This is a genomic window from Marinomonas sp. GJ51-14 (assembly GCF_055808695.1).
The window spans coordinates 1,531,837-1,585,000 of the sequence record NZ_CM147879.1 but is presented as its reverse complement, the minus strand read 5'-3'; the positions used below and the strand labels follow the sequence as shown (position 1 = coordinate 1,585,000).

The window sequence follows — 53,164 nt, the reverse complement described above, 5'->3', positions numbered from 1 at the left end:
AATAAAGTGTACGACTTCCATCTTCTAGATGTTTTTTTAGCTCATCTTCCGCCGTCATTTGGGCAATAAGTCCACGAGCTTGCAAGTCATTTAAAAGGTCTTTACTGCTTACAGTCATTATTTTGATCCAATCCTGATTAGTTTATCTTAGTTAAGCATTCAATTATAAAAGTAATGTTGGTAGGATTATACGGCTTTATTAAAGATTTTTTTGGATACGCATTTTGACAAAGTTACTACCGACAAAACATTTACTCCTAATAGCTGCTGTGAGTGCGTTCCTCGCCATAGTACTTATTGCATTCCCGGAAGAAGAAACCGATAACACAAACACTATTTCACTTGAAGCAAGCTTTGAGGTCATTGAGCCGTCTGAATTAATGTATCAAGACCTACAAAAGTTAACACCTAAGAGCAATACGATAGCATCAACGACTCTTTTTCCAAATATAATCACTTCAACTTACGACGTACCAACGCCTGACGCATTAGTCAAAAAAAATAGCCCTCCAACATATAAAGACCTCACGGCAACTGTTGCACCAGGCGATTCATTATCCAAGGTTCTAACAAATAAAGGCATTTCAGCACAAGACATCTATAAAGTCTCATTGGCAGACAAAAAACAAAAAACACTTTTACAAATGAAACCAGGGCAAACACTCAATTTCACTGTGAATGAAGTTTCTGGCGAACTCACTCAGCTCACTCTTGTATTGAATCGATTGGAAAGCGTTACTTTTAAAAGAAACGATCAGACATTTGATCGAGAAGACATTGTCAGAACACCAGAAATAATTCAGACCTACAAAGAAGCAGAGATAAACAGCTCCCTCTTTGTTGATGGGTTAAAGTCAGGAATTGATCAACCACTCCTCATTGAACTCGCAAATATTTTTGGCTGGGATATCGATTTCGCACTAGATATACGTAAAGGTGACAGTCTTAGCGTCTTATATGAAGAAAAATTTCTTGATGGTGAAAAAATTGGACACGGTAACATTATCGCCGCCCAATTCATCAACAACGGGCGTACTTTTCAAGCTATACGATATCAAACAAAGAAAGGGGCTAATTACTACACACCTGACGGCTTAGCTATGCGCAAAGCATTTATACGCACCCCTGTTGACTTCACCCGAATTTCATCTAAGTTCAATCCAAATAGATTGCATCCAATTTTCAAAACTAGCAAACCTCATAGAGGCGTAGATTACGCAGCAGCCACAGGCACACCAGTAAAAGCAGCAGGTGACGGGAAAATATCTTTTGCAGGCAAACAAAATGGTTATGGTAATGTCGTTATTATCGACCACGGAAGAGGTTATCAGACTCTTTATGCGCACTTAAATGGCTTTGCAAGAAGCACTAAACGCGGCGCAAGAGTACAACAAGGTAAAATTATCGCTTACGTAGGGCAAACAGGATGGGCCACAGGGCCACACCTGCACTATGAGTTTAGAATAAACGGCACACATAAAAACCCAGTTACAGTAAAACTGCCAAATGACGACCCAATGCCTAAAGCAGACCTTAAAAAATATCTCCCTTATGCGAAAGAAATTGTCGCGACATTAGCAAGTTCACAGTCTCCAGCTTTTGCACAAAAGTTTGCATCACTTAAGAATTAACATAAAAAAAGCAGCCATTTGGCTGCTTTTTTTATAACAACGACGTCTAATTTTAAATTAGATAGCGCCGTTAACAAACTCTACTAGTTGAGATTTAGAAACCGCGCCAACCTTAGTTGCGACAACCTCACCACCTTTAACAACCAACAAAGTAGGAATACCACGAACATTATACTTAGGTGCCGTTTCCTGGTTTTCATCAACGTTAAGCTTAACCACTTTCACTTTCCCAGCGTATTCTGCTGCAACGTCTTCCAATACTGGAGCTATCATTTTACATGGACCACACCAAGGAGCCCAAAAATCAACGATCACTGGAATATCTGAATTTAGCACTTCTTCTGCAAATTGAGCATCAGTGATTTGGATTGTATTCTCACTCATAACAAGTTCCTTCAAAATCTGTTTCTAGGTAATTAATATGATTAAGTGTACCACTAAATGATTTGGGTAAAAATGCGTTATTATTAATTAGGCTGATAGGAAAGCACTATATTATTAAGGAACGAATCGCTGTTGGCAGCTCTAATATAGAGTGTATCTCGGCATTTGAGCGTGCACCCCACTCATAGTCCCAACGTCTAGCACCATGACGGTTAAACCAAATACTTTTAGCTCCTGCATTTGAAGCACCAAACACATCATCAACAGGATGATCTCCAATATGGATGATCTCGGAAATATCCATTTGCGCTGTTTTTGCTGCTGCAGAAAAAACACTAACATCAGGCTTTGCCACACCCAATTGATCAGCTCGAATAGCAAAATCAAAATATTGCCCCAAACCGACATAAGGATGAAATACATCAGCGTTACCATTAGTAATAACCGCCAATGAATAGTCCTGATTTAACTCTTCTAGCACATCAACAACATGAGGAAAAAGATCGACTTTTTGTCGCCACTCACAGAAATGAGCCAACGCTGATTCAGCAACCAAATCCCCTTCCTCTGACGGTAATCCAAATTTCTTCAACGCAAGTTTATACACTTCCAAACGTAAGGCGGTAAGATTAAAAGCAATATCGGGCAATCGATTCAATACAACTCTTTTCAACTCTTCCTGAACCTCTATTGGGTATTGCTGAACAAAGCCCGGAAACCTTTCTTCAAACCATGATTCCATCGCATATTCTGCACGAACAATGACGGGGGAAACATCCCATAAGGTATTATCCAAATCAAAAGTAACAAGAACACTCATGGCTGCAATCTCAATAACATAGCGCTTAATAAATCAGCAATATGCTGAAGAAACATAGTGCCTTTTTCTTTATCAAAGGCTGATTTACTTTCAGCACCTAACACCAGCACCCCACATTTTTTGACATCGCCACCAGCTCGGGACAAAAGCGGCAAAACAGCAACAGAACCTATAGAATCTGCATCAGTGGAAAAAAGATATTGCATTTCATTGGCTGGTAGCATGCCACAAAAACACTCAGAGAAACCTGAAGCATGGGATAAAAACACATCGTCTTCAGTTAAAATATGGGACCTAACCGCACTAGCCGAATACTCTCCGTAGAAGATTAAAGCATGGTGAGACACATCAAAATCGTCTCTCACCATATCACCCACAACCACAGCGAAATCGTCCAAGGATTCACAATTCAAACCAGCAATCACTAACCTTCGGCTTTTTTGCAGCGTCGATTCATTTTCACGAGCAACATCAACTAAACGCTCAAATTGGCCACGATATTCTGCTGTCGTTTTTCTCAAAAGGGTTACTTGATACTCAAGCAACGAAACCACTTTTCCACTAACAGGATGAGGAAGCGTTAGACTCTCTAACAAATCAGTATGACGAACAAAAAAGTCCGGCGTTTTTGACAAATATTGAATCACTTCCTCTTCGCTCATAATGCCTCTATAGGTAAATTTGACCTTCAAATACTTTTTCCGCAGGACCTGTCATAAGAATAGGTGAACCTTCACCTTGCCATTCAATATGCAAATCGCCACCACGTAAATGCGCCGTCACTTTTGGAGACAGCCAGCCGTTTTTAATGCCTGCAACAACTGCAGCACAAGCCCCCGTCCCGCAAGCTTGAGTCTCACCAACACCACGTTCAAATACACGCAAATTAATTTCTGTCGGATTAACAACTTGCATAAAACCAACATTAACGTTTCTGGGAAAACGTTCATGACACTCAATAAGAGCACCAACATTTGTTACTTGTTCATCAACAAGCTGATCAACCTTGATAACCGCATGAGGATTACCAACCGACACAGGTGTCATTAAATAGTTTTCTGTTCCGGCAGAGATACTATAAAGAGAGTCAGAAGCATCTGCCGTAAAAGGCAAGTCTTTAGGCTCGAAACTTGGCATCCCCATATCTACAGTAACCAAACCGCTATCTAATACACGCAACTGAATTGCACCGCGTTTTGTTTCCACATCAATGATATGTTTGTTTGTTAAACCTCTATCAAGTACAAACTTGGCGAAACAACGAGCACCATTTCCACAATGCTCAACTTCACTGCCATCAGAATTATAGATACGATAGCGAAAATCCATATCAGGATTTGACGGTGTCTCAACCACAAGAAGCTGGTCAAAACCGATCCCCCAGTTACGATCACTCAATCGCTCAATTTGCTGCTTGTTAAAAAACACTTTTCGAGAAACCGCATCGACAACAACAAAGTCGTTCCCAAGCCCATGCATTTTAGTAAATTTCAATAACACAATGCGCTCCTTAGCTTGGCAAAATTTGCTCACCAGCTAATTGATGCTCAATCGTCTCACGAGCACGAATTAAATAAGTATGGTCGCCATCCACCATAACCTCTGCTGCACGATTACGGCTATTGTAGTTGGATGACATGGTAAAACCATAAGCCCCAGCAGAACGAACCGCTAATAAATCACCCGCCTGAATATCAAGTTCACGGTCTTTACCTAAGAAATCACCGGTCTCACAGATCGGCCCTACTAGGTCATAACTGCGTTTCCCTTCAGGTGTTGGCAATAAGGAAACAGGAACAATATTCATCCAAGCACTGTATAAAGAAGGGCGGATTAAATCATTCATCGCTCCGTCAATAATGGCAAAGTTCTTGTGTGGGGCACATTTTAAAAACTCAACTTGCGTTAATAAAATTCCTGCATTAGCAGCAATTGAACGACCTGGCTCAAATGCTAACGTAACATCTAAGCCTTTAACTTTATCTAATAACAGCTCAGCATAATCTGCGGGTGATGGCGGAACTTCATCACGGTAACGAACCCCCAACCCCCCCAGATCGAGGTGCTTAATTTTAATACCAACCTCAGCCAACTGATCAACTAAACCGATTAACCGATCAAATGTATCAAGAAAAGGCTTAAGCTCTGTTAATTGTGAGCCAATATGGCAATCCACCCCCATCACATTCAAATTAGGAAGGTTATGAGCTATTTGATAAATACGAACGGCATCTTTAATATCGATACCGAATTTATTTTCTTTCAAACCCGTAGAAATATAAGGATGAGTTTTAGCATCAACATCTGGATTAACACGTAGAGACACAGGCGCAACTTTACCCATTTCACCAGCAACTTGATCTAGACGATACAGCTCTGCTTCGGACTCCACGTTAAAGCAGTGAATACCAACTTCTAAAGCACGACGCATCTCAACTGCTTGTTTTCCTAAACCAGAAAACATCACTTTCGAAGGATCACCGCCCGCCTTCAATACACGCTCCAATTCACCAAGAGACACAATATCAAAACCGGAACCTAAACGAGCCAATACATTAAGAATCGCAATATTGGAGCACGCCTTTACCGCATAACAAATTAATGTAGGGTGAGATGCAAAAGCATCTGCATAGGCTTTATAATGACGCTCTAGTGTGGCACGAGAATAAACATAACAAGGCGTACCATACTGATTTGCAACGTCGGCTAAAGAAACATCCTCTGCATGCAGAGTCTGATTAGAATAATTAAAAAAGTCCAAAAGGGGATCCTCAGTTATAAAGACGATTCTTCTTGCTCAATACCAGCATCATTCGGCAAATAAAGAGCACCTTTATTACCACAAGCTATTAAAAACACAGCTAAAACACATACTGAAAGCAATTTAAACATCGTCTTCTCTCTATTTTTTGATTCCCAGAGTATACCTTGCAGCCAGTTCGTTTCCCAACCCCAGCACCACAATAACGTGGATATTCCTTAGTTAAAAATAGAAATCCCTTTATTGCTTGAATTTGCTATATTCATCACAAGCTATTGCTATATGTACTACGAATTGAAAGAACACCTTTTACTTCTTCAGATGAGATTCAAAAAAATTAATGATAAAAAAGATTGCTCCATGGATTACTGCTCTTTTAGTTGCCACATCAATACACATTTTGATTATTGAAATATCAGAAAACCAACATTGGTTTGATACAACATCACCTCCATCCAGTTTTTCTTTGTTTTTATTACCAGACACAAGCACCAATCAAAATCAGAAGACATCTGGTAATTCAGTAAGCCAACAAGATGTTATTTTTAACAGGCCTACAAACGAATTACCGTCTGTAGACGACTTTTTACAAGAAGGCCAACTTATAATCGAGTCAGACCTCTACTCGCTAGGCTCATCGGGACCCTATCTAGAGAATACGAAATCAAACTTATTAGACCTATCAAACATCACAACCCAACCTTATGAGAATAATGAAATACTAGAAGGAGTTTTCTCTAAGGAACTTAGAGACAAAATTGCAGTGTCGCAAACTGCTCAGCAAGAATATTTAAAAGGACAGATAAAAGAAGTCGAGTACCCAATTACAGAAGGAGCTGACGGCACTCGTTATGTGAACATCAAAGGTGTCTGCTGGCGCATGCCAAACCCAGGTAGTGAGGAAGTATGGGCTGTAGTCGTTTCTGGCTGTAATGGTCAAAAAAATCATTTAATTTTGAATTAAACATCAGCCCTAGTCTGTTCTTAGGTGAAGGCTCACCATTTTCGACAGACCAATAGCTCTAAGAAAAACGACGAACAAGTCGCCGTTTTTCTTAGAGGAACATAACTACATATTAAGCTAAACGATCACGCAACTCAGCTTTTGCTCGCTCTACCGCTTTTAGAACCTGAGCAGGAGCTGTACCACCGATATGATTACGAGCAGCAACAGACCCTTCTAGTGTCAGCACATCAAAGACATCACCTTGAATCATAGAGCCAAATGACTGCAATTCTTCTAGCGTCATTTCAGACAAATCCTTGCCCTCTTTCACGCCATAACCGACCGCTTTACCAACCACTTCATGGGCGTCACGGAATGCAACACCTTGACGAACCAAGTAATCTGCCAAATCCGTTGCTGTAGAAAAACCGCGACGAGCCGCTTCATACATATGTTCTTTGCGAGATTCGATAGCAGGAATTATATCGGCAAAAGCACGCAATGACCCTTTTAAGGTATCAACCGTGTCAAACAAAGGCTCTTTATCTTCTTGGTTGTCCTTGTTGTAAGCCAAGCACTGAGATTTCATCAATGTTAATAAGCCCATCAAATGCCCATAAACTCGACCTGTCTTACCACGCACTAATTCAGGTACATCAGGATTTTTCTTCTGCGGCATAATGGAAGAGCCTGTACAGAAGCGATCAGGCAAATAGATGAAATTAAATTGAGCCGATGCCCACATCACCATTTCTTCTGCCCAACGAGACATGTGCATCATGATGATCGACGCTGCTGAAGTGAATTCAATGGCAAAATCACGATCGCTTACGGAATCTAAAGAGTTATAAGTTGGACGTTCAAAACCAAGCAATTCCGCCGTCATATTACGATCGATTGGGTAAGTGGTTCCGGCAAGCGCAGCGGCACCAAGAGGTAAAATATTAATACGCTTACGGCAATCGACCAAACGTTCATAATCCCGCTGCATCATTTCATACCAAGCCATCAGATGATGACCAAAGGTCACAGGCTGTGCCGTTTGCAAATGCGTAAAACCTGGCATAATGGTATTGGCTTCTTTTTCAGCCAAACTCAAAATACCTTGTTGAAGGCGGGTCACTTCTTCAAGAAGAAAATCCACTTCATCGCGCATATATAAACGAATGTCTGTCGCCACTTGATCATTACGAGAACGACCGGTATGAAGCTTTTTACCTGTGATACCAATTTTTTGTGTAAGACGGGCTTCAATATTCATGTGCACATCTTCAAGTTCAATCGACCATTCAAACTCGCCACGGACGATTTCTTCTTCGATTTCATTTAATCCCTGAATAATCTGATCTCGTTCCTCTTCTGTCAAAACACCCACACTGGCTAGCATTTTCCCATGGGCAATAGAGCCTTGAATGTCTTGTTTTGCCATACGTTGATCAAACTCAACGGAAGCAGTAAAGCGTGCAACAAAAGCGTCAACAGGTTCAGAAAAGCGGCCACCCCATTGCTGGTTAGTGGTTTTATTAGTATCAGTCATTCAATTGGTTCCTACACAAAGTTCAATCAGGTGCCAAGAGTACCTTAAGCGCCTTTACTTATAAAGCTCAGAAGGATGACGCTTCTACTTGTAACGAGTATCATGGATGATTAATAACAATGAAGAATTCTATACATTCTTCTAACAACTTTATTCTTGGGAGATAATGTGAAAAACAAAATTGTGATTGCCACCCGTGAAAGCCAATTAGCCCTTTGGCAAGCCAATAACGTGAAAGCCCAATTAGAATCCCTATACCCAAACCTTAATGTTGAATTACTTGGAATGACAACTAAAGGCGATCAAATTCTAGATTCGCCATTATCAAAAATTGGCGGTAAAGGCCTGTTTGTCAAAGAACTTGAAACCGCGCTCATGGATGGTCGAGCTGATATCGCCGTACATTCAATGAAAGATGTCCCCATGGCGTTTCCAGAAGGTTTAGGCCTTGCTGTTATTTGTGAACGAGAAGATCCAACCGACGCTTTTGTATCAAACGATTTCAACTCCGTCGATGACCTACCTGCTGGCAGCATTGTAGGCACATCCAGTTTACGCCGTTCTTGTCAGCTTCGTATGAACCGTCCGGATCTAGTAATTAAAGATCTTAGAGGTAATGTAAATACTCGCTTGCGTAAATTGGATGACGGTGAATACGATGCCATTATTCTTGCAACAGCAGGGTTGATACGCCTTGAAATGCAAGACAGAATCCGTCAAAGAATTTCAGCTGAAGAGAGCTTACCCGCAGGTGGTCAAGGTGCCATGGGCATTGAATGTCGTTCTGATGATATGCAGACAATTGAAATGCTAATCCCTCTACAACATGAAGAGACAGCCATTAGAGTAACTGCCGAGCGCGCCGTTAACGAGCGCCTGAACGGCGGTTGCCAAGCGCCTATCGCTTGTTTTGCAATACTGGAAGACGAAACTGTTTGGTTAAGAGGTTTAGTCGGTAGCCCTGACGGAAAAACCATGATCCAAAGCGAAATCTATGGTCACAAAGATGACGCTAAATCGCTTGGTGTACAGCTAGCAGACGATTTAATCGCGCGTGGTGCTAACACAATTTTAGAAGCAATCTATCAATAACTTAAGCTATAAACAGCTGAGAAAAAACAGTGCAAAATTGTCATATTCTTATAACTAGGCCAGAGCCAGAAAATACAATCAGTTGTGAACGCCTTAAATCCTTGGGCGCTCACCCTATTGCATTACCTATGTTAAAAATCAAAGCCATAAATGGCGTTGAAGAGAAGGCAGTAATTCGTTCACAAATATTTAATATCGACGAATTTAATTATGTGATTTTTGTTAGTAAAAATGCCGCGAGGCTTGCTTGCGATTGGTTGGATGCTTGCTGGCCCATGCTACCGGTTGGTATTAATTGGATAGGCATAGGGCAAGGAACAACACAAACTTTATTGGATGAAGGGGTTCCTGCCTTATCAAATCCAGGCAATACAACAGAAGCCTTACTAAATTGGCTTAAGCCGGTAAAAATGACAGGTCAAAAAGTACTGATTGTTCGCGGGTTAGGCGGGCGAACCGAACTAGGAGATAAACTTAAGGAGAAAGGTGCAAAAATCAGCTATCTTTCTCTTTATGAAAGAAAAAAACCAAAATATCACGCTCAAACTTTTTTCATGTTGCCCGATGTCAATTTAATATGGGTAACTAGTGGCGAAAATTTGAGTAATCTTTCAGAATACGTTTCTCAGTATAAGCCTGAATGGAAAACACTTCCGATACTAACTCCAAGTCTCAGAGTGAATCAGCAAGCAAAAGAAATGGGTTGGGTAAATGCCTCATGCGCAAATGGCGCCGACGATAACAGCTTGATCAAAGCGACGGAATTTCACACAGGAAAATAGAATGACAGAGAATAACAAGCAAGAAACTTCAGACGTTGTCGACAATAAAACTACGCAAGTGACAAATACGTCTGATAATCAATCTGATCAATCTAAACAATCACCGTCGCAAAAAGAAAATGTGTCAAAAAAATCACAGACACAAACAAAATTATTTATTTCCGCTTCATTCGGTTTATCCGTTATTGCTCTTGCAACAAGCGGATGGCTATATTATCAAAGCATGCAAAACTCTTCTGCCCAAGATATTGCTAAAATAGAAAATCAACAGAGTAATCTGGATAGAAAGATAAGTGCGAACACACTTAATCAAGCCCAGCTGAAAACTATGGTTGAGGAAATAAAAAACGCAGATAAAACCACCCAAGAAGAGCAGAAACAGCAGATCACGACTCAACAAAACCGCCAAGATAAAAAGTTACTTTCTCTGGAAGCGAAACTCAATCGACTTGATAACACCACGAAAGAAGATTGGAAGTTAGCAGAAGCCGAATATCTCATTCGTTTAGCAAACCAGCGCCTATTACTTGAGTCCGATAGCAATGGCGCTGTAACATTATTAAACAATGCAGACGATATTCTAAATGAATTACAGGACCCTATCGTTTTTGCAACACGTAAAGCTTTAGCCAAAGACATCCAAGCATTAGGCTCTATTCGTTCATTTGATCTAGAAGGTGCTTATTTAAAATTAAATGCTTTATATGAAAGTGTACCAAGCCTTCCACAAAGAGAGCCATCAAAAGAGTGGCAAGCAAACACAACTCCCACAACACCCGTAGATGACTCAACAACAGGTAAGATTGAATCTACCTTTAAAAGTTTTTGGCAATCGATTCGCTCTCTTGTCGTCATTAACTATGATCACAAACCGATTAAAGCCTTACTTCCACCAGCAGATTACCAAGAACTCATTACAGGTTTACATCTTCAATTAGACATAGCTCAGGTTGCACTTATAAAAGGTGAACCCATGATCTATCAACAAGCCTTGTCTAGAGTAGGCAATGCCATTACTGAGAATTTTGATACTCAAGCAAATGAGGTTGTTTCATTTCTAGCAAACCTCACAACAATGCAGCAACTCAATCCTTCTCCTGATTTCCCCCTACCAAGAGACTCATTGATAGCCATGAAGTCGCTAATGAAAGATTGGAATAGCCGCGGACTAAATACGTCAGAGGAATCTTTATCCATAGACACTGAAAATACTAACGCACCAGAAGAAAATGATACGTCTAAAACAAATACAGGAGATAACACATGAGAAAGCTCCTTTTCTTACTTGTTATCATGATGGCAGTTGGTGGTGTTTTAGGGCTACTCATGCGACAAGATAGTGGTTACGTTTTGGTCGCATATAATGGTGTCACCATTGAAACCAGTTTATGGGTTCTACTCGCCGGTATGGTTGTCGCGCTATTCATAATGAGCTGGGTAAAGCGTATTTTATTTATTGCGTTAAGGCCAAGCAATTCACTAGCAAAAGTAACTGGTAACTTAGCTCAAAAAAGAGCATCTCGAAACACCATCCGCGGTATGCTGGAGTTAGTTGGAGGCAATTGGAATAAAGCAGAAAAACTACTAACAAACAGTGCTGAGAAAGTCCCTTATCCACTCATCAACTATATAAGTGCCGCGTATGCGGCAAGTGAGCAAGACGAACAGGAACGCTCCAAAGCTTTATTACGATCAGCTCACAAATCCACACCAGAAGCAGAATTTGCAATCGGTTTCGCCCAAAGCCAAATTCAAATGAAACAAGGTCATTATGAAAGCGCTCTCGCCTCATTACTACGCTTACAAAAGCTAAAACCTAAGCACAAACAAGTCTTAAAGATGCTCGTCACTGTTTATACAAACCTAAAGGATTGGGATGCTCTTCTAACGCTAACGCCAATACTTAAAAAAGATGGCATATTTGATGTTAACAACATGCTGGAACTAGAGCGCAATGCATTTTTAGCTTTATTGGATAAAATTAAATTCCGTAATAAATTGGGACAAAACAAAAAGGAGTTAGTAAGTGAAGTCGAAAGTTTATGGAACAAACTCGACACCCTATCTCAAGACAATAGAATGTGTTTGTTGTATGCCCAGACCCTTATTAATTTCGGCGACGACCATAAAGCGGAAAGTTTCATTCGACATAGTTTAAATCACAAATGGTCCGACGAACTTATAAGTGAATACGGAAATATTCATCAAGAAAACCCTAAGAAACTATTAGCCAATTGTGAAAATTGGCTAAAGAAAGAACCTGCAAGTGCTAACTTGTATTTAACTTGTGGTCGTTTAAGTCAATTAATGATGTTATGGGGCAAAGCAAAAGACTACTACGAACAAGCCCTCACTTTAGATCCTCAAAGTGAAGCACTTGCGGAACTTAGTCGCTTACTAAAAGCTATGGGTGATACTAAGGCAAGCCAAGAGTTAATGATGATTAGCCTCAATCAAGCCAGCAGTCGATTAAAAAGCCTTCCATTACCCTAATCAGTACATTCTCTTAATATTTTAGTTAGAAAAAAATGCCGTTATAAATAACGGCGTTTTCTTATTCTCTCTTTTCAAACTACTTTACTTAAATCGAACAATTAACTCATGCATATCTTCTGCAACATTCTGCAACGACTTAATGCTCTCACTCGATAGATTAGACTTTTCTGCACTTTCTATCGACAAATCAGAGATGCGCACAACCTGTCGATTAATGTCTTCTGATACATGGGCCTGTTCCTCTACCGCGGTCGACATTTGCATCGCCATATCCGTTATGTTCGAAACAGCATCAACGATATTAACAAACGCACTTTCCATTTCGACAATCTTATCTAAGCCTTCCATGGCATCATCTTTACCTTGCTGTGCGATCGTCACAGAACTTTGCGCACCAGCACGTAAAGTACCTATGATTTTATGAATATCTTGGGTTGACCCTTGCGTTCTTTGAGCAAGTTGGCGAACCTCATCTGCAACAACTGCAAAGCCTCGTCCATACTCTCCTGCCCGAGCAGCTTCAATCGCGGCATTCAATGCCAATAGATTAGTTTGCTCAGCAATTTGATCAATCATCTGTGCAACTTGAGCAATTTCTTCAGAATGATTCGCAAGATCTTGAACCGTATTACTAATATCGTTCACAGTTTCACTTAATTGATGAATAGACTTACGTGTTTCTTGAACCGTTTTTTGACCAGACTCTGCAGACTCTAAAGATGTTTTAGCACTGTCCGCAGTCATTTGAACTTGTTGCGCAACATCATTGATGGTTGTTGTCATTTCTTGCATAGCAGCAGCAACGTCTTGAGTTTCATTCTGCTGGCTGGACATTGCTGTCATCATTTCAAGCGTCAGCTCTAAGCCAACCTTAGATTGTGCGGAGACTTTTAAAGACTCACCTTCAAACCGAGTCAATATCGCATCAATCCTAGACAGTAAACTCTTGATGCCAACATCTAACGTGGCCGTACTCAAAGCCTTATCTGAATAACTAATTCCTGCTAGAGGGTGCAAGAATGATGTTGAAAGCCGCTTTCTTAATACAGCTTGTAAACTATTATGATTCATCCAGAAAAAAACATTCATTAACAAGCTAGCAGCCATTAAAATACCGACACCGTAAAGTAAATCAATACTTCCGGCCACAGCGCTTAATATCAAACCAAATAACGGTAACACTACCTTCCATGACATAAAGGCAACAGGGAAAACACGTTTACCTTCAGTAATTTTTTGATATACCTTTTCAGCTCTCGCAACATCAGCTCTATTAGGAAGGGTTCTAACCGATTCATAACCTATCACCTTCCCTGCTTCCATCACTGGTGTTACATAAGCGTCAACCCAATAATAATCGCCATTTTTACAACGATTTTTCACTAACCCCATCCAAGCTTTACCTTGCTTTAAAGTTTCCCACATAACTTGAAAAGCTTCTTGAGGCATATCTGGATGACGAACAATATTATGAGGACTACCAATTAACTCATTTTTCCGATAGCCACTAATCTCAATAAAAGCATCATTACAATGAACTATATTTCCATCTAAATCTGTTGTTGAAACTAGCTTAACATCTTGTTCAAACGTTTTTTCTTGATCTGTAACAGGTGTATTTTTTCGCATGAAATACTATCCCTAGGCAATTTAGCGAAGATATGAATTTATAATAAATAAGAAAATTTTATAAACTATAACTTAATAATATCTTTTAATATTATTTTTTTAGGATTTTATAAACTATAACTTAATAATATCTTTTAATATTATTTTTTTAGGATTTTATTAAGAAACCGAGTCAACACTGGCAGCAAATAGGTTGGAATTTGCAAAGCACCAGCTAAAGGTAAAAAAGCCGGTCCCAATAGCGCACCCGCTATACTATAGGTTAATAAGACATTCCTATTACCAGAAGTAATAGCAGCGGTTAATGCGATGGCTTTCCCTTTTTTTCTATACACAAGAAAAGACAAAGCAAAAAATAATGAACACAATCCGGTAGCAACTAAAAAATAATTCAAAGCCACCATAGGGTCTTGATCAAAAAGAACTCTGAAACTTCCTACTAGCCCAAAAGGAAAAGCAAAAACCAACAAAATCGTATAAGGAGCAATTTTCACTAAAAATCGATTTAATGACTCTTCAGGTAAGAAGTAATGTACTAAAAAGGAAAACAACATAGGACCAAAGATAAAAATTACTAGACGAAGCAAATAACTTACCCAATCTAAATCTACCTGTTCAGTTTGATAAAACACCAATGCAATACAAATCGCAACAGGCAAACATAAGGTTGTTGAAATCGTCATTGCCATGGCTTGTACACTATCAAACCCTAATGCTCGAACTATGGCTGGGGTTGCAAATAAAGATCCAGTTCCAGCAACGGCCACAACGGCCAACAAAAGATCATCATTAAATGACAACCATCTCCCAAGAAGGCTGACTATCCCCATAAAAACAATCGAATGGAAAAAGGTATAACCCCAAATCGCTCGACTGCTTAAGCGTTTAATGAGTTCATTTTGCTTCATACCCAATAAGGTCAATGTCATCAAACTAAAAAGCACAATGGATAAGAAAGGAAACAGAGCCAGGGATAATGTAGGAAGTAAAAAACCTAATATGGCAAAAAGAAACATAAACAGAAGAGAGTGACGCACAAAAAACAACATAGGGCTAACACCTTAAAGAGGCAGCCCAAAGTAAAAAAAATACTTATCTAATTACTTTTTTGAGCTGCAATACATTTTATTATTTTCAGGTAATTCAGCCATTTCAAGCGGCCAACCGATACGGGCTCGATCAAATGCCTTACGAAGCGCCTTTAATTCATCACTCGGTTCAAGCATTTCAGATCTAGGTTCATTACGCTGACGAGACTTAGGGAATGGTATCAGATTATTCTTCATAAATTATCTCTATTAAAGCATTGTCTGGATATCTATCGGCACTCTATGGATAATCTTTAACAAAGCCATAATCATGCAAATGGAATACTTATGAAATTTTTAATCTCTCCAGCAAAAACACTGGATTTAACATCCAAACCAAACAACAGCAATTTCAGTCTACCTGAAATGCTTAATGACTCCCAAGAACTCATTGATACAATTAAACCTTACACGCCAGCTGACATTGCTACATTAATGAAACTCAGTGACAAACTAGCAACGTTAAATGTGTCACGCTATCAGGAATGGCAAAAAGAGCACACGTCATCAAATAGCCGCCCTGCTATTTATACTTTTATGGGCGATGTTTACACTGGCTTAGACGCCTATTCACTAAGTGGTGACGATATAAATTATGCACAAGATTCGCTTCGAATTCTTAGTGGGCTATACGGTCTTCTAAAACCCTTAGATTTAATGCAAGCCTATCGCTTGGAAATGGGCACTAGACTGAATAATAAGCGAGGCAGTAACTTATATCAGTTTTGGGGAGACATTATTGTCGACAAAATTAATGACTCATTACGGAAAGATGAGTTACTCATTAATCTAGCGTCTAATGAATATTTTAAAGCAGTTAATAAGAAAAAGCTTAAATCAACATTGATCACACCCAACTTTCTTGATGAGAAAAACGGTCAGTTCAAAGTAATTAGCTTTTATGCAAAGAAAGCACGTGGCTTAATGGCTCGATATTTGATTGAAAACCGATGCCAAACATTGGAAGAGGTGAAATCATTCAACTTGGCCGGATATCGTTACGACCCTCAACAATCAACAGAAACCGCTCCGGTATTTATTCGTCCAGAGCATGCGCAACCGAAGAAATAACAATATTTAGAAAATCCATTGGAATAAATTCAGGAATATAATTAAAAGAATTAATACTTTTATATTCCTGAATCCCCCAAACTGTCATCAGGTCATGCTACTGACACCAACGACCAACTGTAACTCGGTCATTATTTCCCAAGTCCTGAAAGCTCTCAATCTGGTCAAAACCGACGCAATTTAAACGATCTCTAACTGCCTCTGCTTGATCGTAACCATGTTCAAATACCAAATAAGCATTTTTTTTCATAAAACGAGGGGCCGTCTTGATGATGTGCTCTATATCCGCTAAACCATGATTCCCTGCAACCAAAGCACTTTTTGGTTCGAATCGCACATCGCCTCGAGACAGATGTTCGTCATCAGGGTCAATATAAGGTGGATTAGAAACAATAAAATCAAATAATTCAGTACCTTCTAATGCATCAAACCAACTACTCTGTTTAAACACCACATTGTTAAGTTGACTTTTTTTAGCGTTTCTTTGAGCAAGTAAAACAGCCCCATCAATTAGATCTATGCCAACAACGCTTGATTCAGGGAGTTCTGATGCTAGAGCCAAAGCAATCGCGCCAGTTCCTGTACCAAGATCCAGAATATGATTTACCTTTTGATTCTCATCAACAAGAGACAAGACAACCTCCACCAGCCTCTCTGTATCAGCACGAGGAATTAAAGTACAAGGCGCCACCTCCAAATCCAAAGTCCAAAACGCTTGATATCCTATCAAATAAGCAACAGGTTCGCCCTGCTCTCGGCGCTTCAATAGCGCATTGAACATATCAATATGCTCTGCATCGACGTATTTTTCCGGCCAAGTATAAAAATAAGATGTGGAAACCAACAATACATGGGCAAGTAAAAGTTGAGCATCAAGCTGTGCAGTATCTGAAACAAAAGTAAGGCGCTTTATAGCGCCTTTTAATAACTCATCAATTTGCATACGAGATAATTGCCTTATTTGAAGAAGAGTCCATTAATAGTTAATTATCACCACTAAGTGCTGCAAGCTGCTCAGCTTGAAACTCGTTAACTAATGGATTAATCAAGACATCTAAATCACCAGTAACAATCTCATCCAATTTATACAAGGTCAAATTGATACGATGATCTGTTACACGCCCTTGAGGGTAATTATAAGTTCGAATTCGTTCTGATCGATCTCCACTTCCCACCAAAGATTTGCGCGCTTCAGACTGCTCACTAGCCGCTTTTTCTTGTTCAGCCGCCAATAGGCGAGACGCCAATAAAGACATCGCTTTTGCACGGTTCTTATGCTGTGATCGCTCTTCCTGGCATTCAACAACAACCCCTGTTGGGATGTGCGTAAGACGAATCGCAGAGTCTGTTTTATTTACGTGCTGACCACCGGCACCAGAGGCTCGAAAAGTATCGACACGCAAATCACCTTTATTAATGATGATGTCATCGACTTCATCCATTTCAGGCATAACCGCAACAGTACAAGCTGATGTATGGATACGTCCTTGAGACTCTGTAGCGGGCACGCGTTGAACCCGATGAGCCCCTGATTCAAATTTTAGTTTTGAATAAGCACCATCACCAACAATTCGAGCGATCACTTCTTTGTAACCACCGTGCTCACCTTCGTTCGCACTTACGATTTCAACTTTCCAACGCTGAGCCTCGGCATAGCGAGAATACATTCGGAATAAATCACCAGAAAAAATTGAGGCTTCGTCGCCGCCGGTACCTGCACGCACCTCTAAAAAGACGTTTTTAGAGTCGTTAGGATCTTTCGGTAAAAGCAGCTTCTGAAGAACTAACTGAAGCTCTTCTTTTTGGGCTTGACCTGCTTTATATTCTTCAACACCCATTTCTTTTATGTCTGGATCTGAATCTGTCATCATCAGCTCAGCTTCAGCGATGTTTTCATCGATTTGCTGAAACTCATTAAAACATTTAACTACTGGCTCAAGTTCAGCGTACTCTTTTGAATAAGAACGAAATAAGTCTTGATCCATGATGACTTCCGCTACACCTAATAGAGCGGCCAATTCATCATAACGATCAGATAAGCTTTCTAATTTTAACTTAATGGATTTTTTCATTTTTTAATTATCTTTTTCTTCGTAAATGCCCAATACGTTAGAGGCAATAGTGAGTGCATCTTGATCTGCATCCGCGCCCGCATCACGTAAATAGCGAGTTGGAGAATGAATAAGTTTATTCATTAAGCCGTGAGCTAATTTATTAACAACTTGCTCTGGCGATTGTCCCATTTCAAGACCTTTGAGTGCTTTTTCTAATTCAGTATTCTTAACAGCTTCAGCAGATTGTCTAAAGGTGATAATAAGGTCAGATACTTTTCTCGATTCAATCGCTCGACGATAGGAGTCGACCCCTTCCTCTATCATTTGCTCTGCCGCTTTCGCAGCATCTTGCCTTGCTCTTACATTTTCTTCAATAACTGAATGCAGATCATCAACAGTATAAAGATAAGCATCTTTAACATCTTCTACTTCAGGTTCAATATCACGAGGTACTGCAATATCAATAAGTAACATGGGTGAATGACGACGCTGAGACGTCGCTCGCTCCACCATGCCTTTTCCAATAATAGGTAGCTGGCTAGCCGTTGAAGAAATAACAATGTCGGCTTGCGGTAAATAGTCTCCGATTTCGCCCAGCATAATCGCTTCAGCATTTAACTCATTCGCTAAAGCTTCAGCCCTTGTTAGTGTTCTGTTGGCCACAATAATACGCTTAACACCATTTTCCTTAAGGTGTCTCGCTACCAGTTCAATGGTTTGTCCTGCACCAATCAACAAAGCGGTGCTGTTTTTAATATCGGCAAAAATACGTTGCGCTAAACTAACAGCAGCAAAAGCAATGGAAACCGGATTTTCACCAATTGCCGTATCCGTTCGTACACGTTTGGCAACAGAAAAGGCACGCTGAAATAAAGACTCTAATTCAGGACCTAGGCATGAACCTTCTTGAGAAACTGCATAAGCCGATTTTACTTGCCCTAAAATTTGAGGTTCGCCTAAAATCAAAGAATCTAAACCAGAAGCCACTCTCATCACATGACGAACACTGTCATCATCACAGTGTGTATAACAATATTGTTGAAGGTCTAGTTGATCAATTCCATGGTATTGACCAAGCCATTCAATAATACCATCCGCCTTACTAAAATCTTCTACAGAACAATAAAGCTCAGTGCGATTGCAAGTAGATACAATCACCGCTTCATTGGCTTTTTGTGCAGAGATTAGAGATGACAAGGCGTCTATCATCTTCTCAGGGGCAAAAGCCACACGCTCACGTATCGAAACTGGCGCGGTTTTATGATTTACACCTACAGTAATTAGTGGCATTCAGGGCTCTTCTCAAGAATCGAGATTTTAAGACAACGGCAGGAAGAAACAAGGTTTCAACATAACGTCTTTACATAAAGAGGACACATTATACGAGAAATTCGCTTTTTTTCGCACCCCATCTTACCAATAAATGTAATAGGATTAGTTTATAGTTAAGACTGACATCAAGAGCAGCCCACGTTACCATAAGGCTATTATGAATTTCGTACAGAGAAAGCACATGCCTCGTCATTTGAGTCGAGTACAAAAAATGCTCACACCACAATTATACAATAAAGGCATTTTAGCGTTTTTTGCCATTGTCAGCTTACCTTTTTTAACCGCGTGTAGTCAGAATACCATTCAATCAGCCCCTTCTTATTCAAGTGCAAATACAAACTCAACTAAAATAAGCTCACACAGTTATGTGGAAGAATTACTAAACGCAGAATTTGTCTTACAAAGAAAGGGCCCAAATGAAGCATTTGAGCCTTTTTATGAACTGGCTAGTAAATCGAAAAATACAGACCTTATAGAAAGAATGGTTCATATCGCCATTGCGACTCAAAATGATACCTACGTAGAAAGAAGTACCAATTTATGGCTCGCTATTGAACCTGCATCAGAATCAGCTTATTCATTAAAGTTTCAGGTTTTAATTAAGACTCAACGGCCAGAGGAAACTGCGACGTTATTAACAAATGCAGACCGACACAATGTACCTTTACGCTTCCTGCCAACGTACCTTGAAAACAATCTGCAGAATAATGAACATCTTGAAACGATAGCTAACGCAATTTCTAAGTTACCTCCAGAAACAAAAAACGACCAATACGTGCAACTTAGTAACGCACACCTTTTATTTTTATCGGGCCAATATCAAGCTGCTATCAACACATCTAAACAGCTTCTAGCTAAAGACAATACAGAAAAAAGTGAAGCTTTATATATCATTCTGGCTTTGAGTCAGAAAAAACTAGAATCAATAGAAAATGCCATAGACACGTTGTTGGTCGCATCAGAAGCGTTCCCTGACAACACCAGAATATTGACTCCTCTTATCAACTTCTTCGTAGAGAACAAACAAATTACACAAGCTAAAGCCGCTTACAAAAAGGCAAGCTTAGACACTACTGACCACTTACAAGTAGGCATCAACTTTATGCGTGTTTTGTTAGAATACAAACACCCACAGCAAACATTAGAAGTGGTTAACACCTTACCTGAGGAAAAGCTTGGCTTACTTGATCAAATTCAATACTTAACCGCCATTGCTCTTGCTCAATTAGACAAAAAGCCTGAAGCCATCAATATGATGAATCAAGTTGAAGGCGCTTTACGTAATAACGCGACTCATAAAATAGTGGTTTGGCTCTATGATGAGAACAAAGAAAATAACATCAATGGGATAGTGTTAAATCGAACTCTCAGAGAAGATATGCCAGAACAAGTAAACTTTATCAGCCTTTTGCACGAAGAAAAAGGCAACCTTAACTTGTCCTACGATCTTGTATCTCGTGCATGTAAAGCACTCCCTGAATCGGATGTATTACGCTACAGAAAAGCATTGCTTGCTGAAACATTAGGAAATTGGAAAACAACAGAAATAGAATTAAAAAAACTATTACAAAAAGACCCAGAGAACCCTCAATATCTGAATGCTCTAGGTTACACGCTTTTGACTCGTACTAAACGCATCGACGAAGCAATGGGATACATCGAATCCGCGTATGAAAGAACAGAGGACGACCCAGCCATTATTGACAGTTTAGGTTGGGGGCACTTTATGAAAGGAGAGCTAGAGCAAGCCACTTATTTCTTAAAAAAAGCATGGTCTATTCTACCTGATGCTGAAATCGCAGCCCATTATGGAGAGTCTCTTTGGAAACAACGTCATTATGTTGAAGCAATCGAGATTTGGAAAACAGCTTTAACGACATCACCCAACACACCACTTTTACTTGATACAATAAAACGGCTTTCACCTTCTTTGCTTGAAGCACAATAACAGGACATGACTCCATGAATTATCGCGCATTTTCGATCATTACATTTACTTTACTTCTAAGCGCATGTAGCACGAAACCAACAGGACCAATCATACCACCACCGTCAAGTGTGGATGCCATATCAAAATGGGAAACATCCGGTAGAGTTGGTATTCGCACACCTGATGACGCAGTCTCAGGCAACTTTAATTGGCAGAAAGACTCTAAGACCTTTGACCTTTCTATTGTTGGTCCTTTTGGACAAGGCGCCACCAAACTCAACAAAAAAGAAAGTGGATTAGTTACCTTAGCTTATGAAGACAAAATCGTTACTGGCGATGACCCTGCAACGCTTTTACAAGATGAATTAGGTTGGGCGTTTCCTGTTCAACAGGTTACTTATTGGATTCGAGGCTTAGCGTCCCCAAATTCACCAGCTCAAATTACTAAAGAAATAGATTCTGAAACTATCAGTAAAATAGAGCAAGATGGATGGGTTGTTACCTATAATAATTTCACGAAAATAGATGGACTGTCTTTGCCTCAAAAAATGCAAGTCTCCAACCCGCCATTTAGGGTAAATTTGATTATTAACGAATGGGCAATTCAATAACCACAATGCGATTACCTTCTCCTGCAAAACTAAATTTATTTTTACACATCATTGGTCAACGTGAAGATGGTTATCATGAACTACAAACACTCTTCCAATTTATCGATCTATGCGACACACTCGACTTTTCACTAACAAAAAACAATTGCATTACTATTTCGCCAGAAATCAAACATTTGCCAGCCAGAGACAACCTTGTCTATAAAGCGGCCAAGCTCCTTATTCCATTCAAAAGTAATCCTGCATTTGGCGTTGATATTCTTCTAAAAAAACAACTACCTATGGGTGGTGGAATAGGAGGAGGAAGTTCCAATGCAGCAACCACTTTACTGGCTCTAAACATCCTTTGGGAATGCCATTTACCTTTAGAGAAACTGGCTAAATTAGGACTAACATTAGGTGCAGATATTCCCGTTTTTATAATGGGTTTTTCCGCTTTCGCAGAAGGAGTTGGAGAGAAGCTTCAAAGAGTTGAGCCAGATACGCCCTATTTTTTACTTCTAAAGCCCAATTGCCATGTCGCAACTGGTCAAATATTTACCGATAAATATTTGACAAGAGACACCCCTCCCATCAAAATACCGCACGCCTTGAAGCTGGACGGGCATAATGATTGTTTAGACGTAGTTATAAAGCATTATCCAGAGGTAAATGAGGCCTATTTATGGCTCAAAAATCATGGAGATGCCAAATTAACAGGGACGGGTGCTTGCTTGTTCTTAGCATTTGATAATTTACGCGACGCTGAACGAGTAAGGTCCGTTACTCCACAAAAATGGCAAACTTGGGTTTGTCGTGGCTGTAATACTTCTCCAACTCATGATGCACTAAACCAGTGGATTGAGCAAAATAGGGTTTAGTGTGACAAACATTCCACTTTCCCAGATCAGTCTATTTTCATTGCTATAAAATACAAAAGGTATATACAGTGTCCAAGTTGATGGTTTTTACCGGTAATGCAAACCCTGAACTCGCTCGCAGAGTGGTACGCCGATTAGGCCTACCAATCGGGAACGCAACTGTAGATAAATTTAGCGACGGTGAGATTGCGGTTGAGATCAATGAAAATGTACGTGGTAAAGACGTCTTCATCATCCAATCTACCTGTGCACCTAGCAATGACAATTTAATGGAACTGATTGTAATGGCTGATGCATTACGCCGAGCATCAGCCTCACGCGTCACTGCAGTAATTCCATATTTTGGCTATGCTCGACAAGATCGTCGTGTACGTTCAGCCCGTGTACCTATTACAGCAAAAGTAGTTGCAGATATGATATCTGCTGTCGGTATCAATCGCGTTCTAACGGTTGACCTTCATGCAGACCAAATTCAGGGGTTCTTCGATATCCCTGTTGATAACGTTTATGCAACACCATTACTACTTGATGATTTGCAACGCCAAGGTTATGAAAACATTACGGTCGTTTCCCCTGATGTTGGCGGTGTTGTTCGCGCTCGTGCATTTGCAAAACTGCTAGACGATGCAGACTTGGCAATTATAGACAAACGTCGTCCTCGTGCTAACGAAGCGCAAATCATGCATTTGATTGGTGATGTTGAAGGTAAAACCTGTGTTCTAGTAGATGACATGTGTGATACAGGTGGCACATTATGCGCTGCAGCTAAAGCGCTAAAAGAACATGGCGCAGCAAAAGTACTTGCTTACTGTACTCACCCAGTACTGTCAGGCAAAGCCATTGAAAATATTAAAAATTCCGTGCTTGATGAGTTGGTCGTGACTGATACCATCCCATTGACACAAGAGGCGCTTAATTGCCCTCAGATACGCCAATTGTCGATGTCTGACATTATGGCGGAGGCTGTTCGTCGCGTATGCAATGAAGAGTCTATCAGTGCCATGTTTGGGGCCTAAGCCAAATATTAACGCTCGGAACGGGTCGCAGTTCTGGGCACAAACTCTATTATTATTAGGAAAATACCATGTCATTATCTATTAATGCCGTAGCACGTACTCAAGAAGGTAAAGGTGCGAGCCGCCGCCTTCGTAACGAACGCTTAGTACCAGCTGTCATTTATGGCGGCGAAACTGCTCCACAATCTATCGCTTTTAAAGACAACGAGTTACTTAAAGCTGTAGGTACTCCAGGTTTTTTAACTGGTTTAGTTGAAGTATCTGTAGACGGTAAAGCAGAAAAAGTTCTTGTTAAAGCTCTACAACGTCACCCAGCAACAGGTGCAGTAATGCACATGGACCTTCAGCGTGTTCAAGAAGACAAAATGATCACAACTCGTGTTCCTTTAAGCTTCATCAATGCAGCTCAAAGTGAAGGTGTTAGCAAGCAAGGTGGTCGTTTGACTATCGAATCTAAATTGGCTGAAGTTCGTTGCCTACCAGCAAACCTACCAGAAGCATTAATCATCGACGTGATTGATGGTCAACTTGACCAAATCTTCCACTTGTCTGATGTTACTCTTCCTGAAGGTGTTGAGTTGATTTCTTTGTTGAAAGGCGAAGATCACAACCAGCCAATCGGCCGTATCGGTAAATCAAAACGTTAAGATCATTGAAGGCAGTATTGTGGCAGGTTTCAGATTATTAGTCGGTTTGGGTAATCCAGGCAACGAATACGAGAACACTCGTCACAATGCAGGCGCTCAATGGATTGAAGCATTGGCTCATCAGAGCCAGTGCTCTCTTCGTACTGAAAAGAAGTTTTTTGGCCAATTTGGTAAAGTTTCTATAGCTGGTGAAGAATGTTACTTACTCATTCCCACGACCTATATGAATTTAAGCGGTAAAGCCGTACAAGCGGCTTGTCAGTTTTATAAAATCCCTCCCGAAGAAATTCTTGTCATCCATGATGAACTGGACATCCCACCAGGCACAGCCAAATTAAAAAAAGGCGGTGGTCATGGCGGTCATAACGGATTAAAAGACATTATCTCGAAGCTTGCCAACAATAGAGAATTCGGCCGCCTTCGAATAGGCATCGGACACCCTGGGCACGCAAGCCAAGTCGCCAATTATGTTCTTAAAAAAGCGGCACCTGACGACTATGCCAAAACAGAACAAGCAATCAACGAATCATTGCGCTATGTAGAAGACATCGTAAGCGGCAATTTAAATGCGGTTATGAACCAACTACACAGCTTCAAAGCATAATCACTTAATTATATATTTAGGAATTTCACTATGGGTTTTAATTGCGGCATCGTTGGACTACCTAACGTCGGTAAATCAACTCTATTTAACGCTCTCACCAAAGCAGGCATTGGAGCAGAAAACTTCCCATTCTGTACAATTGAGCCAAATGCAGGCGTTGTGCCAATGCCAGACCCTCGCTTAGACGCGCTTTCTGAAATTGTAAAACCTGAGCGTGTTCTTGCCACCACAATGGAGTTTGTTGATATTGCAGGCCTTGTCGAAGGCGCATCAAAGGGAGAAGGCCTTGGAAACAAATTCCTTGCCAACATCCGTGAAACCGATGCAATTGCTCACGTCGTACGCTGCTTCGAAGATGAAAATGTTATTCACGTCTCAAACCATGTAAACCCAAAAGCAGATATTGAAGTCATCAATCTTGAGCTTATTTTTGCTGATATAGAGTCCATAGATAAGCAAATTTTTCGCACCTCTAAAAATGCCAAAAGCGGCAACAAAGAAGCCATTGCTCACAAAGCTTTTTTAGAAAGTATTAAAGAACATTTGGAAAACGGCTTACCAGTACGGTCTATGGAAATGTCTGACGACCAAAGAAAAGAAGTTCGATTACTTCACCTTCTAACGACAAAACCGACCATGTACATTGCTAACGTCGCTGAGGATGGTTTTGAAAACAATCCATACCTTGAGCAGGTGCGAGAAATAGCAGCTGCTGAAGGCGCTGTCATTGTGCCTATATGCAACCAACTCGAGGCTGAAATTTCCGAATTAGATACAGAAGAAATGCAAGAGTTCCTCGACGAAATGGGAATGGAGGAACCTGGACTTGATCGTGTAATACGCGCTGGTTACGAACTACTGGGCCTTCAGACCTATTTCACTGCAGGTGTAAAAGAAGTTCGCGCCTGGACCGTAAAGCAAGGAGCAACAGCCCCACAAGCAGCCGGCGTTATTCATACGGATTTCGAAAAAGGTTTCATTCGCGCTGAAGTCGTTAGCTATGATGATTTCATCCAATATAAGGGTGAAAGTGGTGCAAAAGAAGCGGGGAAATGGCGTTTAGAAGGTAAAGAATACATAGTTAAAGACGGCGATGTGATGCATTTCCGCTTTAATGTTTAGTTAAAAGTAAGATTTTCAGAAAAACACTTGACCCATTAACAGGTTATATGAATAATATCGCGCCACAGAGGCAGTAGATCATTTCATGTAAACTGTTTTTTCTGTGAGTCTGTTGGGGTATAGCCAAGCGGTAAGGCAACAGGTTTTGATCCTGTCATGCGTAGGTTCGAATCCTTCTACCCCAGCCACAGACGCACGGCTATGTAGCTCAGTTGGTTAGAGCACATCACTCATAATGATGGGGTCACTAGTTCGAATCTAGTCATAGCCACCACAATTCGATATCTTGGGGTATAGCCAAGCGGTAAGGCAACAGGTTTTGATCCTGTCATGCGTAGGTTCGAATCCTTCTACCCCAGCCATCGATAGTTTTTATGACTAGTTAATATACAGTTTAGGCTATGTAGCTCAGTTGGTTAGAGCACATCACTCATAATGATGGGGTCACTAGTTCGAATCTAGTCATAGCCACCACAATGTATTGGGGTATAGCCAAGCGGTAAGGCAACAGGTTTTGATCCTGTCATGCGTTGGTTCGAATCCAGCTACCCCAGCCATTCTTAAAGAAACCCATACAATATTTCTTTCTATATCCTTAATTCATTGGATTTTGTTTTTCTACGACCTATAATGAGAAAAACCTATCTCACTTGATATATGGATCATTCATTATGAAATTAGTAAAATCTGCTTTTGCCCTATCTACTGTGTTGTTAGCAAGTGCCGCTCATGCCGACTTTCTCGGCGCTAATGCTGAGGCTGGTATTTTTGATACTGATGATGGATCTGCAACCTATGCAAGCCTGGATATACAACACCCGATCCCTTTAATCCCAAATCTTCGCATGGATGTGTGGGACCTTGAATCAGATCCTTCTGGTACAGAAATTAGTCACTTAGACTTCACTGGCTATTATGGTGTTGGCTTATTATGGCTTGGCCTAGAAGGCGGCTTAACTTTCCGTAACCTAGACATGACACAATCAGGGTCCACCGATAGCGAATCCGTACCAATGCTTTACTTAGCAGCTTCACTTGGCATTCCAGGCACAGGCATCACATTGGCCGCAGAGTCTAAAAGCATATCTTCATTTGATAGCGTTACTATCTCTGACCAGTCATTCAAAATACAGTACCAGCCAATACCCATTCTTGGTTTAGAAGTCGGTTACCGTTCAATTGATCAAGAAACCAACTTCCTTGATGCAGATTACGATGGCTATTTCATTGGTGTAACAATCGACATTTAATCACCTGAAAAAACTCTTCACAAAAAAACTCTAGCCCTTTAAAAGAGCTAGAGTTTTTTTACATTCAAATAGATTTAATACTTCTTAGGTTTTTATCTAATTTGCCTTTAAGAAAGAAATTTCGCCATCAGAAACATCCGCTACAATTCGATCCCCAGTGACAAATTTCCCAGCAAGTAATTCATTAGCTAATGGATTTTCTATCCATTTTTGAATCGCCCGTTTTAAAGGTCTAGCACCATAAATAGGATCATATCCCACCTCAACTAATTGATCAGACGCCTCATCAGTTAACACAAGGGACATTCCCATCTCACTCAACCTTTCATTCAAATGCGAAAGCTGAACCGTTGCGATACCTTTAATCTGTGAGCGCATCAACGGGTGAAAGACAACAGTTTCATCAATTCGATTAATAAACTCTGGCCGGAAATGAGTACCAACTACCTCCATCACTTTCGATTTAATTTCTTCATACTGATCTTCTGACTTATACTCTTGAATTAGGTCAGATCCTAAATTAGACGTCATCACAATAACAGTATTTCTAAAATCAACAGTACGCCCTTGCCCATCCGTTAAGCGGCCGTCATCCAATACCTGCAATAGAATATTAAATACGTCCGGATGCGCCTTCTCTACTTCATCAAGCAATAGCACGGAATATGGTCGACGCCTTACTGCTTCCGTCAAATAACCACCCTCTTCATAACCCACATAACCTGGAGGTGCACCAATCAAGCGAGCAACAGAGTGTTTTTCCATGAACTCGGACATATCCACTCGCACCATGGCTTGTTCTGTATCAAATAAAAACTTAGCCAACGATTTGCAAAGTTCGGTTTTACCAACACCTGTCGGCCCTAAAAAGAGAAAAGAACCATTAGGGCGATTAGGATCTGCAAGCCCTGATCGTGAACGTCGAACAGCATTAGAAACAGCTGAAACTGCCTCATTCTGCCCCATAACAGATTCGTGCAGAGCATCTTCCATACGTAATAATTTATCTCGCTCCCCTTCCAGCATTTTATCTACTGGAATCCCTGTCCATCGTGACACTACAGTCGCAATTTCTTCTTCTGTTACCCTACGCTTCAATAAACGAGTTTCAGTGTTTTCTTCTTCTTGACTGGCCTTTTCTATTTCCGCTTCAAGCATAGGGATGACACCATACTGAAACTCAGACATCTTCGCGAGATTACCGTTACGACGCGCTTCTTCCATTTCGTGACGCACCGACTCTAATTCTTCTTTCAGTTTCTGTGCACCATGAACCGCCGCTTTTTCAGCATTCCAAATTTCTTCTAAATCTGAAAATTGCTTTTGTAAAAGCTCGATTTCATCATCAAGCTCAACTAAACGCATCTTGGACGCTTTATCTTTTTCTTTTTTAAGGGCTTCTTTTTCAATTTTTAACTGAATTAAACGACGCTCTAAACGATCCATATCTTCTGGTTTAGAGTCCATCTCCATCCTAATACGACTTGCCGCCTCGTCAATCAAATCAATTGCTTTGTCCGGAAGCTGACGATCGGTAATATATCGTTGAGATAGTTTTGCTGCGGCAATGATGGCTGAATCAGTAATATCAACACCATGATGCACCTCATAGCGCTCCTTCAAACCTCGCAAAATAGCAATTGAGTCTAATACGGTTGGCTCCTCAACAAGCACTTTCTGGAAACGCCTTTCTAAAGCGGCGTCTTTTTCAATATATTGGCGGTATTCATCTAATGTGGTGGCACCAACACAATGCAACTCTCCACGCGCTAATGCAGGCTTAAGCATGTTTCCAGCATCCATAGAGCCTTCTGATTTACCTGCCCCGACCATAGTGTGAATCTCATCAATAAATAAGATAATTTGGCCTTCTTGTTTAGAAAGCTCATTTAATAAAGCCTTTAAACGCTCTTCAAATTCACCACGATATTTTGCCCCAGCAATTAATGCCCCCATATCGAGAGATAAAACACGTTTGTTTTTTAAACCTTCAGGCACTTCTCCATTGATAATACGTTGAGCTAAACCTTCAACAATGGCCGTCTTACCTACACCAGGCTCACCAATCAAAACAGGATTATTTTTACGGCGACGCTGTAATACTTGGATCGTACGACGTATTTCGTCATCTCGCCCAATAACAGGATCAAGCTTACCTTGTGCAGCCCTTTCAGTAAGATCAACTGTGTATTTATCTAGAGCTTGGCGATTTTCTTCTGCATCAGGATCGTTCACAGAATCTCCACCACGAACACTATCAATCACAACAGCGATATCCGCCTTTGTGACACCACTAGCTTTCAATGCTTTAGCTAAGTCATCTTTGCCATCAAACATTGCCATCAAAACCAATTCCGAGGAAATATATTGATCTTTACGTTTTTGAGCTTCTTTGTCTGCCAAATTAAGCAGACGACCTAGCTCTGGTGACATTTGAATATTGCCATCATGGTCTTTTACTTTAGGTAAGCGAGACAAAAGCTCATTCAAGCTTTCACGGAATTTAGTAACGGCAACACCAGCTTGCTGTAAAATAGGTCTAGTGCTTCCGCCCTGTTGATCTAACAAGGCAATCATTAAATGAAGGGCTTCGATATAAGAATGATCTTGCCCAAGTGCAACGGACTGGGCATCAGAAAGAGCTAGCTGTAATTTACTGGTTAAACGATCTATACGCATGACGTGACATCCTTTGTAAATAATAGGAATTTTTCAATTAAAAACTTAATAGTTCCCAAAGACAGCTTTTCAAGATCTCGAGTGTCATTTATTTGACACCCGTCAAGAAATCATATTTATTTTACTCGCCAATCCATATAACTGAAGCCATCCGCCCTGTTTTTGCCTCACGCCGATAAGAGAAAAAAGTCGCTTCATCACTGTACGTACAATAATCGCCACCATAAATGGCTGTCACACCGGCTGCAACCAACCTCTGTCGAGCCAATAGATAAAGATCACCTAACCACTTACCTTCATCTTGCGCAGCTTGAAAAGCCGCTTCTGCTTCAGGAAGCACATCCGTAAATGCTTCTTTTACTTCTTCACCAACTTCAAAAGCAGTAGGACCAATCGCAGGCCCAAACCAAACCATAACTGCTTCTTTTTCATCAAAACACTCTAATGTTGCTTCTAATACTCCAGCGCATAATCCTCTCCAACCGGCATGAGCTACCGCAACCTGAGAACCTGATTTATTACAAAAAAAGACCGGCAAACAATCTGCCGTCAATACAGCACAAACTTGCTCTTTAACTTCTGAAAAAGCCGCATCAGCACTATCGGGCAAGCTATCACAAGGCAAATTTACAACATCTGTTCCATGCACCTGGTTCAACCAAACTGTCGTATTTGGCATATCAACATAAGAAGAAAATAAATTACGATTCTGGTTAACGACATCAGGGTCATCCTTAACATGAAGCCCTAAATTCAAGCTATCAAAAGGCTGATCACTTTTGCCTCCAATCCGAGTTGAAACGTAGGCTCGAACGGATGACGGAGCAGGCCAAGTAGGAGTTATAAAAGAAAATGCATTAGAAGACATTAAAACCTCTGCGCAATAAACATAAAATAAAAAGGCAGCCGAAGCTGCCTTATAAACTAAAAGTACTCAGAGTCATCACTTCCAGACTCCACCATATCCCTTTTGAGGGCAGCCAAGAGTTTTTTCATATCATCAGGCAGATCTACTTCCCACTCCATCCATTCACCAGTAACTGGATGAGCAAGCTCTAGTCTTTTGGCATGCAATGCTTGTCGACGAAATTTACGCAGTTCTTCCTGCAGCTCTTGAGAACAAGCTTTCGGCATCTTGAGGCGACCGCCATACTGAGGGTCTCCAACCAATGGGTATTGAATAAAGGCCATATGCACACGGATTTGATGCGTTCGTCCCGTTTCTAATTTTAGACGAATATGAGTATGGTTTTTAAAGCGTTCAACTAAACGATAATGTGTAACCGCATTTTTTCCACGTACAGGCTCAACAGCTTGTTTCTGACGATTATGTGGATGACGACCAATTGGCTCATCAACCATGCCACCGCCAGTCATGATCCCAATAGAAATTGCTTCATATTCACGTCCCATGCTGCGCTCTTGTAACTGGGACACTAAATCAGTTTGGGCAACCAAGGTTTTTGCAACCACCATCAACCCAGTCGTTTCTTTATCAAGACGATGGACAATACCCGCACGAGGTATATGAGCAGTTTCAGGCGCATGATGTAGAATGGCATTCATTAAAGTGCCATCACGGTTACCAACCGCTGGATGAACAACTAAGCCAGCAGGCTTATTAACAATAAGAATATCATCATCTTCATAGACAATATCAAGTGCCATTTCTTGCGCTTCATGATCCTCTTGAGCTTCGATAACAATATCAAGAGTGACCGTTTCTCCTCCGAACAGTTTTTCCTTCGGCTTCGTAACTTTGCCGTCAACTTTTAGAACACCTTCTTTAATCCAACTTTGGATTCGAGAACGAGAATAATCGCTAAATAATTCCGTTGAAATTTGATCAAACCGGTTGCCACCTAAATCGAAAGGAACTTGGGCTTCTTTTACTATGCGCTCTGCCATACAATGTACTTTAATCTATTATTTTCAGTTCATTGATTTTATCATTGAACTTGAAAGTGAAAAAACGTGTAGCGCCTGCTCTTCATCATATATTCGCAATAAAACGCTACAAAATGCCGATTGAGGCTAATCTACTACCATATCAAGGTTTTGATTATACATGGGATTTCATCACTCGTTGCTCCGATTCTCTGGAATAGTAAGTTTTTCTTTATTCATTGTGGCTTGTTCAAGTAAACCGGTACAAGAACCAGACCTTCCTGAGCGAGTTTATTACGACAAAGCTCAGCAAGCACTGGAAGACGACCTTCCTAGCACAGCCATAAAACATTTAAAGGATTTAGACTCTCGATACCCATTTGGCGAATTCAGCACACGCGCCGAATTGGATTTAATCTACGCACAAATAGAGGCTGGCGAACATATCGCAGCCCACGCTACAGCAGAAAGATTTATAAAAAATCATCCAGAGCATGACTCACTTGGTTATGCTTATTATATGCGAGCTCTATCTACCTATAAGGGTGCAGAAAGCTTGTTATCACGTTACTTAGACCAAGATCCAAGTGAAAGAGATGCAAAAGAACTATCTAAAGCATTTAATGAACTTGCCGACTTCACTTCTCGTTTCCCGAATAACACCTACGCACCTGATGCAAAAGCAAGAATGTATTATTTGCGTGAAATGGTCGCACGACATGAGTTAACGGTAGCTAGCTATTATTTAAAAAGAAAAGCGCCTCTTTCAGCATTACGCCGAAGCCAAGAAGTGATTAAGAATTACCCAAGCACGGCTGCAGTAGAAGATGCTCTCGCCATTAATGTTCAATCCTATAACGACCTACAGCAAACAAGTTTGGCACAAGCAAGCTTAATGGTTTTGAAGCAAAGCTTCCCGGATTCCTTACACATAGATAAAGAAGGAAATTTCATTCAACTTGAACTTCCAAGTGATGCAGATCCAAGCTTTCTTTATTGGATTACATTTGGGTTAATTGATTAATAGAAAATCTAAATAGCAGGGAAGAAGATAGTTTCTTGCCCTGCTTCCCACGGTGATATTTTCTTCATAACTATTTTTTTAAAGACATCTGAATTTAGAAAATAATTTAACCAGTTTTTTACATGGTTATATTCAGACAATTGAAACCAATCAGAACGGACTGCAGCAAATTGACGCACGAATGGAAAAATAGCAATATCAGCAAGACAACATTCATCACCAAATAAAAAAACTCGTTTCCCCAAACGCTTATCTAAACGTTTCAAGAAAATCTCCCCTTTATTACGATAATGCGCTTCACTAAATTCAGGAAATCGATCTGCATATTTATAGCGATCTAGCCAATATTTAAAAAATCGATCGTTATACCTAACCCAGACCATCATGTTATTTCTCTGCACTATCGATTCCGGCCAGAGAGCACGAGACACTGGAGATTCATAAAACTGTGATAAAGCCCATAACATAATATCTAAGCTTTCTGGATATCTAACACCTTCAGCATCAATCAACTGAGGAACGCTAGAGCGCCCCCCAAAGACAATAGAGCTTGTGGCTTAGATTTTAAGGAAACCTCTCTCAATTCAACAGAGGCATCTAAAATAGCAATGGTATATCTCGCTCTGATTGCATATGGGCAGCGTCTAAATGAATACAGTATAGGTAACAAGAAGACTCCAAAATTATTTATCAAAAAATATTAAATTAAACATCTGTAAAATAAAAAACCATACAACTCAAACGGCCCACATGGAAAGAGAAACGCTAAAGTGTATGGTTTATCTAGATAAACTCAATTAAGCAATGGTTACATTTTCAGCCAGTGGCCCCTTCTGCCCTTGAGTCACTTCAAAAGACACTTTCTGGCCTTCCAGTAAAGTAAGACGGCCACTGCCATTTATTGCTCGAAAGTGAACAAAAACATCCGGACCATCTTCTTGCTCAATAAAACCAAATCCTTTTTCATCATTAAACCATTTAACAATACCAAATACTAAATGTGCAGACATATTAATTTCCTTTTAATAATAATGAGAAAGCAAAGGTTAACTGAATATAAAAGAAACCAAAATAGAAGTTCTTTATATTTCATTTTCAATGTCTACTATTTTTAATAACTCTTTATTTAACGCCTATAAGAACACTTAAGAATAAAAACCAAAAAACACCACATTAGTGCACTAAGCAATAAAAAAGCACCAAACATAAGCGTTAGTGGAACATTTTTTGCTTATCCGTAAAGAATCCAAAGTAAAAACATATAAAAACAAACAAAAAGAGCACAAAAGGGGCAATTAGAAATACAAACATCCCATTTTGGTGCAACAAACAGGAGAGGAACGTGATTCCCACAAGCAATGCAGTAGAAACTTTAATCTCAAGCTCAAACACTCTTTTCATATTACTCGGTGCCATCATGGTTTTTGCCATGCACGCAGGTTTTGCTTTTTTAGAAGTTGGTACTGTCCGTCATAAGAACCAAGTTAATGCATTAGTTAAAATCATGACTGATTTTGCAGTTTCAGCACTTGTGTACTTTTTCGTTGGGTATCAAATTGCTTATGGAATAAATTTTTTTGACAGTGCCGTAATCCTGTCACAGGAGCATGGATATAAATTAGTTAAGTTTTTCTTCCTAATGACATTTGCAGCAGCCATACCAGCAATTATTTCTGGTGGTGTTGCAGAGCGAGCGAAATTTTACCCTATGCTAATATCAGCTGCCGCCATTGTTGGTATTGCTTATCCATTTATGGAAGGTATCGCATGGAATGGTAATTATGGTATTCAAGACTGGCTAGAAAATCAATTTGGTGCGCCCTTCCACGACTTTGCAGGGTCTATTGTCGTGCATGCTTTTGGAGGCTGGGTCGCCCTCGCTGCGATAATATTACTTGGCACTCGAAACGGACGCTTTAGGCATGGAAAGCTTGTTGCGTTCGCACCATCAAACATTCCTTTTCTCGCCCTAGGCGCCTGGATTCTATGCATAGGTTGGTTTGGTTTTAACGTAATGTCTGCTCAAACACTTGACGGTATCAGTGGTTTAGTTGCTGTTAATTCCCTTATGGCAATGGTTGGAGGCATTATTGCCGCCATGATTTTTGGTAAAAATGATCCTGGCTTTATCCATAACGGTCCACTAGCAGGATTAGTTGCTGTGTGTTCTGGATCAGACATTATGCATCCTATTGGCGCGCTAATAACAGGCGTATTCGCTGGTGCTATTTTTACACTCCTATTCACATACATTCAGAAAAAATTCAAACATACGGACGATGTACTGGGCGTATGGCCTTTACATGGAGTATGCGGCTTATGGGGAGGAATCGCTACTGGATTCTTCGGATCTGAAGTCATGGGCGGCCTAGGAGGCGTTAGCGTCGCATCTCAATTAATAGGTAGTCTAGGCGGAGCACTTTTCGCAGTACTAAGTGGTTTTATCGTTTACGGTGCCGTAAAAGCCATTAGTGGCTTACGTCTTAATGAAGAAGATGAGTTTAATGGTGCAGATTTATCTATCCATAAAATAGGCTCCATCGGTAAAGAATAAAACAAGAAAAATCAGTACTGTTTTAACAAAGTTATTATTTGGATGAATTAAAACAGTACTGTGCTTTCTTACAACAATCTTTTCCTACTCTGATAAAGCTGGATATAATGTTTTATTTAAAGGGATAAAAAGAGCGTTATATGAAGATTTGGCTACTCACTCACACTGAAGAATTGAAAAAGTCGTCTGGAACAGGAAAGTTAGTAAAAAACGTACTTGGAAATGATTGCAAAATCATTGAATGGTCCAGAATATCTCCCGAACAAACGATCCTAGATTTATCCCCAGTCAACACTCTTCTTATCTATCCATGTGAAGAAGAGCAAAATACATTATCAATCACCCCTCAGGAAGTCCCTGATAATATCATTATTATTGATGGAACTTGGCAACAAGCTAAAAAAATATACAACAGATCCCCCTATCTAAAAAAGTTCCCGCATTATGAAATAAAAGGAGTTAAGTCAGTTTATAGCAAACGTCGAAATCAAAAGAATACAGGCCTATGCACTGCAGAAGTGGCTATCCATATATTAGCAGCACACCAACGCCCAGAAGCTGCCCAACTATCAAAGCAATTTTTCGAATTTAATCAGTAACACAAACTTTAATTTCACCTAGATGCTCAACCCAAGCAAGCATTTCATCACCAACAACAACTGAACCTACGTTTTCAGGCGTTCCTGTCATTATCAAATCCCCTGCACATAGCTCAAACACCTCAGAAAGCTTACAGATAACTTCTTCGATGGACCAAGTAAGATTTGAAACGTGGCTAATTTGTTCAAGCTGACCATTTACTTTTAGGCCTATTTCACCTCTAGAAACACAATTAGAAAGCTGGTCGCTTTTTAAAACAATAGGACTAATCGGCGCAGATTGATCAAATGATTTTCCAACTTCCCATGGACGACCTTTCTTTTTTGCTTGAGCCTGAAGATCCCGTCTTGTCATATCCAAACCAACAGCATAACCAAGAACCGCATCTTGCGCTTGTTTCATAGTTAAATTGGCTCCTCCCTTTCCTATAGCGACCACCAACTCAACTTCGTATTCAAACTGAGTTGTCGACATGGGGTAGGAAATATTAGCTTGTTCTAAAAAATCGACCGGAACGACATTTGAGGCATCTTTAGCAAAAAAGAAAGGCGGGTCTCTTTCTGGGTCATCCCCCATTTCTTTGGAGTGCTCGGCATAATTACGCCCAACACAATAAACACGACCAACAGGTAGAACTTGATCACTATCGGCTATAGGTAAAAAAACACGTTTTTGTTCGGGTACAATATACTTCACACAAACCTCTACTCAAAACTTATACCTAAGTGGTAAATATAAGCTAAAAATGACCTGATTTTATCCAAATAAAACAGGTTAACTCCACAGACCAAAGATCCAATGAAAAATTTGGCTCCCTAAACCAATCACCTGAAACCATCACCCTATCACCGTATTTTGCTTGACCTGAAATGACAAATAACTCAACAGAACACGACAGCTCTAACTGATTTAAAATATTATTAGTGCCATTCATACGAACAAGCCAAACCCGTTCCTCTCCATAGCAATACAGTGCTAAAACCTCGTCATTATCAGAAAACCATATATTAGGTGTGTCAACATACACCTGATTAAGATCAGACTCTTGAAATTGATGTAATTTCACAAGCAAAAGACAACCTTCTGCACTATGAGGAGCATGACTACTTCCAGGAGGATTTCTAAAGTAACTACCAGCTTTGTAATCACCTTTTTCATCAGAAAAAACACCTTGCAACACAAGAATTTCTTCGCCTAAAGGGTGGGGGTGAGAACGAAATACTGACCCAGCTTCATAACGGACTAAACTCGTTGCATGACCACGCTCAGACTCTTCTCTTGCTAATGGTTTTCTGTGAACACCAGACATGGGACTGGCAATCCAATCAGTCTCATTGGTATGTATAAAGACTGTTTGAGCAAAATCCATGTTAAGCATAATCAGGTGCCAAGCAAATAGTGAAGAATTAGTTTAACGGTTTGCTTAAATAACAATCAAGCCATTCTTTACAATACACTTACTTATCACCAAGAATAAAAAAAGGCACTAAGTGTTTCCACTTAGTGCCAAAATGTTCCAACAATCAATCTACAAGATAAAATTATGGAACCTTGAATGATCACACTTAACATAAGGTTCCTTAGGAGGAACCTTAGAGTAAATAAAATCGCTATATAAGGATCTTAGAAACCGTAATAAACACCAACGGCAGTTGTTGCATCTTCATCTTCGCCAAGCTGACCAACTTCACCGTAAACATAAACATTAGAAGCTAGGTTATAAGTAACACCTGCAGCATATTCGTTATAGTCATCATCAGAATCAGGAGAAACAACTTGTGCTGAAGCGTAAAGATCGCCAGCACCATAGCCATAGCGAGTTGCTAAACCTACAATATCTTGTACATCTGTAGTTGACTCAGTTTTAGCTGATACAGATAAGGCTGGTGATACCTGATAACTAACTGCGAAACCAATTGTTTCGTCATCACCATCATCAAGAGAGTCATAACCTGCAGCAATAGTAAGCGCATCAACGCTGTATTGAGCAACAAGTGTTATCGCGTTACCATCACCATTTGCAGCATTAACTTGTGAAGAAGCTTGTAATTCAAGACCATTAAAAGAAGGCGAGAAGTAAGCAATAGTGTCACCTTCATCAGTAAGATCAGCACTAGCAACGCCAAGGTTTTCAAATTGATCAACAGCATCTTGAATAGCATTGTTATAAACACTATCAAAAGAACCTGCTTGAACTTTACCAAAGTTACCCTGTAAGCCAACAAACGCTTGGTCAAGACCTAGAGTAACATTTCCTTTTTCATCAGCATCTGCTTCTAGCTCATACTTGAAAAAAGCGGTTAAATCTTCATCTATTTTAGTTTCGCCTTTAAAACCAAAAGTCGAACCATTATCTGCAAAATCACCAGTACCTTCAGTATCTGTAATTGCGTACTGAATGTTACCGTAAATATCAACTGTAGAGCCTTCTGCTGCATAAGCAGATACAGACGCAAGAGCAGCACTTGATACTGCTATAGCAATAATTGATTTTTTCATTCTCGTTTCCCTTTTTTAATGTTTGCACTTTTTCTTATAAGCGCTTGATGTAAGCAAGCAACAAGCAAACAATCTAAACTTTTTGCAGAAATAGACAACCACATGCGTGATGGTTGCATGATTTATTCGTTATCTGTGCTTTTTTTGTGAAATATAAGATATAAAAAGGATTTCTAAACACAAAAAAATCCAGAAAAAATAAAATAAAACCTTTTTTTCATATAGTTATCTATTTTCATGCATATGAAATATGTAGAAAAATATTAAATTAAATTAGATCAGAAACGGCTAATTCGAAAGAATTACGTCAAGAAATCAGCAGGAAGCAAAAAAAACACAATGAAAAACGCTGGAATAGGTAGAACTACATACAAAAATGAGGAAATAGAGGGTTTGAATAACCCTCAAAAATCAAGAAATGCGATTACCACATCAAATCATCTGGAATTTGAAAGTCTGCGTAAGGATCATCATCAACACTTTCTACACGGTTATTACAAACTAATATATAAGATGAATCACGCTCATTAATTTTTACCGCAACAGGTTCTGGTATAATTTCATACTGCTGATCAAGCTTCGCAATCGCCAAGTGACCTCGGCTCAAATCATTATGCATAGCCTGACTAATATATAACTGCTTAACTTTTTTACTATCTGTAAAATGATAAGCGATATCACCATCGTCTTTACGAATTCGATTTTGTTCAATCATCTGACGAATCTGGCCTTGAACCGCTTTTTGTTCAGCAATCTTTTGACGCTCAAGATTCAACGCTCGATCTTTTTCTATTTTTTTAACTCTTTGACGTTTAAGCTCCTCCCGCTTATCTAGTTCATCTTCAGCAGTAGCTGTCGCCTTACCTTTTTTTACTTGCTGTTTATGCTGTAACTTTTCAGCTTTAAGTTTTTTAACTTTTTTCTTATCAACAAGCCCAACACCAAGTAATTGTTCTTGTAATGATTTCGCAGCCATTGTTATCACCTTCATTATTTCCTAATACTTAAAAGTATAAGAAAGCATTTCTATATTTCAATCACGCCCTACAAAAACAAAAAAAGCGACTTAAAAGTCGCTTTTTAGCATTCGCACTGCTGAGGTAATCCTCAGCAACGTTACCTTATAAAGGTGTAACGTTTTGAGCTTCAGGGCCTTTTTTGCCTTGAGCTACTTGGAATTCAACTTTTTGGCCTTCAGCCAAAGTTTTAAAACCAGAAGTGTTGATTGCAGAGAAGTGAACAAAAACATCAGGACCTGAATCCTGAGTGATGAAACCGAAACCTTTAGTTTCGTTGAAAAATTTTACTGTACCAGTTACTACGTCAGACATGTCTGTTTATCCTGTAGGTTAAGTTAATTTATACGCAGATGTTAATCACCATACGTTATAGTGCTAAAAAAACTCGGTATTACTTATGACTTAACAGGACCGAACATACATGACGTAATATTCGCAACTCTGGACATAAATATTGCCAACTCTTTTAAACGAAACTGATTGTAGTCCGCTTTCAACGACTGGGTCAATATAGTTTTAAAGATTTTTTGTATTGACCTAATGAAATACAAAGAAATTAATATAAAAAAACATCTATCTCTTTGTAATATAAGAAATTAATTAAAATCTATTAACCTCAATACAATTTCTATTAATTTTCAATATTTAATTCGAAACCTAGTTTTACTACAGTTACATGATATTATAGATAAGCTCTCATCCCAGTAGGCTAAATATTCCCACAGCACAAGTCATTCAATAGAAAAACAATACGGCGATTCATGCAATTTTCAAAAGATACATTATTACAAAATGCTTCGCTAGCATGGCCAATGACTTGCAACGCTATACTCATGCAATCTGTAACCATCATAGATCTTCTGCTAATAGCCTCTTTAGGAGAGCTACCTATTGCTGCCTTTGGTATTGCTGGGGCTATTGTCGCATTTATTCTCGGCATTCAAGCAGCAATTGCAAATGGAACCCAATTGGTTCTTTCAAGAGCTACTGGAGCAGGAGATAAATACAAAATCGGATTAGAAGTAACCTCAGGTTGGATCGCAAATTTCAGCTTTTCTTCTATTGCATTAATTACTCTTTATTTCTCATCAAGATTCATTGTAACCAGCATAACTGATCAACCGCTAGTCGCAGCAGAGGCAATAAGCTATATAAATATATCCTTACTCCTTTTAATTTTTTCTTCCGCTTCCAGTGTCATGGTGTCTTATTTCAACTCAAGCAGAAAAACACGTATTCCACTTTACGGTTTTATGATAGAGATCCCTTTTAACACAATATGCAGTGCAATACTGATTCATGGTTTATGGGGAGCTCCTGAACTAGGTCTTGCAGGTGCCGCCTGGGGGAGTGTTGGTGCAATAAGTATTCGTTTTATCTACCTCACATACCGCTTCTATTGTGAAAAAAGAAAAGGGCATATAGCAGGGCTTAAGATCATAAGCAAAACATCTATTATCTCACATATTCAAGAAGTCGTTCCAATTGTTGCTAATTTCATCGTTCTATTAACAGGTCTTCTTACTTTTCAAATGTTATTTGCTCAACTACCTGTCTCGTCTTACGCCGCCATAACCTTAGTACTACCTTGGATAAAAATAGGCTCTATGTTCGCCAATACATGGGCACAAGCTAGTACAATTTTAGTTAGTCAATATCTAGGAAAACACGACTTTGCGAACATTCCATCTTTTGTAAATCAATCATTATTTGTAACACGCATTATCTCTTTATTAATAATGCTAGCATTTTTTATACTCAGCATAACAATACCATTTTTATACCCGAATCTTTCCACTGAAACCTTATCCGCCTTAGCTATGATCGCACCTATATATATTCTATTACCTCTGTTTCGCACAAATAATATGTTTTGTGGAAATATGGTACGAGCTATGGGTGGTAGCTATTTCATTGTACGCATCAATATTGTTACTCAATGGATAATTTCATTGCCTTTATGCGCATTACTGATTTACATAAAAGCACCACTCTACCTAGTATTCGGCGTCATTCTATTTGATGAAGTATTGAAAGTTTATTCATTTAGAACAACACTGCAAAAGCATTTAAATGTATATCAATAGGACTAATAGATAATGATCAATATAGGCTTAAAAAACATTAGATTCTAAATAATGCAGCCTTGTACAAGATAAATAATCTCGATAAAGCATTATTCAGACAGAGGCCTTAACCTCCATGATGGGGGCTCTGTCGCTTTTTAAGGATAAAGCAAGAGCTGCAAGGGTGCAGCGGAAAGCCTCTCTCATATTAGCTTACCATTACTTCTGCCTTTCAATTTTTTAAAACTCTTTTAGATATTTATTTACTCAAATTTCGCTCATTGAAATTCAATTTTTCATAAAACAGCATTATTCTAGGCGTCATAGACTGGGCTTCTGCCCAACAATTCAAATCAAGTATTGGCATAAATACCAGCCTACATTTTTTTGATTCCCAACAGCCAAAAAAAGAAAAACGTCTTCGCTATTATTGACGCTGACACATTGGCGATGGGGTGTTGTTTTTCATTAACTCTGACGGGTCGAGGCACAGGACACGAGGAAGGCCTAAACAATAGAAGGTAAGGCAGTAGATCTAAAGGAGTAGCTTCTTGGTTGTCATTTACGCAGACGCGTCGAGGCACGAGACAGGCGCAAGTAAATGGAGAACCACACCCCATTTATTCAACGAGGTCTAAACGAAAAACCCCGCACGACATATTCGATTTCCTGCAGACGAAAAAAACCTGACAGCGTTAGCTATCAGGGCTTTCTTAATTATAAGCTTGACGACTTACTGCTCTCACATGCGTATTTGCAATAAAAAGCCCCACACAGCGTTGGCTATGTGAGGCTCTTAGTATTATAAGCTTGACGACGACCTACTCTCACATGGGATCTCCCACACTACCATCGGCGATGACGCTTTTCACTTCTGAGTTCGGGATGGGATCAGGTGGTTCAACGTCTCTATGATCGTCAAGCAATTCGGTTGCGTTCGTTCTGGTGGCTTTCTTTCGTTGGCCTTACCAAAACACGCGAAGACATGCTTGGATCTTTAACAATTCGTTTTGAAATAACGTCAATCAAGTATTAAACCGATGCTCATCATTGCTGATGCTTTATCGTAATATGTGTCTCTTTCTGATGATCTATTAGAGTCTTTTTCATTCTCTCTTCATATCCATCCAAAACCACTTTGGTGTTATATGGTCAAGCCTCACGAGCAATTAGTATTGGTTAGCTCAATGCCTCACAGCACTTACACACCCAACCTATCAACGTCCTAGTCTCGAACGGCTCTTTAGGGGACTTATGTCCCAGTGAGATCTTATCTTGAGGGAGGCTTCCCGCTTAGATGCTTTCAGCGGTTATCCCGTCCGAACGTAGCTACCCGGCAATGCCACTGGCGTGACAACCGGAACACCAGAGGTTCGTCCACTCCGGTCCTCTCGTACTAGGAGCAGCTCCTCTCAAATCTCAAACGTCCACGGCAGATAGGGACCGAACTGTCTCACGACGTTCTAAACCCAGCTCGCGTACCACTTTAAATGGCGAACAGCCATACCCTTGGGACCGGCTTCAGCCCCAGGATGTGATGAGCCGACATCGAGGTGCCAAACACCGCCGTCGATGTGAACTCTTGGGCGGTATCAGCCTGTTATCCCCGGAGTACCTTTTATCCGTTGAGCGATGGCCCTTCCATACAGAACCACCGGATCACTAAGACCTACTTTCGTACCTGCTCGACGTGTCTGTCTCGCAGTTAAGCGTGCTTTTGCCTTTACACTCTATGCATGATTTCCGACCATGCTGAGCACACCTTCGTGCTCCTCCGTTACTCTTTGGGAGGAGACCGCCCCAGTCAAACTACCCACCACACAGTGTCCTCGATCCAGATAATGGACCTGAGTTAGAACCTCAAACATACCAGGGTGGTATTTCAAGATTGGCTCCAATAGAACTGGCGTCCTATCTTCAAAGCCTCCCACCTATCCTACACAAATAGGTTCAAAGTTCACTGTGAAGCTATAGTAAAGGTTCACGGGGTCTTTCCGTCTAGCCGCGGATACACAGCATCTTCACTGCGATTTCAATTTCACTGAGTCTCGGGTGGAGACAGTGTGGCCATCGTTACGCCATTCGTGCAGGTCGGAACTTACCCGACAAGGAATTTCGCTACCTTAGGACCGTTATAGTTACGGCCGCCGTTTACTTGGGCTTCGATCAAGAGCTTCGCTTACGCTAACCCCATCAATTAACCTTCAAGCACCGGGCAGGCGTCACACCCTATACGTCCACTTTCGTGTTTGCAGAGTGCTGTGTTTTTAATAAACAGTCGCAGCCACCTGGTATCTTCGACCGACTAGTGCTTACGGAGCAAGTCCTTCACACCGGCCGGCGTACCTTCTCCCGAAGTTACGGTACCATTTTGCCTAGTTCCTTCACCCGAGTTCTCTCAAGCGCCTTGGTATTCTCTACCTGACCACCTGTGTCGGTTTGGGGTACGGTTCGAACATATCTGAAGCTTAGAAGTTTTTCCTGGAAGCATGGCATCAACCACTTCACCCAAAAGAGGGCTCGTCGTCAGTTCTCGGTCTCCCCAATAAAGGGAGGTGCCCGGATTTGCCTAAGCACCTAACCTACCGCCTTAAACACAGACAACCATCGCTGTGCTGGCCTAGCCTTCTCCGTCTCTCCATCGCAATATGTACGAGTACAGGAATATTAACCTGTTTCCCATCGACTACGCATTTCTGCCTCGCCTTAGGGGCCGACTCACCCTGCCCTGATTAACATGGGACAGGAAACCTTGGTCTTCCGGCGGGGGAGTTTTTCACTCCCCTTATCGTTACTCATGTCAACATTCGCACTTCTGATACCTCCAGCCTGCCTTACAGCTTGACCTTCAACGGCTTACAGAACGCTCCTCTACCATGCCTAGTAAACTAAGCATCCGTAGCTTCGGTGTACAGTTTGAGCCCCGTTATATCTTCCGCGCAGGCCGACTCGACTAGTGAGCTATTACGCTTTCTTTAAAGGATGGCTGCTTCTAAGCCAACCTCCTAGCTGTCTAAGCCTTCCCACATCGTTTCCCACTTAACTGTAACTTTGGGACCTTAGCTGACGGTCTGGGTTGTTTCCCTTTCCACGACGGACGTTAGCACCCGCCGTGTGTCTCCCGTAATTGCACTCATTGGTATTCGGAGTTTGCATGGGGTTGGTAAGTCGGGATGACCCCCTAGCCCAAACAGTGCTCTACCCCCAATGGTGAGATACGAGGCGCTACCTAAATAGCTTTCGAGGAGAACCAGCTATCTCCGAGCTTGATTAGCCTTTCACTCCTATCCACAAGTCATCCCCGGACTTTTCAACGTACGTGGGTTCGGTCCTCCAGTTAGTGTTACCCAACCTTCAACCTGCTCATGGATAGATCGCCCGGTTTCGGGTCTATTCCCAGCAACTAAACGCCCTATTAAGACTCGGTTTCCCTACGGCTCCACTACTCGCTTAACCTTGCTACTGAAAATAAGTCGTTGACCCATTATACAAAAGGTACGCAGTCACGGAACAAGTCCGCTCCCACTGCTTGTACGTACACGGTTTCAGGATCTATTTCACTCCCCTCACAGGGGTTCTTTTCGCCTTTCCCTCACGGTACTGGTTCACTATCGGTCAGTCAGGAGTATTTAGCCTTGGAGGATGGTCCCCCCATATTCAGACAGGATATCACGTGTCCCGTCCTACTCGTTTTCATGATAAAGGTGTTTTCGTATACGGGGCTATCACCCTCTACGGCGGCCCTTTCCAGAGCCTTCTACTAACACCTAAACCACTTAAGGGCTAATCCCCTTTCGCTCGCCGCTACTTAGGGAATCTCGGTTGATTTCTTTTCCTAAGGGTACTTAGATGTTTCAGTTCCCCTCGTTCGCCTCGTATGGCTATGTATTCACCATACGATACCCGCAAGCGGGTGGGTTTCCCCATTCGGACATGTTCGGATCAAAGCCTGTTTATCGACTCCCCGAACCTTTTCGCAGATTACCACGTCCTTCATCGCCTCTGACTGCCAAGGCATCCACCGTGCACGCTTGGTCACTTGACCATATAACCCAAAATAGTTTCCACTCCGAAGAGTTTCACATTCAGATCACATACCTAAGAGCTTTTGTACCTCTTAGGATTTACGATAATAGAAGTCACTAGGTTAAAGTGAGCTTCCACCGGTTTAACGCTTGATTTATCGTTATTTCAAAATTCGAATTGTTAAAGAGCAAGTTTAGTGCAAAGCACTAAGTCAGAGACTAAAAATCACCAATCGCCAAGGCGCTTGATGCTTAGTGTCTTGCTTAGAACTTTGTTCTAATGCTTTTAAGATAGGTATCAGATAATTTGTGTGAACGCTCACCAGAGCTTCTATCGTTTAAGGAGGTGATCCAGCCCCAGGTTCCCCTAGGGCTACCTTGTTACGACTTCACCCCAGTCATTGACCACTCCGTGGTAACCGCCATCCCCGAAGGGTTAAGCTAGCTACTTCTGGAGCAATCAACTCCCATGGTGTGACGGGCGGTGTGTACAAGGCCCGGGAACGTATTCACCGTGGCATTCTGATCCACGATTACTAGCGATTCCGACTTCATGGAGTCGAGTTGCAGACTCCAATCCGGACTACGACGTACTTTATGGGATTCGCTCACTATCGCTAGCTTGCAGCCCTTTGTATACGCCATTGTAGCACGTGTGTAGCCCTACTCGTAAGGGCCATGATGACTTGACGTCGTCCCCACCTTCCTCCGGTTTGTCACCGGCAGTCTCCTTAAAGTTCCCACCCGAAGTGCTGGCAAATAAGGATAAGGGTTGCGCTCGTTACGGGACTTAACCCAACATTTCACAACACGAGCTGACGACAGCCATGCAGCACCTGTCTCACAGTTCCCGAAGGCACCAAGGAATCTCTTCCAAGTTCTGTGGATGTCAAGAGTAGGTAAGGTTCTTCGCGTTGCTTCGAATTAAACCACATGCTCCACCGCTTGTGCGGGCCCCCGTCAATTCATTTGAGTTTTAACCTTGCGGCCGTACTCCCCAGGCGGTCTACTTATTGCGTTAGCTGCGCCACTAAGTCATTACAACCCAACGGCTAGTAGACATCGTTTACGGCGTGGACTACCAGGGTATCTAATCCTGTTTGCTCCCCACGCTTTCGCACCTCAGTGTCAGTATCAGTCCAGGGTGTCGCCTTCGCCACTGATGTTCCTTCCTATATCTACGCATTTCACCGCTACACAGGAAATTCCACACCCCTCTACCGTACTCTAGCCTGCCAGTATCCGATGCCATTCCAAGGTTGAGCCCTGGGATTTCACATCAGACTTAACAAACCACCTACGCGCGCTTTACGCCCAGTAATTCCGATTAACGCTTGCACCCTCTGTATTACCGCGGCTGCTGGCACAGAGTTAGCCGGTGCTTCTTCTGGGGCTAACGTCAAAGTACGCTGGTATTAGCAACGTACCCTTCCTCACCCCTGAAAGTGCTTTACAACCCTAAGGCCTTCTTCACACACGCGGCATGGCTGGATCAGGCTTGCGCCCATTGTCCAATATTCCCCACTGCTGCCTCCCGTAGGAGTCTGGGCCGTGTCTCAGTCCCAGTGTGACTGGTCATCCTCTCAGACCAGTTAGAGATCGTCGCCTTGGTAGGCCTTTACCCTACCAACTAGCTAATCTCACGCAGGCTCATCTAATAGCGGAAGGTCACAAGTGATCCCCTCCTTTCCCCCTCAGGGCGTATGCGGTATTAGCATGCGTTTCCACATGTTGTCCCCCTCTACTAGGCAGATTCCTACGCGTTACTCACCCGTCCGCCGCTCGTCAGCAGGAGCAAGCTCCCCTGTTACCGCTCGACTTGCATGTGTTAAGCCTGCCGCCAGCGTTCAATCTGAGCCATGATCAAACTCTTCAGTTAAAGAACATGCTCACTCAAATCTATTACACTAACAAATAACTTAATTAATCCACCGTCCAATTAAGAACAGCAAACCAACATAAAGCGAATTGCATGCAGACTCTCGTAAGTCTTCAATTTTTTTGACCAACTACACGCTACAAGTAGCAATGCGATGGTCTTCTGAAGTCTCTAGCGAGCGCCCACACAAATTATCTGATTATCTATTTTAAAGAGCGTTGCCGTTACACTTAAGCCACTTATCCTCTGCAAGAGAGTCAAGCCCTGTCCGTGTCAGCGAGGGCGTATATTAAGGATCTACAGATTTTCTGCAACCCTTTTCACCTAATTCTTTTAATTAAATGATAAAAAAGTGTTTTCTGGCTAATAAAGCACCAAAACAATCCTAAATAGATCAAATAGCAATCAATTTTCTACCTGACAAGCATAAAAAAAGCCCCATCACTTTCAGTGACAGGGCCTTTTATAACTAACAGCTTAAATCAAAAGACTAACCCAACCATTTTCTCGCATTTTGGAACAAACGCAACCAAGGAGCTTGCTCTTGCCATTCGCTTGGATGCCAACTGTGTTGAACCGTACGATAAACACGCTCTGGATGAGGCATCATAATAGTCACTCGACCATCTCCTGATGTTAATCCTGTCACGCCTTCAGCTGAACCATTTGGATTAAACGGATAACGCTCTGTCGCTTGTCCGTAGTTATCTACGTAACGAAGTGCTACTTGAGCAGATTTAACCAATGCCGCAATATCATCTTCATTGCGATATTCCGTTTGACCTTCGCCATGCGCAACCGCAATTGGCATTCTTGATCCTTCCATTCCTGCCAGTAAGATAGAGTTTGATTTCTGAACTTCTACCTGAACAAGACGACCTTCAAATTGGGCAGATTCGTTACGAATAAATTTAGGCCAATGATCCGCACCCGGAATCAATTCACGAAGATTCGACAACATCTGGCAACCATTACACACACCAAGTGAAAAAGTATCTGTGCGTTTAAAGAATGATTCAAATTGATCGCGGGCAATTGGATTAAACAAAATTGATTTCGCCCAACCTTCACCTGCGCCCAATACATCACCGTAAGAGAAGCCACCACAAGCAACCAAACCATTAAATCCATCGAGAGAAATACGACCAGAAATAATATCGCTCATGTGAACATCAACAGGAGTAAAACCAGCTTTATGGAAAGCAGCGGCCATTTCCACCTGACCATTGACACCCTGCTCACGCAATACAGCAATTTTAGGTCTAGCTCCTTTCGCAATATACGGTGCTGCAACATCTTCATTAAGATCAAATGTCACGCTAGCCGATAGACCAGGATCTTTCGCATCAAGTAAACTGTCGAATTCTTGCAGCGCCGACTCTGGATTATCACGTAAAGCCTGAACACGATAACTCGTTTCAGACCAGACACGCTGCCAATTAATGCGGCTTTCTTTAAGCAATGTTTCGCCAGCGAAGCGAATAGAAATATGATCGTCACCAGACAGTGTTGCGATAGAATAAACCGCCACACCTGCCATTGCATAAGAAGCGATAACGCTCGCCACATCAGATTCATTTACCTGAATAACCGCACCAAGCTCTTCGCTGAATAATGCTGGAGCCGCTTGAGCTCGATCCGTAACAACGGCATCAAGGTCGATATTCAAACCTAAATGGCTGGCGAACGACATTTCAGTCAGAGTCGCAAAAACACCACCGTCCGAACGGTCATGATAAGAAAGTAACTTGCCTTCGGTATTTAAAGCCTGAGTCGTATCAAAGAACCCAGCCAAAACCGCAGCATCGTCTACATCTGGTGCCTGCTGACCAAGTTTATTGTAAACCTGAGCAATAACAGAGCCACCAAGGCGATTTTTACCAGCACCCAAATCAATCAATAATAAACGTGTATTTGCTTTATTTTGAAGCTCAGGAGTTAAGGTTTTACGCACATCGGCTACTGGAGCAAACGCCGTAATCACCAAAGACAAAGGCGACGTAACCGCTTTTTCTTGACCATCTTCTTTCCATACCGTTTTCATCGACATGGAATCTTTACCTACTGGGATAGCAATATCCAATGCAGGGCACAACTCCATACCCACCGCTTTTACGGTTTGATAAAGCTTTTCGTCTTCACCTTCATGTCCTGCAGCGGCCATCCAGTTTGCAGACAACTTAATACTACTACGCTTTATTACTTGCGCCGCCGCTAAGTTAGTCAATGCTTCACCAACTGCCATACGACCAGAGGCTGGCGCGTCCAGTAAAGCAACAGGCGTACGCTCACCCATCGTCATCGCTTCACCCGTATAGCTTTCCAATGATGACGTTGTGACTGCCACATCTGCTACTGGCACCTGCCAAGGCCCAACCATTTGGTCACGTGCAACCATTCCGGTAATCGTTCTATCACCAATGGTGATTAGGAAGTTTTTACTGGCAACGGTAGGCAAGCTCAATACACGCTTCGCAGCATCAGCCAAATCGACCTCAAGCGCAGTAAAATCATCACCTGCAACAATAGCTTTGTTTGCTTCACGGTGCATTTTCGGCGCTTTACCAAACAAAACAGACATAGGTAAATCGACAGGCTTATTGCCGAAGTGTTCATCCGCCACTTCCAAATGAAGCTCTTCTTTGGCTTCACCAACAATAGCGAATGGACAACGCTCTCGTTCACAAATCGCAGTAAATTCTTCAATACGATCAGGAGAAACCGCCATGACGTAACGTTCTTGCGACTCGTTACACCAGATTTCTAAAGGAGACATACCAGGCTCATCATTTAAAACCTTACGTAAATCAAAACTTCCACCGCGTTCGCCATCTTTTACCAATTCAGGTAACGCATTAGACAAACCGCCAGCACCCACATCATGAATAAAACTGATCGGGTTTTTATCACCAAGCTGCCAGCAACGGTCGATCACCTCCTGACAACGACGCTCCATTTCTGGATTGCCACGCTGAACAGACGCAAAGTCCAGGTCTTCATTGCCATCGGCAGACGCCATAGACGACGCAGCACCGCCACCAAGACCAATCAACATGGCTGGTCCACCAAGTACAATTAACTTAGCGCCGACTTTAATTTCTTTTTTCTCAACGTGCTCACGGCGGATATTACCCATGCCGCCCGCCAACATAATTGGCTTATGATAACCACGCACTTCTTCTTGAGAAGCACCTTGGATTTTTTGCTCGTAAGTACGGAAGTAACCTAATAAATTCGGACGTCCAAATTCATTATTAAATGCCGCACCGCCAATTGGGCCTTCGATCATGATATCTAAAGGCGTTACGATACGAGAAGGTTTGCCGTAATAACTTTCCCAAGGCTGTTCAAAACCAGGGATTTTCAAGTCAGAAACGGTATAGCCACTCAAACCTGCTTTTGGTTTGGAGCCAATACCGGTTGCACCTTCATCACGAATTTCGCCACCAGAACCCGTCGCCGCACCTGAAAAAGGTGAAATAGCGGTTGGGTGATTATGGGTCTCAACCTTCATCAAGATATCAATATTCTCTTGACTAAAATCGTATTCACCCGTGCCAGGCGCCGGAAAGAAACGCCCAGCAAAATGGCCTTCCATCACAGCCGCATTGTCTTTATAAGCAGACAAGGTGCCTTCAGGATTATGTTCGTGCGTATTCTTGATCATCTTAAACAAAGAGCGTTCTTGCTCTTCGCCATCAATAGTCCAAGACGCATTGAATATTTTATGACGACAATGCTCTGAGTTTGCCTGAGCAAACATCATCAATTCAATGTCGATTGGATTACGCCCAAGCTCAACAAAAGCATCAACCAAATAATCGATTTCATCTTCAGCCAGCGCAAGACCCAAGGTTTGGTTTGCCTCAACCAACGCCAAACGGCCGCCACCTAAAACATCAACGCTCGTCATAGGTGCGGGCTCTGCATGAGAAAACAGACCGGCCGCGTCACTCAATGCTGGAAGCAAACTTTCAGTCATGCGGTCATGCAGCATAGCAGACAACAAATCTAGCTCTTCAACCGTCAAGGCTTTCGAGCTATGGATAAAGTATTCCACACCACGCTCAACGCGAGATACAGTAACTAAACCACAATTATGGAGGATATCGGTTGCTTTCGATGACCAAGGTGAAATTGTCCCCAAACGAGGAACAACAAGAACACTTTGATCAGACGAACTGACTTGGGAGGATTTAGGACCATAGGCCAAAACGCGTTGCAGAACAGCATTCTGTTCAACCGTAAGCGTTTGATTATCAGCCAACTCCACAAAATGGAGAAATTGTGCATCGACGTCAGTAACAGAAGTCACTGATGCTTGCATATTGGCTAATAACTTTGCCTTGCGAAACGCTGATAGCGCAGCGGAACCATGCAGAGTTAGCATGTTGAGTATTGCCTCACTTGGTAGTTTTGGGGGAAATGATGCGGTATTTTAAATCAATGAAGCAAATAGAGGCTAGCAGAGTATGAAATTTCTACACAAAATAAACAAAAAAATAGCTTAAAGCGGTTTTTTCACCAATTCTTTTAGCTTCTTTTTCTGTTCACGGCGGTATTGAAAGAATTGAGTTAATTGAGAAGCCGCTATTTCACCTAATATACCTCTCTCAACCTTGACCTGATGGTTAAGAAAAGGGGCGTTAAAAAATTGCCCCTGACTTTCGGCAACACCACTTTTTGGCTCAGTAGCAGCATAAACAACTCGACCAATGCGGGCATGAACAATCGCCCCTGCACACATAGAACAAGGCTCCAAAGTAACATACAAGGTTGCACCAGATAATCGATAGTTATTAACCGTCTTGCATGCGGCACGAATCGCTTGAATTTCTGCATGGGCGGTTGGATCACACATTGAGATTGGCGAATTATAACCTTCTCCAATAATCTCATTATCGAGAACAACAATAGCACCAACCGGAATTTCATTTTCCTCTGCGGCTTTAGCGGCCAATTCAAGCGCTCTTCCCATCCATTCTTGATCTTTCATTATTGATCCACCTCAAGGCGATTATATTGCCTTAAATACATGATTGCCTTTCATACACAATCCGCTCTACACTCAATTTTAATAAGATCATAAACACAAGGAGATTTATTTATGCGCACAGTGGCAGATTTAATGTCGACAAGTTTAATTACATTAAAAGAAAATGATTCCTTAGCGAAAGCCAAAGAATTAATGCACGAAAAAAACATTAGAAATATCCCAATCGTAAATGACGAAGGGGAATGCGTAGGAATGCTTACGCAACGAGAATAC

At 41.2% G+C, this 53,164-nt stretch carries 47 protein-coding genes, 5 tRNA genes and 3 rRNA genes (2 of these 55 running past the window's edge); 25 read left to right on the top strand and 30 right to left on the bottom strand.

The window, feature by feature from the left end; all coding sequences use genetic code 11:
* Positions 1–118 carry the 5' end (the start) of a tyrosine--tRNA ligase gene (gene tyrS / locus AC0L3Y_RS07725; RefSeq protein ID WP_473470272.1) on the bottom strand. 1,187 nt of this gene lie to the left of the window's left edge, so the window shows 118 of its 1,305 coding nt (coding positions 1–118); the start codon lies at positions 116–118; the stop codon falls past the left edge of the window.
* A gap of 106 nt (positions 119–224) precedes the next feature.
* Between tyrS and AC0L3Y_RS07720 the strand changes: the two genes are divergently transcribed.
* A complete protein-coding gene (locus AC0L3Y_RS07720; protein WP_473470270.1) occupies positions 225–1,631 on the top strand; it encodes a peptidoglycan DD-metalloendopeptidase family protein in 1,407 nt (468 codons plus the stop codon).
* Between the two features lie 57 nt (positions 1,632–1,688).
* Here AC0L3Y_RS07720 and trxA read toward each other — a convergent pair whose 3' ends face one another.
* The 6 genes from trxA to lptM all read right to left on the bottom strand — a co-directional run bounded on the left by trxA (position 1,689) and on the right by lptM (position 5,727).
* Positions 1,689–2,015: a thioredoxin TrxA gene (trxA, locus tag AC0L3Y_RS07715; RefSeq protein ID WP_473470268.1), complete on the bottom strand. Its 327-nt coding sequence runs from the start codon at positions 2,013–2,015 to the stop codon at positions 1,689–1,691.
* Between the two features lie 106 nt (positions 2,016–2,121).
* Entirely contained in the window at positions 2,122–2,835 is a 714-nt protein-coding gene (locus tag AC0L3Y_RS07710) for an HAD family hydrolase (RefSeq protein WP_473470267.1), read from the bottom strand.
* Complete coding sequence (locus AC0L3Y_RS07705) at positions 2,832–3,497, bottom strand: DUF484 family protein (protein WP_473470266.1); 666 nt, start codon at positions 3,495–3,497, stop codon at positions 2,832–2,834. Before AC0L3Y_RS07705 ends, AC0L3Y_RS07710 begins: the two co-directional genes overlap by 4 nt.
* Positions 3,498–3,504: 7 nt before the next feature.
* Entirely contained in the window at positions 3,505–4,335 is an 831-nt protein-coding gene (dapF, locus tag AC0L3Y_RS07700) for a diaminopimelate epimerase (RefSeq protein WP_473470265.1), read from the bottom strand.
* Between the two features lie 10 nt (positions 4,336–4,345).
* Positions 4,346–5,596 (bottom strand): diaminopimelate decarboxylase, encoded by a 1,251-nt coding sequence (gene lysA / locus AC0L3Y_RS07695; protein ID WP_473470264.1) that lies wholly within the window; start codon positions 5,594–5,596, stop codon positions 4,346–4,348.
* 14 nt (positions 5,597–5,610) lie between these two features.
* Entirely contained in the window at positions 5,611–5,727 is a 117-nt protein-coding gene (gene lptM / locus AC0L3Y_RS07690; protein WP_473470263.1) for an LPS translocon maturation chaperone LptM, read from the bottom strand.
* Between the two features lie 209 nt (positions 5,728–5,936).
* On the opposite strand from lptM, the gene AC0L3Y_RS07685 reads away from it, so the two are divergent.
* Positions 5,937–6,560 (top strand): hypothetical protein, encoded by a 624-nt coding sequence (locus AC0L3Y_RS07685; RefSeq protein WP_473470262.1) that lies wholly within the window; start codon positions 5,937–5,939, stop codon positions 6,558–6,560.
* 112 nt (positions 6,561–6,672) lie between these two features.
* On the opposite strand, the gene argH is transcribed toward AC0L3Y_RS07685, so the two are convergent.
* Complete coding sequence (gene argH / locus AC0L3Y_RS07680) at positions 6,673–8,079, bottom strand: argininosuccinate lyase (RefSeq protein ID WP_473470261.1); 1,407 nt, start codon at positions 8,077–8,079, stop codon at positions 6,673–6,675.
* A gap of 168 nt (positions 8,080–8,247) precedes the next feature.
* On the opposite strand from argH, the gene hemC reads away from it, so the two are divergent.
* Genes hemC through AC0L3Y_RS07660 form a run of 4 tightly spaced genes read left to right on the top strand, consistent with a single transcriptional unit; the run spans position 8,248 to position 12,446 of the window.
* Positions 8,248–9,171 (top strand): hydroxymethylbilane synthase, encoded by a 924-nt coding sequence (hemC, locus tag AC0L3Y_RS07675; protein ID WP_473470260.1) that lies wholly within the window; start codon positions 8,248–8,250, stop codon positions 9,169–9,171.
* A gap of 29 nt (positions 9,172–9,200) precedes the next feature.
* On the top strand, positions 9,201–9,953 hold the full coding sequence (locus AC0L3Y_RS07670) for a uroporphyrinogen-III synthase (protein WP_473470259.1): 753 nt from the start codon (positions 9,201–9,203) through the stop codon (positions 9,951–9,953).
* A 1-nt stretch (position 9,954) separates the two neighbouring features.
* The gene (locus AC0L3Y_RS07665; protein WP_473470258.1) at positions 9,955–11,220 is read left to right on the top strand and encodes a uroporphyrinogen-III C-methyltransferase; all 1,266 of its coding nucleotides are present in this window, start codon (positions 9,955–9,957) and stop codon (positions 11,218–11,220) included.
* Positions 11,217–12,446, top strand: coding sequence for a heme biosynthesis HemY N-terminal domain-containing protein (locus tag AC0L3Y_RS07660; RefSeq protein WP_473470257.1), 1,230 nt, complete (start codon positions 11,217–11,219; stop codon positions 12,444–12,446). Before AC0L3Y_RS07665 ends, AC0L3Y_RS07660 begins: the two co-directional genes overlap by 4 nt.
* Before the next feature lie 84 nt (positions 12,447–12,530).
* Here AC0L3Y_RS07660 and AC0L3Y_RS07655 read toward each other — a convergent pair whose 3' ends face one another.
* From AC0L3Y_RS07655 to AC0L3Y_RS07645, 3 genes are all read right to left on the bottom strand, one after another.
* On the bottom strand, positions 12,531–14,078 hold the full coding sequence (locus tag AC0L3Y_RS07655) for a methyl-accepting chemotaxis protein (protein WP_473470256.1): 1,548 nt from the start codon (positions 14,076–14,078) through the stop codon (positions 12,531–12,533).
* Between the two features lie 140 nt (positions 14,079–14,218).
* The gene (locus AC0L3Y_RS07650) at positions 14,219–15,127 is read right to left on the bottom strand and encodes a hypothetical protein (RefSeq protein ID WP_473470255.1); all 909 of its coding nucleotides are present in this window, start codon (positions 15,125–15,127) and stop codon (positions 14,219–14,221) included.
* Positions 15,128–15,178: 51 nt separating this feature from the next.
* The gene (locus AC0L3Y_RS07645; protein WP_473470254.1) at positions 15,179–15,364 is read right to left on the bottom strand and encodes a hypothetical protein; all 186 of its coding nucleotides are present in this window, start codon (positions 15,362–15,364) and stop codon (positions 15,179–15,181) included.
* A gap of 90 nt (positions 15,365–15,454) precedes the next feature.
* Here AC0L3Y_RS07645 and yaaA point away from each other — a divergent pair, with 90 nt between their 5' ends.
* The gene (yaaA, locus tag AC0L3Y_RS07640) at positions 15,455–16,237 is read left to right on the top strand and encodes a peroxide stress protein YaaA (protein ID WP_473470252.1); all 783 of its coding nucleotides are present in this window, start codon (positions 15,455–15,457) and stop codon (positions 16,235–16,237) included.
* Between the two features lie 97 nt (positions 16,238–16,334).
* On the opposite strand, the gene prmC is transcribed toward yaaA, so the two are convergent.
* The 3 genes from prmC to hemA are packed head-to-tail and all read right to left on the bottom strand — an operon-like array spanning position 16,335 to position 19,581.
* Positions 16,335–17,180, bottom strand: coding sequence for a peptide chain release factor N(5)-glutamine methyltransferase (prmC, locus tag AC0L3Y_RS07635; RefSeq protein ID WP_473470251.1), 846 nt, complete (start codon positions 17,178–17,180; stop codon positions 16,335–16,337).
* Between the two features lie 40 nt (positions 17,181–17,220).
* Entirely contained in the window at positions 17,221–18,309 is a 1,089-nt protein-coding gene (gene prfA, locus AC0L3Y_RS07630; protein ID WP_473470250.1) for a peptide chain release factor 1, read from the bottom strand.
* Positions 18,310–18,312: 3 nt separating this feature from the next.
* A complete protein-coding gene (hemA, locus tag AC0L3Y_RS07625; protein ID WP_473470249.1) occupies positions 18,313–19,581 on the bottom strand; it encodes a glutamyl-tRNA reductase in 1,269 nt (422 codons plus the stop codon).
* 223 nt (positions 19,582–19,804) lie between these two features.
* Here hemA and AC0L3Y_RS07620 point away from each other — a divergent pair, with 223 nt between their 5' ends.
* The 13 genes from AC0L3Y_RS07620 to AC0L3Y_RS07560 all read left to right on the top strand — a co-directional run bounded on the left by AC0L3Y_RS07620 (position 19,805) and on the right by AC0L3Y_RS07560 (position 27,663).
* On the top strand, positions 19,805–21,571 hold the full coding sequence (locus AC0L3Y_RS07620) for a tetratricopeptide repeat protein (protein ID WP_473470248.1): 1,767 nt from the start codon (positions 19,805–19,807) through the stop codon (positions 21,569–21,571).
* Positions 21,572–21,585: 14 nt separating this feature from the next.
* A complete protein-coding gene (gene lolB, locus AC0L3Y_RS07615) occupies positions 21,586–22,164 on the top strand; it encodes a lipoprotein insertase outer membrane protein LolB (RefSeq protein WP_473470247.1) in 579 nt (192 codons plus the stop codon).
* Positions 22,149–23,024: a 4-(cytidine 5'-diphospho)-2-C-methyl-D-erythritol kinase gene (ispE, locus tag AC0L3Y_RS07610; protein ID WP_473470246.1), complete on the top strand. Its 876-nt coding sequence runs from the start codon at positions 22,149–22,151 to the stop codon at positions 23,022–23,024. The genes lolB and ispE overlap by 16 nt, the downstream gene beginning before the upstream one ends.
* Positions 23,025–23,092: 68 nt before the next feature.
* Positions 23,093–24,040: a ribose-phosphate diphosphokinase gene (locus tag AC0L3Y_RS07605; RefSeq protein WP_473470245.1), complete on the top strand. Its 948-nt coding sequence runs from the start codon at positions 23,093–23,095 to the stop codon at positions 24,038–24,040.
* 68 nt (positions 24,041–24,108) lie between these two features.
* Positions 24,109–24,687, top strand: coding sequence for a 50S ribosomal protein L25/general stress protein Ctc (locus AC0L3Y_RS07600; protein WP_473470244.1), 579 nt, complete (start codon positions 24,109–24,111; stop codon positions 24,685–24,687).
* Between the two features lie 19 nt (positions 24,688–24,706).
* Positions 24,707–25,291, top strand: a complete 585-nt coding sequence (pth, locus tag AC0L3Y_RS07595; RefSeq protein ID WP_473470243.1) for an aminoacyl-tRNA hydrolase — start codon at positions 24,707–24,709, stop codon at positions 25,289–25,291.
* A 30-nt stretch (positions 25,292–25,321) separates the two neighbouring features.
* Positions 25,322–26,413 carry a redox-regulated ATPase YchF gene (ychF, locus tag AC0L3Y_RS07590; protein WP_473470241.1) on the top strand — a complete coding sequence of 364 codons (1,092 nt, stop codon included), beginning with the start codon at positions 25,322–25,324 and terminating at the stop codon, positions 26,411–26,413.
* Between the two features lie 113 nt (positions 26,414–26,526).
* Positions 26,527–26,601: transfer RNA gene (locus AC0L3Y_RS07585), tRNA-Gln, on the top strand.
* A 9-nt stretch (positions 26,602–26,610) separates the two neighbouring features.
* A tRNA-Met gene (locus AC0L3Y_RS07580) sits at positions 26,611–26,687 on the top strand.
* Between the two features lie 13 nt (positions 26,688–26,700).
* Positions 26,701–26,775 (top strand) — tRNA-Gln (locus AC0L3Y_RS07575).
* Between the two features lie 35 nt (positions 26,776–26,810).
* Positions 26,811–26,887 (top strand) — tRNA-Met (locus AC0L3Y_RS07570).
* An 8-nt stretch (positions 26,888–26,895) separates the two neighbouring features.
* Positions 26,896–26,970: transfer RNA gene (locus AC0L3Y_RS07565), tRNA-Gln, on the top strand.
* 114 nt (positions 26,971–27,084) lie between these two features.
* Complete coding sequence (locus AC0L3Y_RS07560) at positions 27,085–27,663, top strand: porin family protein (protein WP_473470239.1); 579 nt, start codon at positions 27,085–27,087, stop codon at positions 27,661–27,663.
* A gap of 96 nt (positions 27,664–27,759) precedes the next feature.
* On the opposite strand, the gene clpB is transcribed toward AC0L3Y_RS07560, so the two are convergent.
* From clpB to rluD, 3 genes are all read right to left on the bottom strand, one after another.
* Positions 27,760–30,342 (bottom strand): ATP-dependent chaperone ClpB, encoded by a 2,583-nt coding sequence (gene clpB / locus AC0L3Y_RS07555; RefSeq protein WP_473470237.1) that lies wholly within the window; start codon positions 30,340–30,342, stop codon positions 27,760–27,762.
* 121 nt (positions 30,343–30,463) lie between these two features.
* Positions 30,464–31,210, bottom strand: coding sequence for a peptidoglycan editing factor PgeF (pgeF, locus tag AC0L3Y_RS07550; RefSeq protein ID WP_473470235.1), 747 nt, complete (start codon positions 31,208–31,210; stop codon positions 30,464–30,466).
* A gap of 56 nt (positions 31,211–31,266) precedes the next feature.
* On the bottom strand, positions 31,267–32,250 hold the full coding sequence (gene rluD / locus AC0L3Y_RS07545; protein WP_473470233.1) for a 23S rRNA pseudouridine(1911/1915/1917) synthase RluD: 984 nt from the start codon (positions 32,248–32,250) through the stop codon (positions 31,267–31,269).
* 160 nt (positions 32,251–32,410) lie between these two features.
* On the opposite strand from rluD, the gene AC0L3Y_RS07540 reads away from it, so the two are divergent.
* Positions 32,411–33,253, top strand: coding sequence for an outer membrane protein assembly factor BamD (locus AC0L3Y_RS07540; protein ID WP_473470231.1), 843 nt, complete (start codon positions 32,411–32,413; stop codon positions 33,251–33,253).
* 8 nt (positions 33,254–33,261) lie between these two features.
* Here AC0L3Y_RS07540 and AC0L3Y_RS07535 read toward each other — a convergent pair whose 3' ends face one another.
* From AC0L3Y_RS07535 to AC0L3Y_RS07525, 3 genes are all read right to left on the bottom strand, one after another.
* Positions 33,262–33,765, bottom strand: coding sequence for a glutathione S-transferase C-terminal domain-containing protein (locus tag AC0L3Y_RS07535; RefSeq protein WP_473470229.1), 504 nt, complete (start codon positions 33,763–33,765; stop codon positions 33,262–33,264).
* Positions 33,762–33,923, bottom strand: a complete 162-nt coding sequence (locus tag AC0L3Y_RS07530) for a glutathione S-transferase N-terminal domain-containing protein (RefSeq protein WP_473470227.1) — start codon at positions 33,921–33,923, stop codon at positions 33,762–33,764. The genes AC0L3Y_RS07535 and AC0L3Y_RS07530 overlap by 4 nt, the downstream gene beginning before the upstream one ends.
* A gap of 127 nt (positions 33,924–34,050) precedes the next feature.
* Positions 34,051–34,263: a cold-shock protein gene (locus tag AC0L3Y_RS07525; protein WP_473470225.1), complete on the bottom strand. Its 213-nt coding sequence runs from the start codon at positions 34,261–34,263 to the stop codon at positions 34,051–34,053.
* Positions 34,264–34,595: 332 nt separating this feature from the next.
* On the opposite strand from AC0L3Y_RS07525, the gene AC0L3Y_RS07520 reads away from it, so the two are divergent.
* Together AC0L3Y_RS07520 and AC0L3Y_RS07515 are read left to right on the top strand one after the other, a co-directional pair.
* A complete protein-coding gene (locus AC0L3Y_RS07520) occupies positions 34,596–35,807 on the top strand; it encodes an ammonium transporter (protein ID WP_473470223.1) in 1,212 nt (403 codons plus the stop codon).
* Between the two features lie 140 nt (positions 35,808–35,947).
* On the top strand, positions 35,948–36,406 hold the full coding sequence (locus tag AC0L3Y_RS07515; RefSeq protein ID WP_473470221.1) for a tRNA-uridine aminocarboxypropyltransferase: 459 nt from the start codon (positions 35,948–35,950) through the stop codon (positions 36,404–36,406).
* On the opposite strand, the gene AC0L3Y_RS07510 is transcribed toward AC0L3Y_RS07515, so the two are convergent.
* From AC0L3Y_RS07510 to AC0L3Y_RS07490, 5 genes are all read right to left on the bottom strand, one after another.
* On the bottom strand, positions 36,396–37,103 hold the full coding sequence (locus AC0L3Y_RS07510; RefSeq protein WP_473470219.1) for a fumarylacetoacetate hydrolase family protein: 708 nt from the start codon (positions 37,101–37,103) through the stop codon (positions 36,396–36,398). The two genes, AC0L3Y_RS07515 and AC0L3Y_RS07510, sit on opposite strands and share 11 nt — an antisense overlap.
* A 43-nt stretch (positions 37,104–37,146) precedes the next feature.
* The gene (locus tag AC0L3Y_RS07505) at positions 37,147–37,785 is read right to left on the bottom strand and encodes a cupin domain-containing protein (RefSeq protein WP_473470217.1); all 639 of its coding nucleotides are present in this window, start codon (positions 37,783–37,785) and stop codon (positions 37,147–37,149) included.
* Between the two features lie 245 nt (positions 37,786–38,030).
* Positions 38,031–38,906, bottom strand: a complete 876-nt coding sequence (locus tag AC0L3Y_RS07500) for a porin (RefSeq protein WP_473470215.1) — start codon at positions 38,904–38,906, stop codon at positions 38,031–38,033.
* Between the two features lie 424 nt (positions 38,907–39,330).
* Entirely contained in the window at positions 39,331–39,882 is a 552-nt protein-coding gene (locus tag AC0L3Y_RS07495; RefSeq protein ID WP_473470213.1) for a DUF2058 domain-containing protein, read from the bottom strand.
* A gap of 145 nt (positions 39,883–40,027) precedes the next feature.
* A complete protein-coding gene (locus tag AC0L3Y_RS07490; RefSeq protein WP_024024079.1) occupies positions 40,028–40,237 on the bottom strand; it encodes a cold-shock protein in 210 nt (69 codons plus the stop codon).
* Between the two features lie 449 nt (positions 40,238–40,686).
* Between AC0L3Y_RS07490 and AC0L3Y_RS07485 the strand changes: the two genes are divergently transcribed.
* A complete protein-coding gene (locus AC0L3Y_RS07485; protein WP_473470211.1) occupies positions 40,687–42,012 on the top strand; it encodes an MATE family efflux transporter in 1,326 nt (441 codons plus the stop codon).
* 787 nt (positions 42,013–42,799) lie between these two features.
* On the opposite strand, the gene rrf is transcribed toward AC0L3Y_RS07485, so the two are convergent.
* From rrf to tadA, 5 genes are all read right to left on the bottom strand, one after another.
* Positions 42,800–42,914, bottom strand: a 5S ribosomal RNA gene (gene rrf / locus AC0L3Y_RS07480).
* A 225-nt stretch (positions 42,915–43,139) separates the two neighbouring features.
* Positions 43,140–46,036 (bottom strand): 23S ribosomal RNA (locus tag AC0L3Y_RS07475).
* Between the two features lie 319 nt (positions 46,037–46,355).
* Positions 46,356–47,895 (bottom strand): 16S ribosomal RNA (locus tag AC0L3Y_RS07470).
* Together the 16S, 23S and 5S rRNA genes form the textbook arrangement of a ribosomal RNA operon.
* 490 nt (positions 47,896–48,385) lie before the next feature.
* Positions 48,386–52,285: a phosphoribosylformylglycinamidine synthase gene (gene purL / locus AC0L3Y_RS07465; RefSeq protein WP_473470209.1), complete on the bottom strand. Its 3,900-nt coding sequence runs from the start codon at positions 52,283–52,285 to the stop codon at positions 48,386–48,388.
* A gap of 117 nt (positions 52,286–52,402) precedes the next feature.
* Entirely contained in the window at positions 52,403–52,891 is a 489-nt protein-coding gene (gene tadA / locus AC0L3Y_RS07460; RefSeq protein ID WP_473470207.1) for a tRNA adenosine(34) deaminase TadA, read from the bottom strand.
* 111 nt (positions 52,892–53,002) lie between these two features.
* Between tadA and AC0L3Y_RS07455 the strand changes: the two genes are divergently transcribed.
* On the top strand, positions 53,003–53,164 hold the beginning of the coding sequence (locus AC0L3Y_RS07455; RefSeq protein ID WP_473470205.1) for a CBS domain-containing protein. It continues 261 nt past the right edge of the window; only the first 162 of its 423 coding nucleotides appear in the window; the start codon lies at positions 53,003–53,005; the stop codon falls past the right edge of the window.

Bases quoted from the DNA above. Each gene is read 5' to 3' on its own strand.
- argH (WP_473470261.1), bottom strand. From the start codon at position 8,079: ATGACTGATACTAATAAAACCACTAACCAGCAATGGGGTGGCCGCTTT.
- AC0L3Y_RS07515 (WP_473470221.1), top strand. From the start codon at position 35,948: ATGAAGATTTGGCTACTCACTCACACTGAAGAATTGAAAAAGTCGTCT.
- AC0L3Y_RS07600 (WP_473470244.1), top strand. From the start codon at position 24,109: ATGTCATTATCTATTAATGCCGTAGCACGTACTCAAGAAGGTAAAGGT.
- AC0L3Y_RS07560 (WP_473470239.1), top strand. From the start codon at position 27,085: ATGAAATTAGTAAAATCTGCTTTTGCCCTATCTACTGTGTTGTTAGCA.
- rluD (WP_473470233.1), bottom strand. From the start codon at position 32,250: ATGGCAGAGCGCATAGTAAAAGAAGCCCAAGTTCCTTTCGATTTAGGT.
- AC0L3Y_RS07710 (WP_473470267.1), bottom strand. From the start codon at position 2,835: ATGAGTGTTCTTGTTACTTTTGATTTGGATAATACCTTATGGGATGTT.
- prmC (WP_473470251.1), bottom strand. From the start codon at position 17,180: ATGCAAATTGATGAGTTATTAAAAGGCGCTATAAAGCGCCTTACTTTT.
- tadA (WP_473470207.1), bottom strand. From the start codon at position 52,891: ATGAAAGATCAAGAATGGATGGGAAGAGCGCTTGAATTGGCCGCTAAA.
- AC0L3Y_RS07655 (WP_473470256.1), bottom strand. From the start codon at position 14,078: ATGCGAAAAAATACACCTGTTACAGATCAAGAAAAAACGTTTGAACAA.
- ispE (WP_473470246.1), top strand. From the start codon at position 22,149: ATGGGCAATTCAATAACCACAATGCGATTACCTTCTCCTGCAAAACTA.
- lolB (WP_473470247.1), top strand. From the start codon at position 21,586: ATGAATTATCGCGCATTTTCGATCATTACATTTACTTTACTTCTAAGC.
- ychF (WP_473470241.1), top strand. From the start codon at position 25,322: ATGGGTTTTAATTGCGGCATCGTTGGACTACCTAACGTCGGTAAATCA.
- AC0L3Y_RS07645 (WP_473470254.1), bottom strand. From the start codon at position 15,364: ATGAAGAATAATCTGATACCATTCCCTAAGTCTCGTCAGCGTAATGAA.
- lptM (WP_473470263.1), bottom strand. From the start codon at position 5,727: ATGTTTAAATTGCTTTCAGTATGTGTTTTAGCTGTGTTTTTAATAGCT.
- purL (WP_473470209.1), bottom strand. From the start codon at position 52,285: ATGCTAACTCTGCATGGTTCCGCTGCGCTATCAGCGTTTCGCAAGGCA.
- AC0L3Y_RS07685 (WP_473470262.1), top strand. From the start codon at position 5,937: ATGATAAAAAAGATTGCTCCATGGATTACTGCTCTTTTAGTTGCCACA.
- hemA (WP_473470249.1), bottom strand. From the start codon at position 19,581: ATGCCACTAATTACTGTAGGTGTAAATCATAAAACCGCGCCAGTTTCG.
- AC0L3Y_RS07620 (WP_473470248.1), top strand. From the start codon at position 19,805: ATGCCTCGTCATTTGAGTCGAGTACAAAAAATGCTCACACCACAATTA.
- AC0L3Y_RS07650 (WP_473470255.1), bottom strand. From the start codon at position 15,127: ATGTTGTTTTTTGTGCGTCACTCTCTTCTGTTTATGTTTCTTTTTGCC.
- AC0L3Y_RS07705 (WP_473470266.1), bottom strand. From the start codon at position 3,497: ATGAGCGAAGAGGAAGTGATTCAATATTTGTCAAAAACGCCGGACTTT.
- prfA (WP_473470250.1), bottom strand. From the start codon at position 18,309: ATGAAAAAATCCATTAAGTTAAAATTAGAAAGCTTATCTGATCGTTAT.
- yaaA (WP_473470252.1), top strand. From the start codon at position 15,455: ATGAAATTTTTAATCTCTCCAGCAAAAACACTGGATTTAACATCCAAA.
- AC0L3Y_RS07665 (WP_473470258.1), top strand. From the start codon at position 9,955: ATGACAGAGAATAACAAGCAAGAAACTTCAGACGTTGTCGACAATAAA.
- pgeF (WP_473470235.1), bottom strand. From the start codon at position 31,210: ATGTCTTCTAATGCATTTTCTTTTATAACTCCTACTTGGCCTGCTCCG.
- AC0L3Y_RS07525 (WP_473470225.1), bottom strand. From the start codon at position 34,263: ATGTCTGCACATTTAGTATTTGGTATTGTTAAATGGTTTAATGATGAA.
- AC0L3Y_RS07500 (WP_473470215.1), bottom strand. From the start codon at position 38,906: ATGAAAAAATCAATTATTGCTATAGCAGTATCAAGTGCTGCTCTTGCG.
- AC0L3Y_RS07505 (WP_473470217.1), bottom strand. From the start codon at position 37,785: ATGCTTAACATGGATTTTGCTCAAACAGTCTTTATACATACCAATGAG.
- AC0L3Y_RS07495 (WP_473470213.1), bottom strand. From the start codon at position 39,882: ATGGCTGCGAAATCATTACAAGAACAATTACTTGGTGTTGGGCTTGTT.
- AC0L3Y_RS07490 (WP_024024079.1), bottom strand. From the start codon at position 40,237: ATGTCTGACGTAGTAACTGGTACAGTAAAATTTTTCAACGAAACTAAA.
- AC0L3Y_RS07485 (WP_473470211.1), top strand. From the start codon at position 40,687: ATGCAATTTTCAAAAGATACATTATTACAAAATGCTTCGCTAGCATGG.
- clpB (WP_473470237.1), bottom strand. From the start codon at position 30,342: ATGCGTATAGATCGTTTAACCAGTAAATTACAGCTAGCTCTTTCTGAT.
- AC0L3Y_RS07540 (WP_473470231.1), top strand. From the start codon at position 32,411: ATGGGATTTCATCACTCGTTGCTCCGATTCTCTGGAATAGTAAGTTTT.
- AC0L3Y_RS07660 (WP_473470257.1), top strand. From the start codon at position 11,217: ATGAGAAAGCTCCTTTTCTTACTTGTTATCATGATGGCAGTTGGTGGT.
- trxA (WP_473470268.1), bottom strand. From the start codon at position 2,015: ATGAGTGAGAATACAATCCAAATCACTGATGCTCAATTTGCAGAAGAA.